A 56,690-nucleotide genomic window follows, 5' to 3' on the forward strand; every position below is an offset into this window, starting at 1 on the left:
AGAATGCCGTGACGTACCATCTGTTCGTTCAGATCGGGACGTTCATCGTAGAACACATCCGAGGAATAAATCCCGCCAACATGAGTTGGTGTTCCTTTGTTTGCCGCAGCCTGAAAGGCGGCCTGCAACAGGCTCCAATCCGCGCAAGGTGCAAAGTTGAGCTCTTTCATGATCCCTCGAGACGGCGTGCTGAGCGTGGTCGAAGTCATCGCCAAAATGACATCACGAATGTTCACACTGTCCTGCATCCCGCCACATGACCCTATACGGATCAAAGTTCTGGCGCCAAAATCGCGGATCAATTCATTCACGTAAATTGACAGCGAGGGCATTCCCATACCGCTGCCTTGAATCGTGACCGGATTACCTTTCCAGGTTCCGGTGAAGCCCAACATGCCACGCACGTCATTCACCAATTTGGCGTTATCCAGAAAAGCTTCTGCAGCCCATTTTGCCCGGTAAGGATCACCGGGTAAAAGAACTGTTTCAGCGATTTCGCCTTTTTCGGCGCCTATATGAATCGTCATTTCGTTATCAATTCCATTCAGATTTCCATATCCGAAATATCCGCTCCGGCTTTGAAAGCTTCGTGTACCCAATGCGGCTTGCGACCGCGTCCCGACCAGGTTTGATCGTGGTTGGATGGATTTCGGTATTTTGCTTTTGTTTTCGATACCTTAAGAGATTTCGAGGACCCATCAGAAAGTTCGGAAAGGGAAAACCCAAATTCCGCTGCGGCTTTCTGAGCGGCTTTCAAAGCCTCTTTCCTATCACGTCTTTCGGCTGCTTTCAGCGCCACATCTACATTGGCACGCAATTCCAACAGTTCATTGCGCGTCATCTTTTCGAGATTCATTCCCATTTACATTCCCCTGATGTTACCGAATTACAATGTCCCCGAAGAGTCACCGTAGTTCTAAAAGCATCCATTATCTATCCCTTTCGCGAAGGCGATAGATACGGGGAAAATGGGTGGCAAATTGGCGGTTATTCAGCGGCCAGGTTTTGCGGATCAACCAAGGAAACTATGTCGCCCATGATTGCATTCAACTCGAAGTTTTTTGGTGTGTAGATTTTGGCCACACCCATCGCTTTGAGCTTTTCAGCATCGTCATCAGGGATAATGCCACCGACAACAACAGGAACATCGTTCAGGCCCGCCTCGCGCAGACGGTTCAGAACGTCCTGAACCAACGGTATGTGACTGCCGGACAGAATCGACAGGCCGATCACATGGGCTTTGTCCTCGATTGCGGCGGCCACAATTTCCTCGGGTGTCAGACGGATGCCGTCATAGCTGATGTCCATGCCGCAATCGCGGGCGCGGAAGGCGATCTGTTCGGCGCCGTTTGAATGACCGTCCAGGCCGGGCTTGCCGACCAGGAACTTCAGGCGACGCCCCAGCTTGTCGCTGACCGCGTCAACGGCCGAGCGCAAGTCCTCCAGCCCTTCGGTTTTGTTTGAGACCGAGCCGGAAACGCCGGTCGGGCCGCGATATGTGCCATAGACTTTGCGCATCTCTTCGGCCCATTCGCCGGTGGTGACGCCAGCCTTGGCGGCGACGATTGACGGCTCCATTACATTCGCACCGGATTGTGCGGCCTCACGCAAAGCGGCCAGCGCTGCTGCAACTGCCGCGCCATCCCGTTCGGTGCGCCATTCGTTCAGGCGGTTGATCTGTTCCTGCTCTACTGCCGGATCAACGACCATGATGCCGCCGTCTTCGGTTTCCAGGGGTGAGGGCTCGCCCTCGACCCATTTGTTCACGCCGACCACAATGGTCTCGTTGCGCTCGATCCGGTTGAGGCGCTCTGCGTTGGAATCGACTAAACGGGACTTCATGTATTCGATCGAAGCGACAGCACCCCCCATCGAATCCAGGTTCGCCAGTTCGGCCCGCGCGCCCTGTTTCAATTCTTCGACTTTGGCGTCTACGGCCGGGTTGCCGTCGAACAGATCGCCATATTCCAGCAGGTCGGTTTCATAGGCAAGAATCTGTTGCATCCGCATCGACCACTGCTGATCCCACGGGCGGGGCAGGCCAAGGGCCTCGTTCCATGCGGGCAGCTGAACCGCGCGGGCACGGGCCTTTTTCGACAAGGTCACCGCCAGCATTTCGATCAGGATACGGTAGACGTTGTTTTCCGGCTGCTGCTCGGTCAGTCCCAGTGAGTTCACCTGCACCCCATAACGGAAGCGGCGGAATTTCGGGTTTTCTACGTCATAACGTTGTTGCAAGATTTCATCCCAAAGATCCACAAAGGCGCGCATTTTGCACATCTCGGTGACAAAGCGGATGCCGGCATTCACAAAGAACGAAATCCGTCCGCACAATGCTGGGAAATCCTCGGCTGGGACGCGCGGGCGCAGCTCATCCAACACGGCGATGGCTGTGGCCAGCGCATAGGCCAGCTCTTGTTCCGGCGTCGCGCCGGCCTCTTGCAGATGATAGGAGCAGACGTTCATCGGGTTCCATTTCGGCACATTGGAATAGCAATACTCGGCCACATCCGCGATCATCTTGAGCGATGGTTTCGGCGGGCAAACATAAGTGCCACGGCTCAGATATTCCTTGATCAGATCGTTCTGAACCGTGCCCTGCAGTTTAGAGACATCGGCGCCCTGTTCCTCGGCAACCGCTATATAGAGCGCCAGCAACCAAGGAGCCGTGGCGTTTATCGTCATCGACGTGTTCATCTGTTCCAACGGGATCTGGTCGAACAAAACCCGCATGTCGCCCAGATGGCTGATCGGTACACCCACTTTACCAACCTCGCCGCGTGCCAGCGTGTGATCGCTGTCATAGCCGGTTTGCGTCGGCAGATCGAAGGCCACTGACAGACCCGTCTGACCCTTGGCCAGATTCCCGCGATACAGCGCGTTGGACGCTTTGGCGGTGGAATGACCGGCATAGGTTCGGATGAGCCAGGGGCGATCTTTCTGCGTCTGCGTCATAACTGGGCCTCGTATTGCGGGTGGGCAAGAAAATTACGTTCATGGGTTCTAAAGCGCAATTTTCGGGACATGTCAATTCGCTGCGTCGCGGCATTTCCGGTTGTGCCGATTGTGGGATGCAGCGATTGGTGGCAGGGTGCATTTATGACACAGACCGTGGAACTTCCGCTTTGGCTGTTTTTGTTGATCCTGGTATTCGCCGCGGTCACACTGGCCTCGCATTTTCTGTTTCCGTCTGTGCGGTGGTTTTTTCGTCGTAGGTTGGAGCGCGCGGTCAAACGCCTGAACACGCGCCTGCAGCGCCCGATACAGCCATTCAAGCTGGCCCGACGCCACGATATGATTCAACGCCTGATCTATGATCCTCAGGTAGGGCAGGCCGTGCAGCAGCACGCACGTGAAGAAGGCATCCCCGAAGCGGTCGCCTTTGAACAGGCCCAGCGGTATGCGCGCGAGATCGTGCCTTCTTTTTCCGCCGTTGCCTATTTCAGTATCGCCATCCGGTTGGCGCGGATTCTGAGCAACGCCTTTTATGATGTACGGCTTAGTTATCAGGATGAAGATGCCCTGAAAGATATTGATCCAAATGCGACAGTTGTTTTTGTGATGAACCACCGCAGCAACATGGATTATGTGCTGGTCACCTATCTGGCGGCCCAGCAATCGGCTTTGTCTTATGCTGTTGGCGAATGGGCGCGTGTTTGGCCGCTCAGTCGGTTGATTCGTGCGATGGGGGCCTATTTTATTCGCCGCAAATCCGGCAGCGAACTCTATCGTCAGGTATTGGCCTGCTATGTCCGGCATGCCACCGATGCCGGTGTCACACAGGCTATGTTCCCCGAAGGCGGGCTGAGCCTGACGGGGGCTATGGCACGCCCCAAGCTGGGGCTTTTGAAATACATAATCGATGGTGCCAGCGCGGATGGGGCGGATGTGGTGTTTGTTCCCGTTGCGCTAAACTATGACCGGGTTCTTGAAGATACGATCCTGACCAAGGCCGCACTTGGCAATCAAAGACAATTTCGTGCCCGGATCGGGGTCATAACTGGGTGGATGTTGAAACAGATAGGTAGGCGTCTGACCGGTCGCTACCAGCGGTTTGGATTTGCTGGGGTGCGATATGGTCACCCTATTTCATTGAAGGAATTCCGCACCGCCCATGACGATGTGATGACTGATCTCGCGCGCGAACTCATGCAACGGATCAAAGAAGCGATTCCGCAGGCGCCTGTTCCTGCAGCGTGCTGGCTGGTTCGCACCAAAGGAGAAATGCCCGAAGACGAGCTTAAAAGCTTGATCACCGGGTTTTTGCAACGTGACGGAACTTTGGGTGATCAGGATGAGTCTGCGGTTTCAGCTGCCTTGGATCAGCTGGTCGAACGCAGAATTCTGAAACGAGAAGGTGGGAAAATATCTCAATCCGGGCAAAGGGTTGATCTGCTCGACTACTATGCAGCCTCAGCCCCGATTGGCGACGGCTGGCCTGATGCTGCGGCAGCGAAAGAAGTTTCTGCAGGCGCTGGGTCATAAAATTACAAAAATGATGCAAAATCTATTGCATTATTTCCTTCAGGCCAATATCTCATCATCCAACGCAAGCGCTTCTGCATCGCGGCAAACAGGAATGAGAAATAAGGAGGCCAACATGGCTCTGGACACCGACAGCGGTATCGCAACTTACGACGCGCCGGAAAAAGACCTCTATGAAATGGGTGAAATCCCTCCGATGGGGTTTGTGCCTAAGAAAATGTATGCTTGGGCAATCCGTAAGGAACGCCACGGGGAACCGAATACTGCGATGGTCCAGGAAGTCGTGGACGTACCAGAGCTGGACAGCCACGAGGTGTTGGTTCTGGTGATGGCGGCGGGCGTTAACTATAACGGCGTCTGGGCATCCCTGGGCAAGCCGATCTCGCCCTTTGACGGCCACAAGGCCCCGTATCATATCGCCGGTTCTGACGCTTCAGGGATCGTATGGGCCGTGGGTTCGAAAGTAACGCGCTGGAAAGTGGGCGACGAGGTTGTCATTCACTGCAACCAGGACGATGGCGACGACGAACATTGTAATGGTGGCGATCCGATGTATTCGGACAGCCAGCGGATCTGGGGTTATGAAACGCCGGATGGGTCTTTTGCACAGTTCACCAACGTTCAAGCCCAGCAGTTGATGCCGCGCCCCAAGCACCTGACCTGGGAAGAAAGCGCTTGCTATACTCTGACGCTGGCGACCGCGTATCGGATGCTGTTCGGGCACGAGCCGCATGATCTGAAGCCGGGCCAGAACGTTCTGGTCTGGGGTGCCTCGGGCGGCCTGGGCTCTTATGCGATCCAGCTGATCAATACCGCAGGCGCCAACGCGATCGGCGTGATCTCGGACGAAAGCAAGCGTGACTTTGTTATGGGGCTGGGCGCCAAGGGCGTGCTGAATCGCAAAGACTTTAACTGCTGGGGTCAGTTGCCCACAGTAAACACACCGGAATATGCGGACTGGTTCAAAGAGGCGCGCAAATTCGGCAAGGCGATCTGGGAAATCACCGGCAAAGGCAAGAATGTCGACATGGTGTTTGAACATCCCGGCGAAAGCACTTTTCCGGTGTCGACCTTTGTCGTGAAAAAAGGTGGTATGGTTGTGATCTGCGCCGGTACCACCGGCTATAACCTGACTTTCGACGTTCGCTATATGTGGATGCATCAGAAACGCCTGCAAGGTTCGCATTTTGCGCATCTCAAGCAGGCTGCTGCCGCGAACCAACTGATGGTCGAACGCCGTCTGGATCCCTGCATGTCCGAAGTGTTTGCCTGGGGTGAATTGCCCGACGCGCATATGAAGATGATGCGGAATGAGCATAAACCAGGCAACATGTCGGTTCTGGTTCAGGCGCCGCAGACGGGCTTGCGCACGCTTGAAGAGGTTCTAGACGCAAAAGGCTGAGCCCCCAAAAAAAAGAATATTAGCACCCGCGAATCGCATCGAGCGAGCGCGGGTGCATCTATTTCTAGGCATTAGGCAATAATTACAGTGGGTTGCGAAGTCGTGACCCGCTAGTTTTGGGGAGTAGAAACCAGTGAATAGGCTTAAAAGCATCTCACATGTTATGGTTGTGTTAACCCTTCGTTAACCGTTTCGGAGAGACTTTAGATGGCGCATAATGAGTGGATACTGGACGTTTTGTCGGACCTCAACGCCTTCGCTGTTGAAAACGGTTTGACCGCACTTGCCGAGCAGCTTGATGATACCAAGTTGATCGCAGCGGCCGAGATTGCGTCCATGCAGGATAAGGCACAGGCGCCCGCGAATGGGAACACAACTCGACATGAGTCAGGTCCTAGAGGACTTGGAAAGCACCAACACGCTTGACGAGTTGGGCGATGTAGCCGTTCGATTGCGCGACCGGCTGCAGGTTGAACATCTTATCTATCATTGGGTTGATGGTGCCGGGGATCAATACGGCTATACAACTTACCCGAACGCTTGGGCCGAGCGATACCGTGAGCGGAATTATCACCGCATAGATCCGGTGATCCTGGGGTGTTTCCAACGGTTCCACCCGGTTGACTGGAAATTGCTGGACTGGTCTGGAAAAGTGGCGAAAGCCTTTTTGCAAGATGCCCTTGAACATGGAGTTGGCAATCAGGGTTATTCGATCCCCATCCGGGGGCCGAACGGCCAGTTTGCCTTATTCACAGTGAATCACTCATGTGATGATGAGAAATGGAAGTCCTTCATCGAGGCCCATGGCCGCGAGCTGATTTTGATCGCGCATTACTTTAACCGAAAGGCTCTGGAGTTCGAAACCGACAGGCAGCCGGATACGACCCGGGGCCTGTCGCCTCGTGAGTCGGATGCCATGACCTTGCTGGCGCTTGGATACAGCCGGGCACAAGTCGCGCACTCACTGTCAATCTCGGAACATACGCTGCGTGTCTATATTGAAAGTGCGCGTGCCAAGCTTGGGGCGCAGAACACAACCCATGCCATCGCAACAGCACTCAGCCGTGGATTAATAGTGGTTTAACAAGCGCGCGCGCCAAAAACGGGAAATTAACCACGACTTTGTACCCCCTTCGTTCCTGCACAGGACGACAAGGGGAAAAGTCATGTTGCGCTATTTGTTTGCCGACGAACTACATAAGTTTCCGAATTTGGCCCAAGGGATGTTCCGGGATCGAGCGGATCAGTTCAAAACGCGGCTGGGCTGGGATGTTCACGTGGACGAAAAAGGAGAAGAGCGGGATCAGTACGATGACCTGAATCCGCTCTATGCCATCTGGGAAGAAGAGGATGGCAGTCATGGGGGGTCGATGCGGGTTTTGCCGACGACAGGACCTGTCATGGTGAATGAGGTGTTTGGGCATCTGACAGGAGGTAAGCCTGTCCACAGCCCGCTGATCTGGGAGGTGACGCGGTTCTGCCTGTCACGAACGGCCAGTGCCCATACTGCCGGTGCCATCATGCTGAGCGGCGGCGAAATCATGGAAGGGTTCGGGCTGACCCATATTGCAGGCGTCTTTGATGCGCGCATGATTCGGATCTACCGTCTGATCGGATCGTCTCCAGTCGTTCTGGGGTCACAAGGGAAAGGGCGTGATCAGATTTCGGTTGGGCTTTGGCCCTATTCGCCCGAGGATTGCAATCGGGTGGCTGAACGGGCGGGCATCCCACGTGAGCTGTCCAGGATGTGGTTCAAAGCCGCGTTTGGCACTGTCCGGCAACACCGGTTTGCCCTGTCCGCCTGACGGGGTCTGAAAGCCAATTCCATATCTGGCGATAGCTGGCGTGGCCCTGTAGGGTCGCGCCATGTCTATACCCACAGTAACCTTTTCTGACGATCAAGCCGCCGCCTATGACAGCATTTCCGAGATGCTGAAATCTGCTGGTGTGGACCTGGATGATGATGCCCTACTGAAAATGCCCGGCAATGGCGAATCCGGGGTGATGGCCGTGATCGGCAAGGCGGGTTCAGGGAAAACGCTACTGCTGGCAGAGCTTTACAAAGCATTGGCTGACGCGGGTCTTCAGATCGTTTCCGGTGATTTCGAAAGCCGCAAAGCGCGCGAGAAACGCAGCTTGGCCATTCTTGCGCCAACGAACAAGGCCGCCAGTGTTTTGCGCCTGCGGGGTGTGCCTGCGACCACGATCCACCGCATCCTCTATACGCCGGTATATGACCCGGAATATGAACGCATTGCCGAATGGCTGGCGGGCAACGATGAACGCCCCGAGGTTGAAGGGTTGACTGACGAAGCCCTGGACCGGGCGGCCGCTTTTTATCAGAACAACAAGTCGATCCCCGGCGCGCTGGCCGCTGCGGGCCTTCGTGGGTCCGACTTTATCACCGGCTGGAAGCGTCGGGAGGAGCCGCTGGACATAGGCTTTGTAGATGAGGCTTCGATGCTGGATGACCGGCAGTTCGAAGACCTGAAAGAGATCTTTCCGACCCTGTTGCTTTTTGGCGATCCGGCGCAGCTCGCCCCGGTCAATCAGTCCGGCAGCATGGTATTCGAGACGCTGCCCGAGCCGCGAAAGCAGGTATTGCACAGGGTCCACAGGCAGACGGCAGACAACCCGATCCTGGACCTCGCGCATGCGCTGGCCGACCCTCAGATGGGGTTTGAGGATTTTGAACGGCTCGTCGAACAGACCGCCCGACAGGATCACCGTGTTGTTTGGGGGCAGCGTGTTGAAGTTGACCTGATGGCCCGCAGCCCGGTTCTGGTCTGGCGAAATGCCACCCGAATTCGCTTGATTCAGGCCTTCCGCAATGTTCACGCGGCACCCGACACCGAGCTTCTGGCGGGAGAGCCGCTGATTTGCGATGGAATCGAACTGCCGCTGAAGCACCGCAAGAAAAGGCTGGATCTTGAGGCGCGCGGGCTAATCAAGGGTGCTCAGGTCATCTATCTGGGGCCAGGACGAAAACCGGGGTTTTCGCGCCTGCATGTGATGGGGGCCGAGGATCCGCAGGTCAGCGCAGCGTCGATTGTCAAAATCGAAATGCCTGATGAGGAAGAACCGTTTATTCCATTTGCTGCGCGTATGGGGGCAACCTTTTTGCATGGCGCAGCAGTGACCATTCACAAGGCGCAGGGGTCGCAGTGGGACACGGTACAGGTGTTTGCGCCGGATATATATGCGGCTGCCCGGATGGGGCGAACCGAGGCTGGGCAACCTTTGTGGAAACGTCTGGCTTATGTTGCGATCACGCGGGCGCAAGAAAGGTTGATTTGGGTGGTGCGCAACAGGCTGGCCAAGCCCACTTATCCGCTGCGCGTGGATGATTTGCGCGCGGCTCCGGCGGCGACGCTGACCCTGGAGGCGGAAGAGATATGAAATCCATCATCATCACAGGCGCCAGTTCAGGCATCGGACGGGCAACTGCCGAGCTGTTTTTGGCCGAGGGCTGGGCGGTTGGGCTGCTGGCGCGCAGCGCGGATGTGCTGAACGAATTGGCTGAAAGGCACAAGAATGCGATCCCCCTGGTGACCGATGTTACCGACCCCACCGCTGTTTCGGGTGCTTTCGAGACATTCCAGAATGAGGCGGGACGTCTTGACGTATTATTCAATAATGCCGGAATCTTTGCCCCCGGCGGCACGATAGACGAAATCCAGTTGGAGGATTGGTACCAGAGCGTCAGCGTGAACCTGAACGGGATGTTCCTAAGCGCGCGCGAAGCCTTTCGCATTATGCGGCATCAGGCCCCTCAAGGGGGAAGGATCATCAATAACGGTTCGATCGCCGCGCATGTACCGCGTCCGAATTCGGTCCATTACACCGCTACGAAACACGCGATAACAGGCCTGACACGCAGCCTATCACTGGACGGGCGCGCCTTTGGTATCGCATGTGGTCAAATCGATATTGGCAACGCGCGAACACAGATGGTGCAAAACCTGGTTGAAAACGCCATCACGGGAGGGCAGCAGCCCGACCCGACGATGGCTGTTGACGATGCCGCACGTTCTGTACTGCACATGGCGTCTTTGCCTGCAGAGGCAAACGTCCAGTTCATGACCGTCATGGCCACTACGATGCCCTATATCGGGCGTGGATAGGGCTTTAGTTCTCGCGCAATAGTCGGAAGGCTGTGGACGCTCCCCAACCCGCCGCGATGGCAATGACCAAAGACATCAGGCCATACCAGACCGGCTGCTGACGGGACATGTTGTAGAGGAACCGTTCCAGCCCGACCTTCCGCACGTCGATTGTGGTCTCGAACTGGGAAACAACCTCTCGGCCGCGGGTCAGGTATATGCGCGCGAAATAGGCGCCTTCGGTCAAATCGGCTGGCATGTCGATTGAGGTTCGGAACAATGTCTGCTCGTCCACCGCAACCGTATTTTCGCGGATAGAATACAGGCCCTCATCCTCACGGATGCGAACGACGGCCTCGGCAAAATTCTGCGCGCCCCGGATATTCATCGCGGCACCCACTGACCGAATGGCCCGTTCAATCGAGATCCTGTACCGCAGGTCTTCTGTATCTGACAGGATTTCTGTAAGCGGAGCGCTGGTGGCAACCGCATAAAAACTGGGCGCAAGGTCGACCAGGACGCTGTCGGTGTTGACCCAGATACCCAGCCTGCGTTCTTTTCGCCGGACCGTCACTGGGCTCGAGGGGCCTGCAACGGCCACGATAACTTGAAGCGGTGGGCCGGAAGGGATCGGTGTTTCACGTTTTACGGCACCGAAAATAAGAATTTCCGAGCCATCGAAGTTCGCCGTGATTGCAACCCGGTCCTGACTTAGACCAAGTACAACCTGCTCTTCCTCGGCCATAGCCGGGGTGACACAAAACGCAAGCAGCAGGATCAACCGTCGGAGCATGATCAGTGCCCTCCTGCGACGCCAAGCGAATACAGCTCGGAGGGTTCCAGAAGCAGATCCAGCGCCAGTTTGCCACAAACCACCAAGACCAGTGCAGCCAGCAATACGCGCAGCTGCTCGGCAGGCATTCGTGCGCCGATCACCGTTCCGATCTGCGCCCCGATCACGCCGCCGACCAGCAACAACACAGCCAGAACAATGTCGACTGTGTAGTTGGTTGTCGCGTGCAGCATCGTGGTGAACGCTGTTACGAAAATAATCTGGAACAGGGAGGTGCCGACAACGACTTTGGTGGGCATTCCCAGCAGGTAAATCATGGCAGGAACCATGATAAAGCCGCCTCCGACACCCATGATCGCAGAAAGGATACCTACGCTAAGCCCGACCAGGACGGGGGGGATGACCGAGATATAGAGGCCCGATGTACGGAACCGCATTTTGAACGGCATCGCGTGAATCCAGCCGCGCTGACGACGTGCAACAGGGGCGGCGGTGCCCTTTTTGGATTTACGCAGCGCGTTCAGGCTTTCGATGAACATCAAGCTGCCGACGACGCCCAGAAAGACCACGTAACACAGGGTTACGAGCAAATCGACTTGTCCGAGGCTTTTGAGATAGTTGAAGATCACCACCCCGAACGCAGCACCGATCAGTCCCCCGACCAGCAATACCGTGCCCATCTTCAGGTCGACCGTCTTTCGGCGGAAATGGGCCAGAACCCCAGAAAAGGACGAGGCGACAATCTGGTTCGCTTCGGTGGCTACGGCAACTGCTGGTGGGATGCCAATGAAAAACAACAGCGGGGTCATCAGAAACCCGCCGCCGACCCCGAACATCCCTGACAGGATGCCGACCATGCCGCCCAACCCAAGCAGCAGAAAGGCGTTTACGGAAACTTCAGCGATAGGAAGGTAAATTTGCATGAGGTACTAGTAATTAGGGCCAGCTGCGTCGCGCAATGTGACACATTCGACTTCTGGAATTTGTGAAAGGGTTCGTATCTGACGCGCAGAATCACGCCCTTGGCGAGGCAGGGTAGAGCAGGGCTGGCGGCTTGGACCAGTCTGAAACTGTGCATCCGCAGAAGGCGTTTTGACAGGGAGTATCCCCTTAGACCAAGCGCAAGACCTAGCATCCGGCACCCCGGCGAGAAACTCTCTCAAATCAGCTGTCACTGGAAACACATCCATGCCCCTTTAGAGCCGTTGCGGCATGTAAAATCAACTCTACATGCCGCCATGCAGCGAACAGGACTGACGTGTGTTTCAAACTGGACCTATTACCGCTCTTTTACATAGGGTTCGCCACCGGCTTTCGGTGGAACGGCCTTGCCGACAAAGCCGGCCAAAATGACGACGGTCAGGATATATGGCAGCGCATCCATGACTTGCACAGGAATCACCACGCCACCTAGGTCAATATTCTGGAACCGCAACGCAACGGCTTGCAACAGTCCGAACAGCAGGCAAGCCCACATCGCGTGCCATGGCCGCCATTTTGCAAAGATCAGCGCCGCCAGCGCGATGAACCCGCGACCGGCAGTCATTTCCTTGACGAATCCAGCTTGCAGGGCCGTGGCCAGATAGGCACCCGCAATGCCGCACAGCACGCCACAGATCGCGACAGCCGCAAATCTCAGCCCAACGACAGAAACCCCGGCCGTATCCACAGCGGCTGGGTTTTCACCCACCGCGCGCAGGCGCAGGCCAAAGCGGGTGCGGTACAAAACCCACCAGGTTGTCGGGACCAGGAGGAATGACACATAGACAAGGATTGAATGGCCGGACAGCAGCTCGGAATAGATTGGCCCAAGGAAAGGGACATCGCTCACGGCATCCGCAAAAGGGAAAGTGATCGGTTCAAAGCGCCCTCCGCCAAACAGCGAGGGGGTACGCCCGCCCTGCTTGAACCAGCTTTGCGCGATCAGGACCGTCAGCCCCGAGGCCAGAAAGTTGATGGCGACGCCCGAAATCAGCTGGTTGCCCCGAAAGGTGATCGAGGCCACCCCATGCAATGCGGACAGAACAAGCGAGGCCGCGATTCCGGCCAGCAATCCCAGCCAGACCGATCCGGTCACGGCGGCGACGGCGGCAGAAAAGAACGCCGCGATCAGCATCTTGCCCTCAAGCCCGATGTCGAAAATACCGGCGCGTTCGGAATACAGACCGGCCAGACATGCCAGCAACAGCGGCGTGGCCAAGCGGACGGTCGAATCGAGGACCTGGATGAGGGTAACGAAAGTATCCATCGCTTAGCCCTCCTTCCGCATGGCCAGGAACAGCTTCTCGAGCGGCATGCGGACCATGTTGTCAAGCGCGCCGGTGAACAGGATCACCAGGGCCTGAATGACTACGATCAGCTCGCGCGGGATAGACGTCCATAGCGCCAGCTCGGCCCCGCCCTGATAGAGGAAACCAAACAGCAGCGCCGCAAGGAAAACGCCAAACGGATGGGACCGGCCCATCAGCGCCACGGCGATACCGATAAAGCCAGCGCCCTCGGTCGAGTTCAGAACCAGCCGCTCTGCCTCACCCATCACGTTGTTCGTGGCCATCAGACCAGCCAGCGCGCCCGAGATCAGCATGGCGATGATGGTGATCCGTACCGGAGAAATACCGGCATAGACGGCACCGGTTTCCGAATGCCCATAGGCGCGGATCTCATAGCCCAGCCGGGTGCGCCAGATCAGCGCCCAGACGATCACACAGGCCAGGACTGCAACAAAGAATGAGATATTGGCAGGTGCGCCACGGAATACGACGTTTTCAGCGGTCGAGAACATCGACTGGAACGTCGGCAGATGCACCGCCTCGGGGAAGCGTGCAGTTGCCGGGTCTTGCGAGCCCTGCGGGCGCATGACGTTGACCAGCATATAGTTCAGCAAGGCAGCAGCGATGAAGTTGAACATGATCGTGGTGATCACGATATGGCTGCCGCGTTTGGCCTGCAGATAGGCCGGAATGGCCGCCCAAGCGGCCCCGAACACCATCGATGCGGCACAGGCGGCCAGCAAGGCGATGCTCCAATGCGGCCAGTCGATGTAAAGGCACACGACGGCCACGCCAAGCCCGCCCAGCATCGCCTGACCTTCGCCACCGATATTGAACAGCCGGGCATGAAAGGCGACCGCCACGGCCAGTCCGGTGAACATGAAATTCGTGGCGTAATATAGCGTATAGCCCCAGCCATAGGTCGATCCCAGCGCGCCGGTGACCATCAGGTTCACCGCTTCGATCGGGTTTTCGCCAATGGCGAGGATGACCAGCGCCGACAGGATTGCGGCCAGAAGCAGACTGATCACCGGGATCAGAACGACATCGGCCCATTTGGGCATTTTTTCCATGTTACGCTGCCTCTCCCGCAACACCGGCCATCAACAGGCCAAGTTCTTTTTCATCAGTTTCATGGGGCAGGCGTTCGCCCATGATATGTCCGTCAAACATGACCGCGATCCGATCCGACAGCGAGAATATCTCTTCCAGCTCGACCGAGACCAGCAGGATCGCCTTGCCCTGGTCGCGCAGGTCGACGATCTGTTTGTGAATGAATTCGATCGCCCCGATATCCACGCCTCGGGTCGGCTGACCGACCAACAGCAGGTCTGGGTTACGTTCGATTTCACGCGCGACGACGATCTTCTGCTGATTGCCGCCCGAAAAGCTTTTGGCCGACAGCCAAGGGTTCGGCGGGCGCACATCGAACTTTTCGATCTTGGCTTCGGTATCAGCGCGCAGCGCCGCATTATCCATGAAGATGCCGCGTTGATAGGCCGGGTCACGGTGATAGCCGAAGGCCACGTTCTCCCAGGCGTGGAAATCCATGATCAGGCCTTCGCGCTGGCGGTCTTCGGGCACATGCGCAATGTGCTGCGCGCGCCGCGCCTGGCCATCTGACCCCGCCCCGCTGAGCGCAAGCGGCGTACCGTTCAGTTTGATCTGGCCCTGGCCCGGGCGCATCCCGCCCAGAACCTCTAGCAGTTCGGATTGGCCATTGCCGGCGACGCCTGCGATGCCCACGATCTCACCAGCGCGCACGTTCAAGTCGATGCCTTTGACACGCTCGACGCCCGCGCTGTCGAAAACACGCAGGTTTTCAATCTCGAGGATGGGCTTACCGGGCTGCGCCGGAACCTTGTCGACCTGCAGCAGAACCTTGCGGCCCACCATCAGCTCGGCCAGTTCTTCGGGGCTGGTCTCGGCGGTTTTCACGGTGGCCGTCATTTGCCCGCGGCGCATGACCGACACGGTGTCGGTGTTTTCCATGATCTCGCGCAGTTTGTGGGTGATCACGATGATCGTCTTCCCCTCAGCCCGCAGCCGGTCGAGGATGCGGAACAGCTGATCCGCCTCAGATGGGGTCAGCACGCCGGTTGGTTCGTCCAGAATCAGGATCTCGGCCTTGCGATACAGCGCCTTGAGGATCTCGACCCGCTGCTGCATCCCCACACCGATCTCGTCGATCCGTTTGTCGGGATCCACGAACAGCTCGTATTCTTCTTCCAGCTCTTTCAACTCTTTGCGGGCCTTGGTCAGGGACGGGGCCAATAGCCCGCCATCCTCGGCGCCCAGCACGATGTTTTCCAGAACGGTGAAATTCTCGACCAGTTTGAAATGCTGAAACACCATCCCGATGCCCGAGGCGATCGCGGCCTGGCTGTCAGGGATTTCGGTCTTTTGACCGTTGATCCAAATCTCACCTTTGTCGGCTTTGTAAAAGCCGTAGAGAATGCTCATCAGCGTGGATTTGCCCGCACCGTTTTCACCGATGATCCCATGGATCGTACCGGGGGCGACGCTGATGGAAATGTCTTTGTTGGCCTGAACCGGCCCAAAGGATTTGGATATCCCTTTGAGCTCAATGGCGGGGACGGTCATGTCTTGTCCTCAGTTGCCGAAAGGACTGCCCGGTCATCCCGGTGCAGCAAAGTGGAATCGGGCCGGGAGCATCACCCCCGACCCGCGCGATATCAGAACTGCAGTGCTGGGCAGCTGTCGTTCTCGTAATAGCTGACAACTGAAACATTGCCGTCGATGATGTCCTGACGGGCTTTGTCGACTGCTGCTTTCATATCATCCGAAACCAGCGGAGCGTTGTTGTCGTCGATCGCATAGCCAACGCCGTCTTCGGCCAGACCCATGATATATACGCCGGTCTCAACGTTCTCGCCTGCGCTCATCGCCTCATAAACAGCGACGTCCACGCGCTTTAGCATCGAGGTCAGAACTTTGCCCGGGTGCAGGTGGTTCTGGTTGCTGTCGACACCGATTGACAGGATGCCTTCGTCAGCAGCGGTTTGCAGAACACCAACACCGGTGCCGCCAGCTGCGGCATAGACCACGTCGGCACCCTGGCTGATTTGTGCCTTTGTCAGTTCCGAGCCCTTAACCGGGTCGTTCCATGCCGCAGGCGTTGTGCCGGTCATGTTGGCAACCACGTTGATATCGGGGTTCACCGCCTTGGCACCCTGAGCATAGCCGCAGCCAAAGTGACGGATCAGCGGAACATCCATGCCGCCGATGAAGCCAACGGTTCCGGATTCGGACGCCATCGCAGCCATCATACCAACCAGATACGAGCCTTCGTGTTCAGCGAAACCAACCTGACGCAGGTTGGGCGCGTCCAGCCAGGTTACGTCGACAACAACGAATTTCGTGTCCGGATAGTCGGCAACAACCGCGCTGAGCGGGTCAGCCATACCGAAACCCATGGTGATGATCGGGTTCGAGCCTGCTTCGGCAAAGCGGCGCAGGGCCTGTTCGCGCTGCGCTTCGGACTGCATTTCGATCTCGCGGTAGGTGCCGCCCGTTTCTTCCGCCCAGCGTGAGGCGCCGTTGTGCGCGGCTTCGTTGAACGATTTGTCGAACTTGCCGCCCAGATCAAAGATCAGTGCCGGTTCGGCCAGTGCGGCACCCGCTGTCAGTGCAACCGCCGCTGCGGCGCCCATCAAGGATTTCATCAGGGTCATTTGTTACTCCCGTTTGTTTTTTTCGGTCGGAGCCAAGATAGCCCCGTTTACCCACTGTTAGCGAGCATAACCGTTGTGATGGCGGGAATTAAGGCCGTTTGCAACCGCCGCGGTCAACAGATTTTTGACCATTTGGTCCAAGAAAATTCGCGGCCTGTCTCAGGTTAAATTGCATTCCATGACGATGGCATCAATTTTCTGATTATTTTCAACCGTATAGTAATTCTTGCGCGTGCCGCACACACGATACCCGCAATGCTTGTAAAGTGTAATCGCGGGCTGGTTGGCGATGGAAACATCCAGAATCGCCCGGATAGCGCCCAGTTTTTTGGCAGCCGCGTGCCATTCGACCATACGTTTCCTAGCCAGTCCCTGCCGCTGAACTGTGGGATGGGTGGCAATCGTCAGCAGTTCGGCTTCGTCTGCAATTACCTGGAAAAGGGCAAAGGACTGGGCATCACCTACGATATGGGTAAAGCGATTCTGCAGCAGCTCTGCAAACTCTGTGGCGGTCCAGGGGCGCGATTGTGTGAATGCTGCGGCGTGAGTATTTGCCAGTTCTTCGGGAGTCATCCGTCCAGCAACATCGGAGGTTGGTCCTTGGAGGGCGCCGCATCAGCGGGGCGTATGTAAAGAGGGGCGGGAGCCTCGGTCTTGGTCAACCTTCTTTGTGCAGCCACTCGGGCAATAGCGCAGACCTGAGCCTCGGGGTTGTCGTTGAACGTCAGTGTGCCCAGCGATTTTGCCTGATCAAGCTGGATCAGTGCCGGTTCCATATCAGGCCGCGAAACATAGACCTGATCTCTGGGCGCTCGGATCGCTGGCAACGCATCGCTGTCCAGGACAGCAAGCGCGTCAAAGCCCGATACGCCAATGGCCGGTATCCCCAGACCTAAGGCCAGACCCCGCGCGGCCGAGACCGAGATGCGTATTCCGGTGAAATTACCGGGGCCTATTCCAACGCCGATCGCTGACAGGTCGCGCCATGAGCATTGTTCTGATGACAGCACCTCTTCGAGCAGCGGCATCAGACGTTCGGCTTGTCCCCGCGACATGGGCTCGACACAAGACGCCACAATCCGGTCACCGCGCAACAAAGCGGCCGCGCAATGCGCGGCCGATGTGTCAAACGCCAGAATGAGTGGTTCAGACGGCAACAGGGCGCACCTCGGTCACTTCGGGAATGTAGTGACGCAGCAGGTTTTCGATCCCCATCTTCAACGTCAGGGTCGAGGATGGGCAGCCTGCGCAGGCCCCTTGCATGTGCAGGTAGACAACGCCGCGGTCAAAGCCGTGGAACGTGATGTCGCCGCCGTCCTGTGCAACAGCAGGGCGCACCCGGCTGTCCAGCAGGTCTTTAATCTGATTGACCACTTCGGCGTCCTCGCCGCTGTGTTCAGCATGGCCCGAGCCCGCATTGGCATCCGCACCCATGATCGGCTGGCCGGACTGGTAATGCTCCATCACCGCGCCCAGAATGGCGGGTTTGATGTGATCCCACTGGACGTCGTCCGCTTTGGTCACGGTTACGAAGTCATTGCCGAAAAACACTCCGGTCACGCCACTTACAGCAAAAATGCGGTTGGCCAGCGGCGATTTCTCTGCAGCCTCAGCCGATGGGAAATCCGCAGTGCCCGCTTCCAGCACGGTCTGGCCGGGCAGGAATTTCAGGGTTGCAGGGTTCGGTGTGGATTCGGTCTGGATGAACATGGCGCGGCTCCGTATCTGTTGTCTCTGATATGCGGGTCCGCGAGCTGGAAGTCAAGAATTGGAACGATTCTAAATTTAGGCAGCCAAGCTTATCGCGTCGTCCAACCGATCATCGCCCCAGAACAGCTCATCCCCGACCAGAAAGCTGGGCGCGCCAAAAATCCCTTTGGCCTGTGCGGTTTTTGTTTGTTCGATAAGCGCTGATTTGATCGCCGGATTCTGGGTCTGGGAAAGTAAATCAGCGGCAAGCCCGGCTGAGCTGAGGCATCCGGCCAAAACAGCCTCATCCGCGATGTTCTGCCGTTGGGCAAATTCGGCAGAATAGACGGCGCGCACAAAGGCAGCTTTTTGCCCCTGATCTTCAATCGCCAATGTTAACCTGGCCGCTTTCAAGCCGTTCTGCGGAAAAGGATCGGGCCGGACAAATGGCAAGCCGCGCTGGGCGGTCAGGCGTTCCATATCCCGCCACATGTACCGGCCTTTTGCCGGGTACAGATTGAACGGAGAATTGTCCCACCCTTGGGCGGCAAAGATTGGCCCCAGCAGAAAAGGCTGCCATTCGACCGAGACGCCCTGGCGGGTGGCAGCCTCTTCGATACGCATCGCGCTGAGATAAGAATAGGTCGAGGCGAATTCGAACCAGAATTGAATGCTGCGTTGCATCGGTGTGGCCTCAGGTAATCGCTTCGAGTTTTTCTTTGCTCAGATCACCAGGAACAATAGTGATTGGGATCGGCAGGCTGCCTGAGTTTTTGGTCAGTTGAGTCACCAATGGGCCAGGTCCCTTTTTGTCGGTGCCTGCACCCAGAACCAGAACGCCGATATCAGGATCGGATTGCACATGCTCGATGATCTGGGCAACGGGCTCGCCTTCGCGGATGGCCAGTTCAGGATCAACGTCCTGCTTGTCGCGCATCCATTTTGCGAAAACTTCAAAATGCGCATGGATACGCTCGCGCGCTTCTTCACGCATGACGGTGGCAACGCCGATCCAATGGTTGAATTCGTCCGGTGGGATTACCGACAGGATTGTTACGCCGCCGCCGGTATGGGCCGCGCGCATAGCCGCGAATCGCATCGCATTCAGGCATTCGCGACTGTCATCCAGAACCACTAGGAACTTGCGCATGGGTGTCCTCATTCATTTCCGGGGATCATGCCCGACTAGGTGCGTGCTGGCAACCAGAGCCTAACGCCCACTGGCGGCCCAGTCCCAATACAGGTCGCGTGCACGCCGGGCGATGGGACCGACCTGAAACCGGGTGTCCTCCAGCGCAGTCACCGGGGTGATCTTGCTCATGTTGCCAGTCATGAATACCTCGTCGGCCCCGTAGAAATCCTCGAAACTCAGAACCGCCTCATGCACAGCCACGCCGTCGGCCCGCAGGTTTTTGATATGTCGTGCACGGGTGATGCCGGCAAGGAAGGTGCCGTTGGGGACGGGGGTAAAGACCTCGCCGTCGCGGACCATAAAGATATTGGCGGTTGCGGTTTCGGCTACGTTGCCCAATGCGTCAGCCACCAGAGCATTCGAAAACCCGTTCGCACGTACCTCGTTCAGCATCCGTGCATTGTTGGGATACAGGCACCCGGCCTTGGCATTCACCACCGAGGATTCCAGTACCGGACGGCGGAATCGGGTCAGTCCCAGCGTGGCCGAGGCGGTCTCAGGCGCCATCGGAATCTCTTCCAGGCAGACAGCAAACCCGGTGCTGTTTTCCTGCGGTACGATCGCTGTCGCATCTCCGTCGATCCCCCAATACATCGGGCGGATATACACGGCCGCGTCGGGCGCATAGGTCTCAAGCCCTTCCAGCACGATCTCGACCATCTGGTCTGTGGTGACGGTGGAGGTCAGCATCAGCGCCTCGGCAGAGCGGTTCACGCGGGCGCAATGGGCGTTCAGGTCCGGGGTCAGCCCGTTGAAGAACCGCGCGCCGTCAAAGACGGATGATCCCAGCCATGCGCCATGATCCGCAGCGCGCATGATCGGTGCATCCCCATCATGCCATTGCCCGTTGAAATAGGTGCGGATGTTCTTGCCGACTGCCATGACGCCCTCCCAAGCTTTGCGGCAAACCTAGGAAGGCGTTAAGGCAACGTCCAGAGCCAATCAGCCCCGTTTCGCACCAACCATGCCCACAATGTCGTAGGTCTGCTGTAGGATCGGGGCTGCAATCGCCCGCGCCTTTTCTGCGCCATTGGCCAGAATGCGATCAATCTCGGCCTCTTCACCCATCAGGCGGGCCATTTCGGTCGAGATCGGAGACAGTTTGGCAACCGCCAGATCGGCCAGCATCGGTTTGAACTCGCCAAATTGCTTGCCGCCAACGTCGGCCAGAACCTGATCCGCCGTCTGATCGCTGAGGGCGGCGTAGATATTCACCAGATTGCGGGCCTCGGGGCGGTTGTCCAAGCCATCGACTTCCGAAGGCAGAGCGTCCGGGTCGGTCTTGGCCTTTCGGATTTTCTTGGCGATCGTGTCGGCATCATCGGTCATGTTGATCCGGGTCATGTCAGAGGGGTCGGATTTGGACATCTTTTTTGACCCATCGCGCAAGCTCATGACCCGAGTTGCCGCACCTTTGATGACGGGTTCTGTCAACGGAAAAAAATCGACGCCATAGTCATGATTGAACTTAGTTGCGATGTCTCGGGTTAGTTCCAGGTGTTGCTTTTGATCATCTCCGACGGGAACATGTGTCGCGTGATATACAAGGATATCTGCGGCCATGAGCGCCGGATAGGCGAATAGGCCCAACGATGCATTCTGCGCGTTCTTGCCAGCCTTATCTTTGAACTGTGTCATGCGCTGCATCCAGCCAAGCCGGGCAACGCAGTTAAAAATCCATGCAAGTTGCGCGTGCTCAGGAACCTGGCTTTGGTTAAACAGGATCGATTTTTCGGGATCTAATCCTGATGCGATATACCCCGCGCACAGCTCACGCGTTGCGTGCTGCAACTCTTTGGGGTCCTGCCAAACGGTGATCGCGTGCAAATCGACCATACAGTAGATTGTCTGATAGTCGGACCCTTGCATCCGGACCCAGTTCCGCAATGCGCCCAAATAGTTGCCAAGGTGCAGGTTACCGGATGGCTGTGCACCGGAAAACACGCGCGGCGTGAACTTGGAATCGGTCATCGAAGGGAACTCCCGTCTGGAAAAATCAGCCCCCGTCGCTTACCCATGAGGCAAAGGGACGTCAACAGCCGCGAAAGGCCCGCCCAATGAGCAGTGAGCATTATACACCCGCCGTGAACCCTCTGCCGCCCGTGGTGGTGGCTTTGTGTGTGTTCATCATGGGGGTTGAACTGGCATTTACTCTAGGTACGCGCGGGATCATTGGGGGGCCAACTGCTGTAGGCTGGCGCCTGGACGCTTTGCAGCACTATTCGTTTTCGCCGGATATCTTCGACTGGATGGTGGAAAACGGGCGCTGGCCGTTCGAGCATCTGATCCGCTTTGTCACCTATCCGTTTGTATCCGGTACGTTCACACAGGCCATCTTTGTCTGCGTCTTTGTGCTGGCCATGGGTAAAATGGTGGCCGAGGTTTTTGGCAGCGTTCAGATGCTGGTGATCTTTGTGCTGTCGGGCGTGGGTGGTGCGCTGGCTTATGCACTGTTGCTGGATCCGCGCTTTCCGCTGGTGGGTGGGTTCCCTCCGGTCTATGGGCTGATCGGAGCGTTTACGTGGATATTATGGCGCAAGCTGTCGCTGGTGGGCGCAAACCAATCCCGCGCCTTCAGCCTGATCGCCGTTTTGATGGGCATTCAGTTGTTGTTCGGCCTGCTGTTTGGCGGAACGCTGGACTGGGTGGCTGATCTGGGCGGTTTTGCCACTGGTTTTGCCCTGTCGTTCCTGGTTGCTCCGGGTGGGTGGGCGCGGATCGTCAGGCGTATTCGGCGCGACTGATCAGGATCGACGCAGAGCCTTTCTGAACTCGGAAAGTTTGAATGCACCAATCAGGTGGCCGAGCAGGAAATACGTGACTGCAGCAACGATGATCAAACCGAGCAGTGCCAGGTAACGCCAGCCTTCCAGGGCAAAGGCCCAGCCAAACAGCTCAATAGCGGCATACAAGACAGCTCCCATCCCCATGGACGCCGCAATGATCCGCCATGCCCTGTTCTTGAACCGGTCGTCAAACTGCGCTTCTTTCCCCATTTTTCGCGCGCCCAAGGCCAGCAGTCCAACCATGGCCCATCCGGCCACCGAGGCGGCAATCGCCGGCGCGAACCATCCCACCAACGGATACAGCCCGAAAGCCAGTGCAGCGTTCACGACCATCGCAAACACTGCATAGTGAAAGGGCGAGCGTGTATCTTCTCGCGCGAAATACAAAGGCTGCAACAATTTCTGCAGCATGAACGCGGGCAGGCCGATGCCATAGATCGCCACGGCAAGTGCGGTGGCGGCGGTGTCTTCGGGGGTGAACTGTCCGCGCTCGAACAGAACCGAGACCAGCTGGGTGGGGATGAGCACAAAGGCAACGGTCGACGGGATGGTCAACAGCAACGTAAACTCACCTGCGCGAGAAAACGCATCGCGGGCGCCCGATTTGTCCCCAGCGCGCAGGCGGCGAGATAGATCGGGTAACAGGACGATGCCGACGGCGATGCCCACGACGCCCAATGGCAACTGGTACAAGCGATCCGCTGCAAACAACCAGCTGACGGCCTTTTCGGTTTTCGAAGCAACCAGCTGGCCCACCACCAGATTGACCTGTGTAACCCCCATGGCCAAGGCGGCCGGAACCGCAATGCGGACCATGTTGCGCAATTCAGGGCTGAGTTTCGGCAGGCCCGGGCGGATACGGATGCCCGCACGTTCGGTTGCAATCCAGACCAGCGCTAGCTGCGCAACACCAGCGATGGGGATGACGGCGATCAGCCAACGGATGACTTCTCCGCCTGATATAGCGCCGGCGATCAGTGCTGTGCAGGCAAAGATGTTCAGTAAAATCGGCGCGGCGGCGGCAGCCGCGAAACGGCCGGTTGCGTTCAGCACGCCCGAGAACAGCGCCGCTAGCGACATGAAAAAGATGTAGGGAAAGACCACATATCCATAATCCACGGCAAGGTCGAAGCGGTCGTCACCGTAAAAGCCCTCGGCCGTCAGCCAGACCAGGCCAGGCATGAAAACCATCGCCAGCCCGACCAGCACCAGCACCGCCACGGCCAGCAGGTTGAACGCGTCCTGTGCAAAGCCTTGCGCGTTTTCCCCGCCTTCGAGCCGTTTGGAAAACATTGGCACAAAGGCTGCGTTAAACGCACCTTCGGCAAAGAAGCGGCGGAACATGTTGGGCAGGCGAAAGGCGGCGACGAATGCATCCATTACTGGCCCGGGCCCGATGTAGGCGGTCAGCAGGATTTCCCGCAGAAAGCCCAGAATACGGCTGGCCAGGGTCCAGAACCCGACAGTGAACAGGCCTGAAAACAGCCGGATCTGTTTCATGAGACCGCGCGCTCGGCGCCTTCGGAGATGGCCTTGCGCAGCTTGGCCTCAAGCCCGCGCTGCTTGCTTTCCGAGTGATATTTCAACCCAAACATATCCTTGACGTAAAAGGTGTCCACCACTTGTTCGCCATAAGTCGCGATCACCGCATTGGCGATATAGACATTGGCGGCAGCAAGCGTTCGTGTCAGATCATAAAGCAGGCCGGGCCTGTCCCGGGTATCGACCTCGATGATCGTGTAGATCTCGGACCCGTCATTGTCGAAGATGATATGGGTCGGCACGTTAAAGGCCCGTTCGCGTTTCTTGATCTTGTCGCGTGATTTAAGGGCATCCCGCGCCACGACCTCGCCTTTAAGGGTCTTGTGGATCATCTGTGTCAGGCGCGGCAAGCGGCTGGCCTCGAACGGGTGGCCATCGGCGTCCTGAATCCAGAACGCATCGGTGACATAGCCGTCCTTGGTGGTGTAACTGCGCGCATCAACCACATTGGCCCCGACCAGCGCCAAAGCGCCTGCGATACGGGCAAAAATGCCGGGGTGATCACCCATGGCAAAGCAGGCCCGCGTCGCGTCGCGGTCTTCATCCGGGTGCAGACGGATTTCCATCGCGCCAGCATCACCGCTGCGGTCCAGCTCTTTCAGCATCTCGGCAAATTCTACATGGGTCGAAAGGTTCAGGCCCTGCCAATAGGGGTCATAGTGCCGACCCGTCTCGGTTTTGAGGGCGGCTTTGGTCCATTCCGCCAGCTCGGCCCGCAACGCCTTTTTGGCACCGGCACCGCGATTGGCCCGGTTGAGGTCTTCCATCCCGGTCTCAAGCGCGCGTTTGGTTTCGGCATGTAGCGCCCGCAGCAGGGTGGCTTTCCAGTTGTTCCAGGTGTTGGGTCCAACGCCGCGAATGTCGCAGACGGTCAACACGGTCAGTAGGTCCAACCTTTTGACTGTCTTCACGGCCTTGGCAAAGTCGCGCACCGTGCGCGGGTCGGAAATATCGCGTTTCTGCGCCATGTCCGACATCAACAAGTGATAACGCACCAACCATTCCACGGTTTCTGAATCCGATTTGTTCAGACCCAGCCGAGGTGCAATCTTTCGGGCCATCTGTGCGCCTAAAATCGAATGATCCTCGGGTCGCCCCTTAGCAATGTCATGGATCAGCAGGGCAACATACAGAACCTTGCGATTGACCCCGCCCTCCAGGATTGAAGACGCCAGCGGCAGGGATTCCCCCAACTCTCCGCGTTCAATCTGGGCCAGATTGACGATGCACTGAATGGTGTGCTCATCCACCGTATAGCTGTGGTACATGTTGAACTGCATCATCGCCACGATGTGTTCGAACTCGGGCAGAAAGGCCGACAGCACCCCCAGTTCGTTCATGCGGCGCAGGGCGCGTTCCGGGTTGCCGTGTTTCAGCATCAGGTCGAGAAAGATGCGCCGCGCCTCTTTGTCTTCGCGCATGTCGTCATCAATCAGGTTCAGGTTGGCGCTGACCAGCCGCATCGCGTCCGGGTGGATCAGCATGCCGGTGCGCAGACCTTCCTCGAACAGGCGCAGAAGGTTCAGCTTGTCCGCCAGAAACTTGTTCGGGTCGGCTACATCCAGACGTCCATGGACGACCTTATATCCGGCTTTGATCCTGGGGCGGCGGCGGAAAATACGCTCTAGCAGAGGCGCGCCTTTCATATGCGTCGCCTCGAGTTTGGTCAGGAAGATGCGCGTCAGCTCGCCAACCTTCGTGGCCTCGCGGAAATAGCGCTGCATAAACACTTCGACCGCCCGACGACCGGCCCGGTCTTCGTATCCCATACGGGAAGCAACCTCGACCTGCATGTCAAAGGACAGTTGTTCGGTTGCGCGCCCGGTCACCAGATGCAAATGCGAGCGAACGGCCCACAGGAAATCTTCGGCTTCCACAAAAGTGCTGAATTCCTCGGGGGTGAACAGACCCAGCGGTACCAACTCGGCCACGTCCTGAACGCTGTAGATATATTTGGCAATCCAGTAGAGCGATTGCAGGTCGCGCAATCCGCCTTTGCCCTCTTTTACGTTGGGCTCGACCATATACCGCTCGCCCTGTTTCAGATGGCGCGCGTCGCGTTCCTGCAGCTTGGCCTCGATGAACTGGCGCTCAGTGCCTTTGAACAGATCGTCTTTCAGGCGCGTTTCCAACTCATTTGCCAGATCGGCGTCGCCAGCCAAATAGCGCTGTTCCAACATCGCGGTGCGAATGGTGAAATCCTCGGATCCCAGGCGCAGGCAATCCTTGATGGTGCGCGAAGAATGCCCGACCTTCAGTCGCAGATCCCACAGGATATACAACATGGATTCGATCACGCTTTCGGCCCAGGCAGTGATCTTGTAGGGGGTCAGAAACAGCAGATCGACATCCGAGGATGGGGCCATTTCCCCACGCCCATAGCCGCCCACTGCCAGCACGGCCATTTTTTCACCCTGTGTCGGCGTGGCCAGCGGGTGAAGCTCGCGACTGGCCACTTGCATCGCGGTGCAGACCAGCCCGTCGGTCAGGTAGGTATAGGAATGGGTCAGCCTCCGCGCGTCGAATGGATCGCGGACAAAGGCACCGGCGATTGCCTGACGACCGGATTTCTGGACGTTGCGCAAAATCCGCACGGTTTCGCCGCGCCTTTCGGCGTTATCAGATGTCTTGTCGAAGGCCTCTGACAGCAGTGCCATAACGGCTGCGCTGTCAAAGATTTCTTCGGGCTGGCAAATCAGGTCACCCCTTGGGATGAGTGTCAGAGCCAGCCGATCAGAATCCGGCGCCAGAGAAGCTTTGTGGGGCAGGGTCAATCACAACCACCTGTTTGTTCTGGATCGTGGCAATGGCCAGACCACGTTCATTCGTACCGTTGGGTCGCAGACGGAAGATACCGCCAACGCCCTGAAAACCGGCGTTCTGAGTTAGGGCAGATGCGGTCAGAGCGTCGGATTTGCCCTGGCTGACCAAGGCAGCAATCGCGGCTATGCCATCATAGGCTAGGCCACTGATCGGATGTGGTGCCTCGCCATATGTGTTGTTGTACCGCTGACGATAAGCCTGTGCCTTGGATGGGTCCGGCAATGCGAACCAGCCACCCTGAACGCCTGGCAGTTCCAGTGTTTGGGCCGGGATGTCCCAGCGGGTCAGGCCCATATATTGCGTGGTTGCCGGGGAGACGCCCGCTTCTGGTAGAAGCTGGGAATACAGCGGCAACGCCCCTGCAGTGGTCGAAGTCAGAAAGATCGAATCCGCCCCCGAGGACGCCACAGTAGCCTTGATTGTCGGCACCGAGTTGATGACCCCCTGCTGAGAGCGGTCATAGCCGACCGTGCCTGCATTACCCACTCGGCTGTTGCTCAGCGCGGTTGCAATAGCCGATTGTCCAAGCCGCCCGGCGGCATCGTTGCTATGCACGATGACCGTTCCGGTCTTGCCGCGCGAACCGGCATAGTTGACCAACCGGTTGGCGGTGTTTTCAAAAGTGGGGCCGAGCACGAAGACATTGCCGCCTGCGATGCTGGTATTGTTCGAAAACGACAGCAGGTTGACCTTGTTGTTCAGTACCGCAAGACCAGCTGAGTTTGCCGCCTGGGCGTAGACCGGACCGATGATTATCTTTGCACCGTCTGCCACGGCTTGCTGCGCGACTGTTGCGGCGGTACCCGAATTGCCCCGGGTGTCGTAGACCCGCAAATCAATCTGTACATTCTGCAGATCGGACATCGCCAGGCGGGCTGCGTTTTCAAGGCTGCGCGCCAGTTCAGCGTCCCCGGAATTTCCAGATCCAGCCGGAACCAGCAAAGCAACCGGTACAGGTTTTGAAGTGTTGATCGACGGGCCTCCGCCGATACTGCTGACGTCACACGCCGTCAGAATGGTCGCGGTGGCCAAGACGGCGGCTGCACGCGCCAACTTGCGAACGGGCTTGCAAACGGTAAACATCTAAATGAAAACTCCCTGATCCGGCGGCTTGGGATGCTGCCATTATTTGCGCCGCGATAATAGACGTCACGCTGTGAGGGTCCAGCTTTGAATTTTCAAAAAGTCAAATTGGGCACGGGCCTGTATTTTGTTGCCACTCCGATCGGGGCGGCGCGCGACATTACGCTCAGGGCGCTAGACGTGTTGGCGTCGGCGGACATGATCGCCGCCGAAGACACGCGCAGCCTGCGCCGGTTGATGGAGATTCACGGCGTTCCGCTCGAAGGGCGCCGCATTCTTGCCTATCACGATCACAGCGGTGCCGGTGCACGCGGCAAAATCCTGGACGCGCTGGCTGAGGGAAAATCGGTGGCTTATGCGTCCGAGGCCGGGATGCCGTTGATCGCGGACCCGGGCTATGACCTGGGGCGGCAGGCGGTCGAGGCGGGGCAAATGGTGACCTGCGCGCCGGGCCCCTCCGCCGCGCTGATGGCGCTGACGCTGGCTGGTTTGCCGACGGATGCCTTCTTCTTTGCCGGGTTTTTGCCCAATGCCTCGGGCGCGCGCCGGACGCGGATCGAGGCGCTGCGAGATGTGCCTGGGACGTTGGTATTTTATGAATCTCCAAAACGTGTGGCGTCCTGTCTGTCGGATCTGGCCGAGGTTCTAGGGGAAAACAGGCAGGCCGCGATGTGCCGCGAATTAACCAAGAAATTCGAAGAAGTTCGGCGCGGGTCGCTGGCAGAGCTGGCAGAAGAATTGGCGAGTCAGACGGTCAAAGGCGAAATTGTTCTGCTGGTAGACCGTGGCGCTTCGGAAACTGTTAACGATTCAGACATAGAAGAGGCTTTGATACGCGCCCTGGAAACTCATTCAGTACGCGATGCGGCGGATTTGGTGTCGCAGATGTATAAACTGCCGCGTCGACCGATCTATCAGAAGGCGCTGAAACTCGGGAAAGGGTAAGATGACCTCACGCACTGTCCGAAGTTCGGTTTCTTATCATGCGGGTCAGGCGGCGGAACAGCAGGTTGCGGCAGACTACGAGCGGCGGGGATATTCCATAGCACATCGCCGTTGGCGCGGGGCAGGGGGCGAGATTGATCTGATCGTCCGCAACGGTGACGGATTGGTTTTCGTCGAGGTCAAGAAAAGCACAAGCTTTGAGATGGCTGCTGCCCGGATCAAACGGCGCCAGATGGACCGTATCTGTGCCTCGGCCGCCCAATTTCTGGAAGGGGAACCCAACGGCCAGCTGACAAATGTTCGGTTTGATGCGGCTTTGGTGGATGCATTCGGCGCGGTGCAAATCATCGAAAACGCCTTTGATCAGGTCTGACCCCATTGAACCCCCGGCCTGGCTGGGCCATGTATCTGGCGTGAAACTGAGGGACACGCCATGAAAATTGCCTTTCAGATGGACCCGATCGGGGCCGTGGATATCAATGCCGACAGCTCATTCCGTCTGGCCGAAGAGGCACAGGCGCGCGGGCATATGCTGTTCTTCTACAGCCCTGACAAACTGGCTTATCAGGAGGGCCGGATCACGGCCCGCGGCCACGATATGACGGTGCAGCGCGTGGCTGGAAACCCGGCAGAATTGGGGCCCGAGCGCGAGGTTGATCTGGCCGAGTTCGACGTGGTCTGGCTGCGTCAGGATCCCCCGTTTGACATGCACTATATCACTTCTACCCACCTGCTGGACCGGCTTAAGGGACAGGCGCTGGTGGTAAATGATCCATTCTGGGTTCGGAACTATCCCGAAAAACTCCTGGTGCTGGATTTCCCTGATCTGACGCCACCGACAACCATCGCCCGCGATCTGCAGACGATTAAGGCGTTCAAAGAAAAGCACGGCGATATTATCCTGAAACCGCTTTATGGAAATGGCGGTGCGGGGGTGTTCCGGTTGGATGGCAACGACCGGAACCTGACATCTTTGCACGAATTGTTCACCGGGTTTTCGCGCGAACCTCTGATCGTTCAGAAATTCCTGCCCGATGTCAGCAATGGCGACAAACGGGTCATTCTGGTGGACGGTCAGGCTGTGGGTGCAATCAACCGTGTTCCCGCCAAAGGTGAAACACGATCCAACATGCATGTGGGGGGACGGCCCGAAAAGGTTGGTCTGACGGATCGCGATCTTGAGATTTGCGCAGCCATTGGACCTTTGTTGAAGGAAAAAGGGCAGGTTTTTGTTGGTATCGATGTAATCGGCGATTACCTGACCGAGATTAACGTGACTTCGCCAACCGGAATTCAGGAATTGGAACGGTTTGATGGCGTGAACATCGCAGAAAAGATTTGGCAGGCCATCGAAGCCAGGCTTTAAGATGCAATATTGGCGCTGATGCGAAAGCTCAGCGCCTCGGCCACATGGGGTCTTCGGACATCTGATGCGCCGTCCAGATCGGCGATGGTGCGCGCGACCCGCAAGATGCGGTGAAAGGCGCGCGCTGACAAACCAAATTTCTCAGCCGCTTTCAACAGCAGCTCTTTTCCTTCGGCATCCGGCGCGGCGATTTCTTCCAGCACATTGCCCTCAACATCCGCATTCTGGCGCGCGGACGTTCCAGTGTATCTTTGCGCTTGAACCGCACGCGCCTGCTCGACACGCGCGGCTACCGTGGCCGAACTGTCCCCGGATGGAGGCAGGTCAAGGTCGGTGAACCCGACCGGAGGCACCTCGATCCTCAGGTCGAACCGATCTATCAGCGGGCCTGATATGCGCCCCAGATAATCCTCGCCGCAGACCGGCGCACGCGAGCAGGCCCGCGCCGGATCTGTCAAGTAGCCGCATTTGCAGGGGTTGGCGGCGGCAACCAGCATAAAGCGGCAGGGATATTTCACATGCGCATTGGCACGTGCAATCATGACTTCTCCGGTTTCGATGGGTTGGCGCAGGGTTTCCAGGACGGTTCGTGGGAATTCGGGAAATTCGTCCATGAACAAAACCCCGTTATGGGCCAATGAGATTTCTCCTGGTTTGGCTCCTTTCCCTCCACCAACAATGGCCGCCATCGATGCCGTATGATGCGGTTCGCGAAACGGTCTGGTGCGGCTGATGCCGCCTTCGTCAAGCAGGCCGCACAGGGATTGGATCATCGAGGTTTCAAGCGCCTCGGCCGGTGTCAGGGGCGGTAAGATCCCCGGCAGGCGCGCGGCCAGCATGGATTTCCCGGACCCCGGCGTGCCGATCATCATCAGGTGGTGCCGCCCTGCGGCGGCAATCTCCAACGCGCGTTTCGCCCGCTCCTGCCCTTTGACATCGCGCAGGTCGCGGGTGCTGGGGGAAAGGTTGACCTCGCCGGGCAGGGCAGCGGGCAAAGGGGCTTGGCCCGAGAAGTGGCGGACAACATCGCCCAAAGATTCAGCGCCGATCACCTGAGTAGCGTCAACCCAAGCCGCCTCGGCGCTGGAGGCCCGAGGGCACAGCAGGGTTCGGTCCTCGGCCGCGGCGGTCATCGCGGCAGGAAGCGCCCCGACAACAGGCACAAGAGACCCGTCCAGTGACAATTCCCCCAGTGAAACGGCCCCTTCAGCCGCGTCCTTGGGAATGATTTCCAGGGCTGACAGCAGAGCAACCGCAATGGGCAGGTCGAAATGGCTGCCTTCTTTGGGCAGGTCAGCGGGGGATAGGTTGATGGTGATACGCTTTGACGGCAGGGCAATGGCCATCGAGCTTAGCGCGCTTCGGACGCGATCGCGGGCCTCTGAAACTGCTTTGTCGGGCAGGCCGACGATGGAAAAGGCAGGCAACCCCGGTGAAACCGCGCATTGCACCTCGACCGGGCGGGCGTCGACACCTTGAAAGGCGACTGTATGAGAACGAGCGACCATGAACGACCTGCTTGGTTAACAGGTCGTTACTGGCACGCCGCCGGTTTAGGAATCGTTAACGGCGCTGACCATCTGAGTGAATTTCGGCCATGCCTCCGGATCGGCGAGGGTTTTGTCGCGGCAGAACCGATTGCAGAATCCCCAGCGCTGACCGTCCAGGTCCAGAAAATCTGTGACGGGCTCTCCGGAATAGGGGCAGGTCTGGTTGACCGAGGGACCGCTCTGGGCGGCCACAGCAGACGATGCCCCGCCGATTGGCCAGGGATCCGATTGAAGGTCCAGCGAATACGGGAAAGGGTCGTACTGGACTGTCAGACCCATCGCACGCCACTGCCTGACAACCGGATCCGACAGGAGGGTCAGGCAATAGTCCCGGTTGGCGTCCGAAACAGGCAGCCCATAACCGATGATCCGCGCGGCAACGGGCGTGTAAAACACATCCACCAAAGAATATGTACCGAACAAAGGGCCGGTGTTCGCCCCAGACACTTGGCGCGCATGATCCCAAAGGGTTTCGATCCGGCGCAGGTCAGCAAGCGTTTCGGCCGCCGGTTCGAACCCCTTCCAACTATGAAGCAGCTGCATCGCGCATTCCCCGCGGAGGGCTGAAAACCCGGCCACCATCTCGGTGCAAAGCCACCGTGCAGTGGCGCGGGCAGCCGCGTCAGAGGGCCACAATCCGACCTGTGGGTGGCGCTCAGCCAAGGTCTCGGCCATGGCAAGGCTTTCACCAACCACAGTTCCGTCTGGCAGGCGCAGAGCAGGCACCAGACGCGCCGGGAACAGGGGTTTCATATCCTCGGCCATAGTGCCTGAATAAAGGCCGATCATGTGGTTTCGATAGGGCAGGTCGAACTTCTCCAGCATCAACCAACCACGCAAGGACCAACTGGAAAACAGGCGGTCTCCGATAAACAAATCATAGGTCATGGGTCTAGGATGACTCAGGCTATTCAATCCGTAAAACAGAGATTTGTGCGCGGCCTGATCACGGGCAGTGATTGATCCGACCGACCGACCAACGGTCGCCGTGATGGGTGATCTCCGTCACGGAAAGATTGTCGATCCGGTGGCCGAAAGCCTCTTGCGCGTCCACATCCATGGCACGCTGGACCTGTGTCAGGATGACGCCGAAATGGGCAACAATGATCAGGTCCTGGCCGGTGTGATCGCCAATCAACCTGTCAATAACCGCGTTGACGCGGGCTCGGACTTCATTCCAGCTTTCGCCGTTTGGCGGGCGAACTTCACCGGGATTGTCCCAGTAGGCGAAGGTTAGTTCGGGGTCTTCGGCCTCGATTTCCTCGAACCCGCGCAATTCCCAACTGCCAAAATTGATCTCTCGCAGGTCGGGGTGGTGGGGCAGGCGGTGCCGGGTGCCCTGTACCGCCGAAGCCGTGTCAACGGCACGGCACAGGTCGGATGAGATCAACAACCCGTTGGCCGGCAAGTAGCTTTTTAGCCGGCCAATGGCGGCGTGGTCGCTTAGGTCAGCAGGCAGATCGGACCAGCCGACCATGGTTTTGGCATGGGTCGGACCGTGCCTGACTAGATGCAGACGCGTCATGGCAGTTGCCCTTTCAACACCACAGGAAGCCCGGCGGTGACCTGAACCACCAGATCAGCCTGCGCGGCGAGCGCGATGTTCAGGCGGCCTTGCGCCTCGCGGAATTGGCGAGACAGGGCGTTGCCCGGGACGATCCCGTGGCCAACCTCGTTCGAGACGATGACGACCGGGGCAGGACAGTCTCGTAACGCATCAAGCAGTGCTGTCTGGGCCTGCTGCAGGTCGTGTTCCGCCAGCAGGTGATTGGTTAGCCACATGGTAGCACAATCTATCAGACAGATCTGATCCGGGGTCAGCTCGGCCAGCGTTGCGCCAAGGTCCAAGGGGGCCTCGATCGTGTCCCAACCGCTGCCGCGCTGTGAAACATGGCGCTTAACCTTATCGCGCATCTCATCATCAAACACTTGTGATGTGGCCAGATAAACGCGGCTTTTCCCTGATAAAACAACAAGTTGCTCGGCGAATGCCGACTTGCCTGAGGCTGCTCCGCCCAGCACAAAGGTTAAATCCGAACCCACGATCATTACCTTTTAAGTGATCCACCTGGTGTTGTTCTGCGTATCGACCATGGGTCGGCAAGGCAAGCCCGGGCCGCGCCAGCGAAAAAGGGAGATTTCCATGGCACTGGACAGCGCAAACGATTTCTCGATGTCGCGCAGGGCGATGAAGGCCGAGTTACTGGATGCAGAAACCGAGTTGAAGCTGGCCTATGCCTGGCGCGACCAGCGCGATGAAAAGGCGCTGCACCGGTTAATCACCGCCTATATGCGACTGGCAATTTCGATGGCGGCCAAGTTCAAACGTTATGGCGCGCCGATGAACGATCTGATCCAAGAGGCCGGATTGGGTCTGATGAAGGCCGCTGACAAATTTGACCCGGATCGCGGGGTTCGGTTCTCGACCTACGCCGTCTGGTGGATCAAGGCGAGTATCCAGGACTATGTAATGCGAAACTGGTCAATGGTTCGGACCGGGTCCACCTCTGCCCAGAAATCCCTGTTTTTCAACATGCGTCGCGTCCAGGCCCGGCTTGAACGCGAAGCGGCCACTGATGGGATGGCGCTGGACCGTCACCAGTTGCACCAGATGATAGCAGCCGAGATCGGTGTTCCGTTGCGCGACGTTGAGATGATGCAAGGCCGGCTGGCAGGGTCGGATTTCTCGTTGAACGCTGTGCAATCCACGGATGAAGACGGGCGCGAATGGATCGACGCGTTAGAGGATGACCGGGAACAGGCCGCTGAAACCGTTGAGAACAAGCACGACACCGAACAGTTGCGCGAATGGCTGGTGATGGCGATGCAGGCCCTCAACGACCGAGAGCGCTTCATAGTGCGCGAACGCAAGCTGCGTGAACCGGTGCGCACACTGGAAAGCCTGGGTCAGGAACTGGGCCTGTCGAAAGAGAGGGTGCGTCAGCTTGAAGCCGCGGCTTTTGTAAAAATGCGTAAGAACCTTGAAGCTCAATCGCGCGAGGTGCAACACTTCATCGCATGAAACAGATTGCGATTCTGATGTGTACGCTGATGGTTATGGCTGGGTCCGGTCATGCCGATGACCTGATCCCTGACGATGTCGCGGCAGCGATGCGAATGGCAGACGTTGTTTTGCTGGGCGAAACCCATGACAATCCCCGCCATCATCTGGTTCAGGAACAGGCGATTACATTGATCGACCCCTCCGCCGTAGTCTGGGAAATGGTCACCGAGGAAGGCGCGCAGCGCCTGGCGCAAAAAGCGGCGTCCGATCCCGAAGAACTGTCACGCATCCTGCGTTGGGCGGAATCCGGCTGGCCCCCTCTCAGCCTGTATTACCCGATCTTTCAGGCCACGGATGCGCCGGTCTATGGCGCAATGGTCCCGCGTAAGGCAGCGCGTACAGCGATGGAACGTGGCGCTGCAACTGCGCTGGGCGCTGACGCAGCGCGATTTGGGTTGACCATACCTCTGTCAAAGGCGGAACAGGCGGCGCGCGAGGCTGACCAGATGGCGGCGCATTGCGATGCGCTGCCGGAAAGCGCTCTGCCGCAGCTGGTTGCGATCCAAAGGTTGCGTGATGCGGTGCTGGCACGGGCCATATTGCGTGCCGTTGACGAAACCGGTGGCCCGGTTGCAGTTATCACCGGAAATGGCCACGCACGAAAGGACCGCGGTATTCCGACATTCCTGTCGCGTCTGCGTCCGGGTCTTAAAGTGTATGTCCTGGGTCAGTCTGAAGACGGTACGATCCAAGGGGACTATGATGCAGTCATCGACAGCCCGACCGCGGACCGAGAAGACCCCTGCCTGGCCTTTCAACCGCAGAATTAACCGCTGGAACTGTCGGGCGCGCTTGCCTAATGTCGGGGCCGACCGAGACGGGAAGGGCACAACATGCTGGCATCGAAACGGATTCTGCTGATCATTGGTGGCGGTATTGCTGCCTATAAGTCACTGGATCTGATCCGGCGACTGAAGGAACGCGGCGCCGCCGTTACGCCGGTCCTGACCCGCGCAGCAGAAGAATTCGTGACACCTCTGTCTGTTGCCGCGCTGGCCGGCGAGAAGGCCTATCGCGATCTGTTCGATCTGACCGATGAGGCCGAGATGGGGCATATCCAGTTGTCCCGCTCTGCGGATCTTGTCGTGGTCGCTCCGGCGACTGCGGATTTAATGAGCAAAATGGCAGGTGGGTTGGCGAATGATCTGGCCTCGACCCTATTGATGGCGACTGACACACCGGTTCTGTGTGCGCCTGCGATGAATGTCCGTATGTGGGATCACCCGGCGACGCGTCGTAATTTTGAACAGTTGCAGGCGGACGGCATTCGTTTTGTCGGGCCGAACGAAGGCGACATGGCCTGTGGCGAATATGGTCCGGGCCGCATGTCGGAACCGCTTGAGATCGTCGCCGCGATTGAGGCATCGCTGGGCAGCGGACCGCTCAGCGGTAAACGCATTCTTGTGACCTCGGGTCCCACGCACGAGCCGATTGACCCGGTGCGCTATATCGCGAACCGCTCATCCGGGGCGCAGGGCACAGCGATTGCACGTGCTCTGTCTGCGTTGGGTGCAGAGGTTGTGTTTGTGACCGGACCTGCTGAGGTTCCCGCACCCGATGGGGTCGAGGTTGTGCGGGTTGAAACAGCCCAGCAGATGTCAGACGCGGTGGATGCAGCATTGCCTGTCGATGCCGGGGTATTTGCCGCAGCCGTGGCGGATTGGCGGGTGGCCAGCGCGTCGGACCGCAAGCTGAAAAAGACGCGCGACGGTCTTCCGGCGCTGGATTTTGCTGAAAACCCGGACATTCTGAAGCGGGTCGCCAAGCTGGACGATGGACGCCCCGCGCTAGTTGTTGGCTTTGCTGCGGAAACCGACAACGTGATCGAACATGCGACCGCCAAACGCGAGCGCAAAGAGTGCGACTGGATCGTTGCCAATGATGTCAGCCCTGCGACCGGGATCATGGGAGGGGCCGAAAACGCGGTGATCCTGATTTCCGACGATGGGGCCGAGGAATGGCCACGCATGGGCAAAGACGCAGTGGCCGAAAAACTGGCACGCAAGATTTCCGACGCGTTGGCCGGTTAGACAAGAGGATATCCGATGGTAGCAATTCGTGTGATCCGTGAGGACGGGGCCGACCCTTCGGTGCCCTTGCCATCTTATGAAACCACCGGAGCGGCAGGCGCGGATGTGCGTGCAAACTTCCCGGGCAAGACACCGATCACGTTGCTGCCCGGTCAGCGGGCTCTGGTTCCCACCGGACTGCGGATTGAAATCCCAAATGGGTATGAGGTGCAGGTCCGGCCCCGCTCGGGCCTTGCGCTGAAATACGGGATCACGCTGCCCAATACGCCGGGTACGATCGACAGCGACTATCGCGGCCCTCTGGGGGTGATCCTGTTGAACGCTGGGCAGGAGAGCTTTGAAATCACCCATGGGGAACGTATCGCCCAACTGGTCGTCGCCCCGGTGGTGCAGGCGTCATTCGAGGCCACGGATACACTCAGCGATACTGACCGCGGTGCAGGCGGGTTCGGTTCGACCGGGCGCGGCTGATGTTACTTGTCCTGATCATCGCCGCAGCGCTTTGGGGGCTCGGCTATCTGGCTGGCGTGTCACGCAATGCACGGATGATTTCGGTTGGGGTGTTGTTGCTGGGGGTAATCTCGGCACAGCTGGTTTTGCCCCTTGGCAACCCCCTGCGTCAGGCCACGGGTGGTTCTGCTGCGACCTGGTTGATTTTGATTGGTACGGGGGTTCTGGTTCTGATCTATGGAAGGGGACTGAAAGCGCTGCGAAAACGCGCGGCGCCGGCCTCGAACAAGGAGCCAGCCATGCCCTCAGACAAATTCTCCGAGACCGAGCTTGACCGCTATGCCCGCCATATCGTGTTGCGCGAAATTGGTGGGCCAGGGCAGAAAAAGATGAAGCAGGCCCGCGTGCTTGTGATCGGCGCCGGGGGGCTTGGGGCGCCCGCTTTGCAGTATCTGGCTGCGGCCGGGGTCGGCACGATCGGGGTGATTGATGATGATGAGGTTGAGAACGCCAATCTTCAGCGTCAGGTGATCCACCAGGATGCGGATATCGGCATGCCCAAGGTTTTTTCGGCCCAGCAGGCCATGCTGGCGCAAAACCCGAATGTGGTTGTTCTGCCCTATCACCGCCGACTGACCGAAGAGGTCGCCACCGAGCTATTTTCCGATTTTGACGTCATCCTGGACGGAACTGATAATTTCGACACGCGCTATTTGGCCAATCGCACGGCGGTCGCGTTGGGCAAGCCGCTGATTTCGGGGGCTCTGTCGCAATGGGAAGGCCAGCTCAGCGTTTTCGACCCGGCCAACGATGCGCCTTGTTATCAGTGCATTTTCCCCGAGGCTCCGGCTCCAGGTCTGGCCCCGTCCTGCGCCGAGGCTGGGGTGATCGGCCCCTTGCCTGGCGTCGTCGGTTCGATGATGGCTGTTGAGGCGATCAAGGTGATCACCGGGGCGGGTCTGGCACTGAGGGGTGAGATGCTGATTTACGACGCTCTCTATGGCGAAAGCCGCAAGATTACACTGCCTCGCCGTGCAGATTGCCCCGTTTGTGGCAAAGGATAACCCCCCTGCTCTGGATCGAACACGCCGTCGTTCTTAGGTAGGGGACAAAGGAGACTTCAATGACCAACCCGATTCTGTCCGCCTGGACCAGCGCGTTCGAAATTGCGCCGTTCGACACGATATCCGACACGGATTTCGCCCCGGCCCTGGACGCGGCCATGCAGGCCCATAACGCTGAGATTGGCGCGATTGCCTCTAACCCGGAGGCCCCGACTTTTTCCAACACGGTCGAAGCGCTGGAAGCTGCAGGAGAGATGATGGACAAGGTTCTGTCGGTATTCTTCACGGTCGCGGGCGCAGACAGCAATCCCTTGCGTGAGGAGTTGCAGCGCGAATTTTCACCCAAGCTGGCCGCGCATTTCTCAGGCATCTCATCGAATAAGGCGTTGTTTCAGCGGGTTGCCGATCTGTGGACGCGCAAGGATGAACTGGGCCTGACGGATGAGCAGGCACGCGTTCTGATGCTGTCGCATCGCGGGTTTGTGCGCGCTGGTGCGGCGCTTGAGGGAAACGAAGACACGCGGATGCAAGAGATCAAAGCGCGGCTTGCCTCGCTGGGGACGTCCTTCACCCAGAACCTTCTTGCCGATGAGCGCGATTGGTTCATGGAATTGTCCGAAGATGACCTACAGGGGCTTCCTGGTTTTGTGGTCAATTCTGCCCGGGCAGCGGGTGAGGAAAAGGGTGCAAAAGGACCGGTTGTCACCCTGTCCCGGTCACTGATCGTACCGTTTCTGCAGTTTTCACCGCGCCGGGATTTGCGCCAGAAAGCCTATCACGCATGGACTGCCCGGGGGGCAAATGGCGGCGAGACTGACAACCGGGAAATTGCCGCCGAAATCCTGCAGTTGCGTCAGGAACGTGCAAAGCTGCTGGGCTATGAAAGTTTTGCCGATTTCAAACTGGAAACCGAAATGGCCCGCACGCCCGACCGCGTCCGTGATCTGCTGATGCAGGTTTGGGAGCCTGCCAAAACGCGTGCCAATGCTGATGCTGAAATCCTGACGCAGATGATGCAGAATGATGGGGTGAATGGGCCTTTGGAGGCGTGGGACTGGCGTTACTACGCCGAGAAACGTCGCAAGGCTGAACACGATCTGGATGAGGCTGCGCTGAAACCGTACCTGCAGTTGGATCGCATGATCGAGGCCTCTTTTGCCTGCGCGAACCGTTTGTTCGGGCTGGAATTCAAGCAGTTGGACATACCGCTGTACCATCCGGACTGCCGGGCCTGGGAAGTGACACGGAACGGGCAACATATCGCGGTGTTCATCGGGGATTACTTTGCACGCGGCTCCAAACGGTCAGGCGCTTGGTGCAGCGCGATGCGCGGGCAGGCAAAGTTTCCCAAGGTGCAGGCTCCGGTCGTGATCAACGTCTGTAATTTCGCCAAGGGTGATCCGGCGCTGCTGTCTTATGACGACGCTCGGACTTTGTTCCATGAATTCGGCCATGCGTTGCACCAGATGCTGTCGAACGTGACCTATGAAAGCATCTCGGGCACCTCCGTTGCGCGCGACTTTGTCGAGCTGCCCAGCCAGCTATACGAACACTGGCTTGAAGTCCCAGAGGTTCTGGCCGAATTCGCCACTCATGCCGAAACCGGCGCGCCGATGCCGCAGGAGATGCTAAAGAAAGTGCTCAAGGCCGCCAATTTCGATCAGGGGTTCCAGACTGTAGAATATGTGGCCTCGGCGCTGGTTGATCTGGCCTTTCATGAGGGCGCTGTGCCCGACGATCCGATGGCGAGACAGGCAGAAGTTCTGGCGGATCTGGGAATGCCCACGGCAATCCGGATGCGCCATGCCACGCCGCATTTTGCGCATGTGTTTGCCGGTGACGGCTATAGCGCAGGCTATTACAGCTATATGTGGTCCGAGGTCATGGATGCAGACGCCTTCGCCGCGTTCGAAGAGGCGGGGGGCGCCTTTGATTCCGAACGCGCAAAAGCGCTGGAGGAAAATATCCTGTCCACTGGCGGTTCCCGCGAAGCCGAAGACCTGTATCTGGCCTTCCGCGGTCGTTTGCCGGGGGTTGAGGCCCTGCTGAAGGGGCGCGGCCTTATCGCAGCCTAATATCCCAATTCGCGGTCAACGAGGTGCAGGAAAGGCTCGCCCGCCTCACCTCTGCGAATATTTTCACAGATCACCTGCGCCGATGTAACGGGGCGGGTTTCAGAGGCAATGTGAGGCGTCACCGTGACGTTTGGATGCGTCCAATACGGGTGGCTCGCAGGCAGCGGCTCGACCCGGAAAACATCCAGCGTTGCGTGACCGATCTGGCCCGTATCCAGAGCTGCCAGCAAGGCTTGATCGTCGATCAGCGGTCCTCGGCCCGGGTTGATGATATGCGCACCCTTGGGCATCAGGGACAGGGTTTCGGCGTTCAGTGTGTTTTCCGTGGCAGGCGTATCGGGCAGCAATAAAACCGCGATTTCGGCCTGTGTCAGTGCCGCACGCAACCCATCCTCACCGTGAAAGCAGGTGACCCCGGGGATGGCCTTGGCCGAGCGGCTCCAGCCGGTAACGTTGAAATTCAGTGCAGACAGCGCGCGGGCTGCGGCCTCTCCCAATGCGCCAAGGCCCAGGATGCAGACGGTTCTGTCCGAGGCCAGCGGTGGTGGATCTGGGACCCAAACCCCATCCTGAACCGTGATGTGTCGGTCCATACCCAGATGATAGCGCAGCACGTGACCGACGACCCATTCGGTCATCCCCTGCGTCAACCCGTGGTCCACCATTCGCGCCAGCGGCACGGTCAGAGTGTCATTCTCGACGATGCTTTCGATCCCAGCCCAAAGGCTGAGCACGGCCTTGAGGCGGGTGTAAGGTGCAAAATCCCGTAAGCCGCTATTAGGCGCATAGACGACGTAATCCACCTGATCTGGTTCAAACGTGGTGCCTAGCTGAAACGCGACCCCGGCATTAGTCAGGTACTGTGTCATTAAGGGTTGATACACGGGCCATAGTTCGGGGCGTGCCGAGAACAGGATGTTTGCGGTCATAACGGGCCTTTCGGATCAGCGGGGGCGGTGAATATGGGCACTTTGGACGATGCCGAAAGCTGCCATCAAAACCAGCATGGCCGAACCGCCATAGCTGACCATCGGCAGGGGAACTCCTACGACTGGGGCCAAGCCCATGACCATCGACATGTTCACGGCAAAGAATAGGAAGAAGTTCAGTGCGATACCCAGCGTGACCAAAGAGGAAAACCTGTCTTTGGTTGTCAGGGCCGTAACCAGGCAAAAGATCAGGATCAGCCCATAGAGAACCAGCAGGGTGATGCCGCCGACAAATCCGAATTCTTCGGCCAGTGTCGTAAAGATGAAATCTGTGTGTTTCTCGGGCAGGAAGTTCAGGCGCGATTGTGTGCCCTGCATGAACCCGCGCCCGTTCCAGCCTCCGGACCCCAGCGCGATCTTGGACTGGGTGATGTGATACCCCGCGCCCAGCGGATCGGTGGAGGGATCAAGGAAGGTGTCGATCCGGCGGAACTGGTAATCCTTGAGCAACTGCCACTCGGTTCCGCGGCTGTTGAAGACCGTGGCGATCAGACCGACACCTGCGGCAATAACCGCAGCGAAATAGGCCCAGTGAACGCCGGCCAGAAACATCAGGCCTCCCCCCGCCGCCAGCAGCAGGATCGAGGTGCCGAGATCCGGCTGGCGCAACACCATGAAGGTGGGGATCAGGATCAGGATGACAGGGATCAGAACCCAAAGGGGGCGTGACGTTTTATGCGATGGGAGCCAGTCGTAATAGGCCGCAAGCACCATCACCAGTGCTACTTTCATCACCTCTGATGGCTGCAGGCGCATGAACCCCAGGTCGATCCAGCGTTGCGCGCCCATGCCAACCGTTCCGAACAACTCGACCACCACAAGTAGAGCGATCGAGGCCAGATAAGCCAGAACCGACATATTTCGCCAGAACCAGATCGGGACCAGTGCCACAGTGAACATCGCGATCAAGCCCAACCCAAAGCGTTCCATCTGAGGTTCGGCCCAAGGGGTCCATGATCCACCCGCCACCGAGTACAGCATCAAGAACCCTGCGCTGGCCACGCTGATCAGCAGCAGGGTCAGGGGCCAGTTCATATACAGGAACTTGCGGAACCCCGATGGCGTGGATTTGACGGCATATTCAAGATAGCTCATGCGCGGTCCTTCTGGGGCGGACGCGCTTTGGGGCGGCGGTCGCCCTCCAGCCGTTTTTGCTGTTCCTTGATACGCTCACGATCGGCGGCCGGATAGGCTTCGAGTGGTGGCGTACCGTTGTACAGCGCCTGCAGCATGATATCCCGTGCAACTGGTGCCGCGGCCTTCGACCCCCCCCCGCCATGTTCCACCACGACGGCTACGGCGTATTTCGGGTTGTCATAGGGGGCAAAGCTGACGAACAGCGCGTGGTCACGGCGTTCCCACGGCAGGTCTTCGTTGCGGATAACGCCAGCCGCACGCTCTGCCTTGGTGATATTGCGGACCTGGCTGGTGCCAGTCTTGCCCGCCATGCGGAACTCATCCGAAATGATGCGGCTGCGATAGGCCGTCCCGCGCCGGTCGTTCGAGACCGAAAACATTGCCTTGCGGACATATTCCAGATTAGTCCGATTGACCGCGAGCGGTTCCCCCGCGCCCGAGGGTTGTTCAACCCCATTGACCGAACGCACAAGGCGTGGCGAGACCGCACGCCCAGTTGCAATCCGGGCTGTCATGACGGCTAGTTGCAGCGGTGAGGCCAGCATAAAGCCCTGACCGATTGAGGCATTGGCAGTGTCACCTACCAGCCATTCTTCGCCGTGGACACGCTCTTTCCAAGCCTGATTGGGGGCAAGCCCTGCAGCCACTGCGGACATCGGGATATCGTGTTTCACGCCCAGCCCAAAGATACGAGCCATGTCGGAGATATTGTCGATGCCTGTGCGCAGGGCAACGTCGTAATAATACACATCGCAGCTGCGTTTCAGAGACAGACCAAGATCAACTGTACCATGCCCGCCGCGTTTCCAACAATGGAACCGGCGACTGCCGACTTTCAAGTGGCCGGGGCAGTAAACAGTGTTTCCAGGACCGATGACCCCAGCCTCAAGCGCGGCCATGGCGGTGATCATCTTAAAGGTCGAGCCGGGTGGATAAGTGCCCTGTACAGTCTTGTTGGCCAACGGGCGATAGTTGTCTTGTGTCAGAGCCCGGTAATCGGCAACCGAGATTCCGCGCACAAAAAGGTTGGGATCAAAGCTGGGTGCGGAACTGATGGCGCGGATATCACCGGTCTCACAGTCGATCACCACTGCTGCGGCGCTTTCACCAGCCAAACGGGCCTGAGCGTATTGTTGAAGATCGGCATCGACCGACAGTTGCAAATCAGCCCCGGCCAAACCTTCTTGACGGTCAAGTTCACGCATCACGCGGCCGGTGGCGTTCACTTCGACGCGTTTGGCGCCTGCTTTGCCGCGCAGACTGATTTCCTGTTTGGCCTCAAGCCCGACCTTGCCGATCTGAAAACGGGGAATGCGCAGAACGGGTTCCGGATCTTCTATCTGACTGAGGTCGTAATCGCTGACCGGTCCGACATAGCCGACGATATGCGCGAAATCCTCATATCTGGGATATTGCCGGGTCATCCCGACCTCGGGTGTGACACCGGGCAGGGCGGGGGCGTTGACGGCAACTTTCGAGATATCTTCCCAGGTGACTTGATCGGCCAGAGTGACCGGCAGGAACGGGGCCGATCTGCGCATTTCGGTCATGGCGCGTTCGACCTCATCCTCGGTCAGTGGGATCAGTTCAGAAAGCTTGGAGATGACGGCTTCAACATCGCCCGCATCTTCGCGCACCATGACGATACGGTAGGACGGAGAGTTTTGCCCGATGATCTGCCCGTTGCGATCGTATATTCGACCACGAGTGGGCGGGATCAGGCGGATGTTAATCCGGTTTTCCTCGGCCAACAGGCGGTATTCGTCAGCCTGATCTACCTGCATAAACCGCATCCGGGCAGCCAGACCCCCGATAAAAGCGGCTTGCAGGCCTCCAAGGATCAGCGCACGGCGTGGCAAACGTTTATAGGCGAGGCCCTGTGACTTAGGTTTGCGCTGTTTCATTACCGCCCTCCCGACAGGCCAGGGTCAGAAGGTGCGACACGACGCACACCAAAACCGTTCTGACTGAGCAGAACGATCAATGGGTAGATCCCGATTGTCAGAACCACTTGCACCACGACCATCCCCAATGCCGCTTGTTGCACGGACAGAATAGCAAGAATGACGCGATTCAGGAAAAAAACAGCTGTGATCACGACGGCAACGGTGGTCCATTCGCCCAAAAAGCCCGCGTCGCGCAACCCGGGAGTTGCGGACCGAAGATAGGCAGTACCCAACACAACAAGCGCGGCCAGCAAGCCGGGGGGACGTTGAAACAGAAGGTCGGCTGCCAGCATGATCAGGGCGACCAGCAGGGTTGGCACATATTCGGGTCGCCGCAGAACCCAGGCAAAGGTCAACGCAATCAGGAAATCCGGAAACGGCCAGCGATCCGGCTGCGTGTCCAGTGGCAGCAGGTGCAGGAACAAGACCAGCAGCGCCAACAGCAGATACAGGCCACGTTTGAGCCACAGATTGGACGCGGCACTATCCATCGCCGGTCTCCGTCGGTGTCAGTGCCGCCTCGGGTTGGCGTGGGCCGACAATTCCTCCGGGGTCCTGAATAAGTGGCGCAGACTGATAGCGTAGCACTCTTAGAAATTTGAGCCGTTCAAAATCTGCAGACAGCCGCACCCGCAGGCGGCCACCCGGATCAGCGGTAATCTGACCGATCAGCAGGCCGCCAGGGAAAACGCCGCCATCCCCCGAGGTCACAACCCTGTCGCCCGGGCGCACCAGTTCGCGGTTCTCCAGAAACTCAACCACAGGCGCGGCGGTGTTGTCCCCGGCAATCAGAGCGGTCTGCCCCGACGGTTGAATCGTGGCAGGTATCGCGCTGGATGCGTCGGTCATCAGGATCACCCGTGCGGTATCTGGACCAACACCCGAGATACGACCGACAACGCCAATCCCGTCCATGGTGGCCCATCCATCCATGATTCCGTCACGCTCGCCCACGTTCAACAGAACCGACTGCCGGAACGGAGAACCGCTATCGGCCATGACGACCCCGGTAATGTAGGTCAGGCGCGGATCGAGACGCACATTGTTTAGATCCAGAAGCCGGGCATTTTCCTGCTCAAGTTGCAGTGCGGCCTCTTTCCAGGCGCGCATCAGACGCAACTCGCTGCGCAATTCCTGGTTCTGCTCGCTCAGGCGTTGATAGCTCTGAAAATCCCGTGCCAGATTGACCGCAGCGGTAACCGGAACCATCGCCCAATCCATCGAGGGCACCACGTTGTTGACAACCTGCGCCCGAAACCGTTCGACGCGAGGGCTGTCAATGCGCCAGACCAGAAAGATGCCCAGAAGGCACAGAACCACGATCCCCAGCAGCAGACGGCGGAGCGGGGTGGTGTATTCATCGCGCTGTGATCGGTCCTTTGCCACAGGACTCCTTCCCGTGCTGCTCGCGCCCGAATGTACCCTTTAGAGGGTGCGCGCCTTAGCTTTCGTAGTCAATCGCGTGGCGCAGCTGTTTTTCGTATTCCAGTGCCTTGCCGGTGCCCAAAGCCACACAGTTCAGGCTTTCATCAGCAATTGACACGGCCAGACCTGTCTGTTCCCGCAGTGCCAAATCCAAATCGCCCAACAAAGCACCGCCACCGGTCAGCATGACGCCGCGGTCCACGATATCTGCGGCCAGATCAGGCGGCGTGGTTTCAAGTGCGGTCATAACGGCTTCGCAGATTGCCTGAACCGGTTCCGACAGGGCCTCGGCGACCTGCGCCTGGCTGATTTCGATTTCTTTGGGCACGCCATTCAACAGATCGCGGCCACGGATATGCATCGACTGGCCGCGCCCGTCATCAGGCATACGGGCGGTTCCGATGGTGGTCTTGATCCGCTCGGCGGTGGATTCACCCACCAACAGGTTCTGCTGGCGGCGCAAGTATGAGATAATCGCCTCATCCATTCGGTCTCCGCCAACGCGGACCGAACGGGCATAGACAATGTCGCCCAGCGACAGAACGGCAACCTCGGTGGTGCCGCCGCCGATATCCACGACCATGTTGCCGGTCGGGTCAGTGATGGGCATTCCTGCACCAATAGCCGCAGCGATGGGTTCGGCGATCAGGCCCGCCCGGCGAGCGCCTGCGGACATAACCGATTGGCGAATGGCCCGTTTTTCAACAGGCGTAGCACCATGGGGGACGCAGACAATGATTTTGGGCTTTGAGAATGTGGAGCGTTTATGCACCTTACGAATAAAGTGCTTGATCATTTCTTCAGCGGTGTCGAAATCCGCAATCACGCCTTCGCGCATGGGGCGGATCGCTTCGATCGAACCAGGGGTTCGGCCCAGCATCAGCTTGGCATCCTCACCGACGGCGAGGACTTTCTTAACCCCATCCTTGACGTGGTAAGCCACAACTGAAGGTTCCGACAGGATCACACCGCGCCCTTTGACATAAACAAGCGTATTTGCTGTTCCAAGGTCGATCGCCATGTCCGCTGAGAACAAGCCGCCCAGATTGCCAAAGATGCCCATGTTGTACTGATCCCGTTCGTCAGAATTTCTACTGCCCGCGACTCGACGGTTCCGGGACGGATGTCTTATAGGGTGCCATCTCGCCCGGTAAAAGGGCTGATTCCGCGTAACTCAGCACCTTTCCGCCTTATTGAGAGGGACTTTAGAAGGCAACATGCTCTCTTATCAACACATTTACCACGCCGGGAATCTGGCTGATGTTCAAAAGCACGCTCTTTTGGCATGGGTACTGGACTATCTGACGCGAAAAGATAAGCCGATAACCTATCTGGAAACCCATTCCGGGCGTGGCCTGTACCAGCTAGACGCAGCAGAAGCCGTGCGCACAGGCGAGGCAGCCGTAGGTATCAAGCGAGCGCAGCGCGAAGGGTGGTTTCCATCTGATCATCCTTTGTCTCTGGCGTTGGCCAAGGTCCATGAACGGCACGGAGAAAACAGCTATGCCGGTTCACCGCTGATCGCGGCCAACCTGCTGAGGGATCAGGACAGTCTGCATTTCGCAGAGCTGCACCCGCAGGAATACGCGGCATTGTCGATGACCATGTCCCCCTTTGGGGCAAAGGAGTACAAACAGGACGGGTATGAGCTGGCGCAGTCTTTGCTGCCACCAACGCCGCGGCGCGGGATGCTGTTGATTGATCCCAGCTATGAGGTGAAGGCGGATTATGACCGGCTACCGGGCGTGATCTCAAAACTGCACCGTAAATGGAATGTGGGCGTCATCGCGCTGTGGTATCCGATCCTGTCCGATCAACGTCAGGCCCCGATGGTTGCCGCGTTGAAGGCGCAGGGTTTTCCCAAGGCGATCCGTCATGAAGTCCGGTTTGCACCTGCGCGGGAAGGTCACCGAATGGTCGGATCAGGGATGTTTCTGCTGAACGCGCCCTTTGGCATCCAAGATGAAATGGACCGTCTGTCAGAGCTGTTCAAAGGGCTGTGACGCCAGTCTGATTTCGGACCACAAGGTTCTCCCGCCTCATCTGCCAGCATCTAAAGATGCCGTCAAACGTGTTGGGCCCGGCAGCGCGCCGCATGCGCGCTGCCGGGCCCAAAGCCGCAAGGGCGTCCGGTGTAGCCGGGCGCCCGCGGGTGCGGGAGCCCTTGGGAGTTTCATCTGGCGGTCAGGTCAGGTCCTTATAGCTGATTTCACGCGTGTCTGCACCTGGCCCGGCCTTTTCACGGCGCATGATCAGGCGGTTCAGTGCGTGGATATAGGCCTTGGCGGATGCCACGACCGTATCGGTATTCGCTGACTGACCGGTGGCGATCATGCCGTCCTCTTCCAGCCGAACCGATACGGTTGCCTGCGCATCAGTACCCTCGGTCACAGCATGGACCTGATACAGTTGCAGGCGGGCGGTGTTGGGATAGATTCGGCGAACGGCTTTGAAGGTGGCATCGACTGGACCGTCGCCATGTTCGGTCGCGACAATGTCCTTGCCATCCACTTCCAGCTCGACCGTCGATTCCGCCTGACCGCCGGTGCCGCAGGTGACTTTCATCGAAACCAACTGCAGGCGATCGTCGGCCTCATCATCCTGGCTCATCAACGCGATCAGGTCGTCGTCAAAAACCTCTTTCTTGCGGTCGGCCAGATCCTTGAACCGCACGAAGATGTCCTTGAGCTGATTGTCACCGACCTCAAAGCCGAGCGTTTCCAGCTTGTCGCGCAACGCAGCCCGGCCCGAGTGTTTGCCAAGCGGCAGAGAGGTGCCCGACAGGCCGATATCTTCAGGGCGCATGATCTCGAAATTCTCTCGGTTCTTCAGCATGCCGTCCTGATGGATTCCGCTTTCATGCGCAAAGGCATTCTTGCCGACGATGGCTTTGTTGAACTGAACCGGGAAGCCCGCAACCGTCGCAACCCGGCGCGAGATATGCATGATCTTGGTGGTGTCGATGCCGGTATGCCACGGCATGATGTCATTGCGGGTGCGCAGCGCCATCACAACTTCTTCCAGCGCAGTATTGCCCGCACGCTCGCCAAGGCCATTGATGGTGCACTCGATTTGACGCGCACCACCAGCGACAGCCGCCAGTGAGTTCGCCGTCGCCATGCCAAGATCGTTGTGGCAATGGGTGGCAAACACCACCTCATCCGCGCCCGGAACCGTTTCGATCAGGCGCTTGATCAGGTCAGCGGATTCGACAGGTGCCGTGTAACCGACAGTGTCGGGGATGTTGATCGTTGTGGCACCGGCCTTGATCGCGATCTCGATCACACGGCACAGATAATCCCACTCGGTCCGGGTCGCATCCATCGGCGACCACTGTACATTTTCGCACAGGTTGCGGGCGTGGCTGACGGTTTCGTGGATCTTGTCGGCCATCTCGTCCATGGTCAGGTTCGGAATGGCACGGTGCAGCGGCGAGGTGCCGATGAAAGTGTGGATGCGGTTCTTGCCAGCGTGTTTGATCGCCTCCCAGCAGCGGTCGATATCAGCGAAATTCGCACGGGCCAACCCACAGATGCGGCTGTTTTGTGATCGCTCGGCAATCTCGCTGACGGCTTTGAAGTCGCCTTCTGATGCGATCGGGAAACCGGCCTCGATGATGTCGACACCCATCTCGTCCAGCAGTTCCGCGATTTCCAGCTTTTCGGCATGGGTCATGGTCGCGCCGGGGCTCTGCTCGCCGTCGCGCAAAGTGGTGTCAAAGATCAAGACGCGGTCTTGGTCGGTCACATTGGTCATGGGATTCTCTTTCTTCTTCTGTCCTAAAGCCTATGGCGCGCGGGCGTCCTCCTCTGAGCGGGCGCGCCGGGTGGCACGCTCAGAGGCGGATTAGGATCAGTAGGCCACGCAGAGACGCACCGCAGGGGGCGGTGTCGGCAACAAGGATATCTGCGCGGTTGATCATGGGGTTGAGCTTATACAGCGCATGCGGGGAATGAAAAGTAGGAATTTCATGCAGACGTCAAAACCTGCACGAACCGTGACGGTTGATTGCCGAATGAAGACCGCTAGTTGATCCGGAATGGAGAAAGCTCTCATCATAGGTGCCTCGGGTGGTATCGGTGCCGCGCTGCAAAGGCTGTTGACCATGCAATCCGTAGACGTAACCACCTTGTCGCGTTCTGCTGATGGTTTCGACCTCACGAATGTCGAAGCTGTCGGCCCGGCTCTGGAAGCATTGCAATGCCCGTTTGACATGATCTTCATTGCGACGGGTGCTTTGGAAATCAATGGTGCACAGCCAGAGAAGTCCATCAGATCAATTTCAGCGCAAGCAATGATGGACCAGTTTGCCCTGAATGCGGTTGGTCCGGCCCTTGTGCTGTCACACGCTGCGCGGCTGCTACCACGGGGCAGGCGATCTGTCGTGGCGGTGTTGTCCGCCCGCGTCGGATCAATCGGAGATAACCAGCTGGGGGGATGGATCAGCTATCGGGCCTCAAAAGCTGCGGCCAATCAGATTGTGCGCACATCCGCGATTGAGCTGGCCCGCACCCACAAACAGGCGATCTGTGTGGCCCTGCATCCGGGCACAGTGCGTACAGAATTCACGCGCAAATATGTCGGGCGACACCCGACCGTTGAATCGGATGAAGCCGCGCGTAACCTGCTGAGCGTAGCCAGGGCGCTTGTGCCCGCAGACACTGGCGGGTTCTTCGACTGGGCTGGAAAACCTGTGCCGTGGTGAGACCCGCTAACCGTCAGAGGCAGGGCTGGTTGCCGTTGTCGCGCTGTCGTCTGCCGGAGCACTCTCCTTCGGCTCGCTGGTGTTTTCACCCGGCAGAACACCGTTTTCCCAGACGCCGGTTTCTTCTTTGCCGTCAGCATAGCGCATCGTGCCGTCACCGTGGCGTTTGTTGTCCAAAAACCCACCTTCGTACACGTCACCAGTCGCATAGGTAGCGGTTCCGGTGCCGCTGATCTTCCCCTCGACCCAACCGCCTGTATAGGTGAAGCCGCGCGGTGTGGTTATCGATCCTTGCCCGTGGCGCTGCCCATCTTTGAAATCGCCCTTGTAGGTCGTTCCGTCCGGGAAGCTGGCTTTGCCCTCGCCCTGGCGCGCACCGTCGACCCAATGGCCTTCATATTTGTACCCGTTTGCAAATGTCAGAACACCGGTGCCGTGGTTCAGACCGTTCTTGAACTGCCCATCGTAGATGGCGCCGTTCGGGTAAGTGGCCTTGCCCTGACCCTCGAAGACGCCGGCGATCCAGTCGCCGTCGTAAATCAGGCCATCAGGATAGGTGTGCATTCCTTTGCCATGGGGCAGGTCTGCACTGAAATCACCGACATAGGTCGAACCGTCAGGATAGGTCAGCTCTCCGAGGCCCTCAATCTGGCCGTCTTTCCATTCACCAGTATAGTCGAACCCGTCCGTGCCCAGAAAACGGCCTTTGCCGTGGCGGCGATCATCGTGATAGTCACCTTCGTAAATGGCGCCACTGGCATAGGTTGCCTTGCCCTTGCCTTGTCGGCGCCCATCAAAAAAGTCGCCTTCATACAAATCGCCATTGGCTTGCAGTAGACGGCCTTTTCCGGTCATGCGATTTTCGGACCAGTCACCCGTATAACTCATACCTTCCGGCCGCGTCAGGCTACCTGTTCCATGACGCTTGCCGTCTTTGATATCGCCCTCATACACGTTGCCTTTGGCTGAGGTTATCTTGCCTTTGCCCTGCTTGACCCCGTCGACCCAGTCGCCCTCGTACACCTCTCCGGTCGGGTCGGTCAGAGTGCCTTTGCCGTGGTGCCGGGCATTCTTGAACCCACCTTCGTATTTCGCTCCGTTGGCATAGACGGCGACTCCTTGGCCGTTGAACGAGCCATCGGCCCATTCCCCTTCATAGCTGCCACCATCAGCATAGACGATCGTTCCGAACCCTTCGGGTTGACCGTTGGCAAAGGCGCCCTGATAGATCGACCCGTTAGCATAGCGCGCGATACCCTGACCCTGAATTTCGCCTTCGATCCATTCGCCTTCGTATTCGAAACCATCTGGCAACTGGTAGGTGCCGGTTCCGTGCCGCAGGCCATTTAGGAACGTGCCTTCGTATACGCCGCCCACTTCGTCATCGTCCACGACTACCTGATCGTTCTGCGCGAAGGCGGTCAGCGCTGACAGGGTCAATGCAACTGCGGCGATTGAAGTGCGAAAAACGTTCATGTTTGGTCCTGTCTGCGCGAGCATCGTGCTTTTGCGCAAAACTAGGATACCGACGCAGGCAGGGCAACGGCTTTTGCCTTATTGGTCTTTCACTCGCGGTGCGATCTGGTAAATGGCAATAGGACAGACGAGGGCAAGAGGGCAGTATGGCCGACCGTTTCCGTATCACTCTGGCGCAACTCAATCCCATTGTCGGGGATTTGGAAGGCAATGCGGCCAAGGCTTTTTCTGCGTGGGAGCAGGCGCGCGAGGCTGGTGCCCAACTTGTTGCTTTCCCCGAGATGTTCATCACCGGCTATAATACGCAGGACCTTGTGATCAAGCCCGCGTTCTACAAAGCCGCAATGAAAGCTGTTGAGGCGCTTGCGGAACGTTGCGCCGATGGACCTGCGATTGCGATCGGTGGGCCGTGGTTCGAAGATGACCGGCTGTATAACGCCTATCTCATCCTCAAGAACGGCAGGATCAGCAGTAAAGTGCTGAAACATCACCTGCCGAATGAGACAGTCTTTGACGAAGTGCGCCTGTATGATTCCGGCCCGCTGGGCGGTCCCTATTCGATTGGCAACTCTCGGATCGGCAGCCCAATCTGCGAGGACAGCTGGCATCCGGATGTTGCCGAGACGCTGGAGGAGACAGGAGCCGAGTTTCTGCTGATCCCCAACGGCTCGCCTTATTTCCGAAACAAATATGATGTGCGCCTGAACCATATGGTGGCGCGCGTGGTTGAGACCGGATTGCCGCTGATTTACCTGAACATGGTCGGAGGGCAGGACGATCAGGTCTTTGACGGGGCGACCTTCGGGTTGAATCCAGGCGGAGAACTGGCATTCCGAATGCCTGTGTTCGACGAAGCGATAGCGCATGTGGATCTTGAACGCGGCGATGCAGGTTGGCGCATAATTCCGGACGAGATTGTGCCGCAGCCAGATGCGTGGGAGCAGGACTATCGCGCGATGGTCCAGTCTCTGCGTGATTACATGGCCAAAACCGGGTTCAAAAAGGGTGTTCTGGGTCTCTCTGGCGGCGTTGATTCAGCCCTTGTCGCGGCAATAGCGGTGGATGCGATTGGCGCTGAAAATGTTCGCTGCGTGATGTTGCCGTCGGAATATACCAGCCAGGATTCTTTGGATGATGCCGAAGCGGTGGCTAAGTCGTTGGGTGTTCACTATGATTTCGTCCCTATTGCACAGGGGTGCGCGGCGATCACGGATACGCTTGCCCCATTGTTTGCCGGGCGAGACGAAGATCTGACCGAAGAAAACATCCAGTCCCGCCTGCGGGGGCTGTTGCTGATGGCCCTGTCGAACAAGTTCGGCGAGATGCTGCTGACCACAGGCAACAAATCCGAAGTCGCCGTTGGATATGCCACGATCTATGGGGATATGAACGGTGGTTATAATCCAATCAAAGACCTGTACAAAACCCGCGTGTTCGAGACTTGCCGCTGGCGCAATGCCAATCATCGCGGCTGGATGAAAGGCCCCGAGGGTGAAGTCATCCGACCCTCGGTCATCGACAAACCTCCTAGTGCCGAGTTGCGCGAAGACCAGAAGGACAGTGACAGCCTGCCGGATTATCCGGTTCTGGACGCCATTCTGGATATATTGGTTGATCAGGATGGGTCGATCGCGGATTGCGTGGCCGCCGGGTTCGGAGAAGCCGTTGCGCGCCGGATCGAACATTTGGTCTATATCAGCGAATATAAACGGTTTCAGTCCGCCCCGGGGACACGTTTGACCAAGCGGGCATTCTGGCTGGATCGCAGGTATCCTATCGTGAATCGTTGGCGCGACAGGACCTGACGCCTTACAGGAATCACCATTTTGACGCGAAAACTGTTTCCATTTTATGGGCAATAACCGCTTGCTTCTGGAACTGTTTTTATTTTTGAGTGCAGTGGCTTAGATTCTCTTGGGCGTATCCGAGCTCCACTTGATACCCGGTCTTTTTTTTGCCACATTTTAGCTTGATTGTTGCCCCATGTGGGGCGGATGCGACGCATTGTGGGAAATAGGTGTTTATGAGCTTTCCCTTCGGTCTTTAGCGACGCGTCCGAAATTGGATGTCTGAGTTAACGATTTGGTGCCATTATGTACGATGAATACGATAAACCGCTTCATTCACCGCCAAAATGGCGGTCTATGCAATCCGAAGGTCGGTCTCTGGATGAGGCAAAGGTAGATGCTGCCATTGCCAATTTGTTGAATGAAGAGGTGCCCAAAGAGGAATCCACGACGGTAGGCCCCGGCGCGCAGTTTCTGGAAACAGAAGCCGAGGTGCCGGAAGGCGGTATCGCTACCTCTTTACGTCAGAAACTGGCTGAATTGTGCGGCGCGGCCTGAAGTTTTCAAAATCCTGAATTAGATGCGCTGGCTTGCCACGTTGGCCGAATGGTCACAGGCCTGAGCAATAGTCATTGAAGCGAAGTTTCTTCTGTTGCGTCTGTCCTGATCCCGCGCCTTCATTGCGGTCCGTGCAATGAATTATGAGCGGTTGATGCCTGGCCCCAAGCCTAATGCTGTTGAACCCGATCTAAAGCTGCCAAAAGCCGTTGATGTTGTTGTCATTGGTGGAGGAATTATTGGGGCTTCAACTGCCCTCGAACTGTCAGAGCGGGGAATGTCTGTCCTTCTGTGCGAAAAGGGACAAATTGCCGCCGAGCAGAGTTCGCGGAACTGGGGATGGGTGCGTTTGGGTATGCGCGATCCTCGGGAAATCCCGCTGATGCAGGAATCACAGCGTATCTGGGCGCAGCTCGATCAACGCACCGGGCGCAAGACAGGTTTCACACAGGCCGGTATCCTGTTCGGCGCCTCTGGCAAGCGGGAACAGAGCAATCTTGAACGCTGGCTTCGCCATGTGGAGGGGTTGAATACTGGGGCAAGGATGGTGTCCGGGGCTCTGTTGGCGGAACTTATGCCAGACCATCAGACTGGGTTGGATTGCGCATTGTTTATGCCGCAAGACGGTAGGGCGGAACCGCAATGGGCTGCACCCGCAATCGCCGAAGCTGCGCGTGACCGGGGGGCCCTGTTGATGACCAACTGTGCAGTGCGCTGTCTGGATACAGAGGCGGACCGTGTCGTCGGTGTCTTCACAGAACGCGGTCGCGTGGCCTGCGGCAATGTCGTACTGGCGGGCGGTGCGTGGTCGCGCTTGTTTGCAGGGAATGCCGGAGTTGATTTTCCACAACTGAAGGTGCTGAACACCGTATTCCGAACCTCTCCGGTTTCCGGTCCTGAGGCCGCCTTGTGGTCGGACGATTTTGCAATACGCAAGCGGGACGACGGAGGGTATACGATTGCGTCCGGGCACGAAAACACCGTTGATATCGTGCCGGATAGCCTTCGCTTGGCGTGGCAATTTCTTCCTGCATATCGTCAGGAGTGGCGGTCGCTGCGGTTTCGGTTGTCCAAGCGGTGGGCCGAAGAGGCGGGGCAGGACCGGAGCTGGTTGCCCACGGATGTGACTCCGTTCGAACATTGCCGCGTTCTGGATCCCGAACCGTCGCGCCGGGCATTGCGGCAAGCTTGGAAAAGCGCAACCAAGGGCATTCCCGCGCTAAAACAGGCTGAAATCGTTCAAAGCTGGGCGGGTATGATTGATGTCACCCCGGATGCGATCCCGATCATTTCACCCGTCGACCACAAGCCGGGCCTGTTCATCTCGACGGGGTTTTCGGGTCATGGATTTGGGATCGGGCCCGGTGCCGGGCGGCTGATGGCCGATTTGGTCTCGGCCAGTGACCCTTGTGTTGATCCGGCCGATTTCCGCCTGTCCCGCTTTACGGACGGGTCGAAAATTCGGCCGGACCCAGGGTTTTAAACGTTAACCCATCATCTGATAGCTGACCGGGACAAACCGGAACCCATCGCCGCGCGTCTCGACGTAACCGGCTGCGGGGAAGGGCATGTGATATCCGATCATCGGGATTTTGTCTGCTGCCAGCATCCCCAACACATTACGACGAGAAGCGGCGGCTGCGGCTTTGTCCATGTCGAATTTCACCTCCCACTCGGGTTGGGCGAAGGACCAGACATAGTGATTGGCCAGATCGGCCGTCAGCACCAGACGTTGACCGTTGCTTTCCAGATGAAAGACCGTGTGTCCGGGGGTATGCCCATGCGCTGAAACGGCGGTTATTCCGGACAGAACCTCGCCGCCATCGCCGACAAAGGTCATCTTTTCGGCCATTGGGGTCACTTTGGCGGCGACCAGATCGCCGACCCGATTGCCGGAATCCTGCGCGGCCCAAAAGTCATACTCGGATGATGCGGTGACATAGCGCGCATTCGGGAAAGTCGGCGCGTCATTTGTGGTCATGCCGCCAATATGGTCAGGGTGCATATGGGTGATGATGACGACGTCGATTTGATCCGGGCTCACGCCTGCATCTGCCAGTGCCGCCTGAATGCCGCCTTGCCCAAGGCCAGTATCAAACAGCACAAGTTCAGACCCGGTATTGACCAGCGTTGGTGTGAAAAAGAACTGGGCTTTATCGGCAGGAATAAAATTCTGGGCCGATACGTTTGCAAATTCCTCATCCGTGGCACCGCCGCCGAATATCTCTTTGGCGCCATCGCGCGGCAGGCTGCCATCCAG

Annotated in this window: 53 protein-coding genes (2 of these 53 running past the window's edge); 21 read left to right on the plus strand and 32 right to left on the minus strand. The window is 58.1% G+C overall.

What is annotated here, in order from left to right; all coding sequences use genetic code 11:
- The 3 genes from deoD to AC2FHX_RS06555 form a co-directional block, all read right to left on the minus strand.
- A protein-coding gene (gene deoD / locus AC2FHX_RS06545) for a purine-nucleoside phosphorylase (RefSeq protein WP_496700884.1) crosses the window boundary here: on the minus strand, window positions 1-527 show its 5' portion. It extends 184 nt beyond the left edge of the window; 527 of the gene's 711 nt are visible here — the first part of the coding sequence; its start codon is at window positions 525-527; its stop codon lies off the left edge, out of view.
- 17 nt (window positions 528-544) lie between these two features.
- A complete protein-coding gene (locus AC2FHX_RS06550) occupies window positions 545-862 on the minus strand; it encodes an H-NS histone family protein (RefSeq protein ID WP_496700882.1) in 318 nt (105 codons plus the stop codon).
- Between the two features lie 125 nt (window positions 863-987).
- Complete coding sequence (locus AC2FHX_RS06555; protein ID WP_496691892.1) at window positions 988-2,970, minus strand: protein meaA; 1,983 nt, start codon at window positions 2,968-2,970, stop codon at window positions 988-990.
- 129 nt (window positions 2,971-3,099) lie between these two features.
- Between AC2FHX_RS06555 and AC2FHX_RS06560 the strand changes: the two genes are divergently transcribed.
- The 6 genes from AC2FHX_RS06560 to AC2FHX_RS06585 all read left to right on the plus strand — a co-directional run bounded on the left by AC2FHX_RS06560 (window position 3,100) and on the right by AC2FHX_RS06585 (window position 10,011).
- Window positions 3,100-4,485, plus strand: coding sequence for a 1-acyl-sn-glycerol-3-phosphate acyltransferase (locus AC2FHX_RS06560; protein WP_496700880.1), 1,386 nt, complete (start codon window positions 3,100-3,102; stop codon window positions 4,483-4,485).
- A gap of 115 nt (window positions 4,486-4,600) precedes the next feature.
- Window positions 4,601-5,887, plus strand: coding sequence for a crotonyl-CoA carboxylase/reductase (ccrA, locus tag AC2FHX_RS06565; protein ID WP_496700878.1), 1,287 nt, complete (start codon window positions 4,601-4,603; stop codon window positions 5,885-5,887).
- Between the two features lie 364 nt (window positions 5,888-6,251).
- The gene (locus AC2FHX_RS06570; RefSeq protein ID WP_496700876.1) at window positions 6,252-6,971 is read left to right on the plus strand and encodes a helix-turn-helix transcriptional regulator; all 720 of its coding nucleotides are present in this window, start codon (window positions 6,252-6,254) and stop codon (window positions 6,969-6,971) included.
- Window positions 6,972-7,053: 82 nt separating this feature from the next.
- Window positions 7,054-7,692: an acyl-homoserine-lactone synthase gene (locus tag AC2FHX_RS06575; protein WP_496700875.1), complete on the plus strand. Its 639-nt coding sequence runs from the start codon at window positions 7,054-7,056 to the stop codon at window positions 7,690-7,692.
- A 61-nt stretch (window positions 7,693-7,753) separates the two neighbouring features.
- Window positions 7,754-9,286: an ATP-dependent DNA helicase gene (locus AC2FHX_RS06580; protein ID WP_496700873.1), complete on the plus strand. Its 1,533-nt coding sequence runs from the start codon at window positions 7,754-7,756 to the stop codon at window positions 9,284-9,286.
- Complete coding sequence (locus AC2FHX_RS06585) at window positions 9,283-10,011, plus strand: SDR family oxidoreductase (protein WP_496700871.1); 729 nt, start codon at window positions 9,283-9,285, stop codon at window positions 10,009-10,011. Before AC2FHX_RS06580 ends, AC2FHX_RS06585 begins: the two co-directional genes overlap by 4 nt.
- Window positions 10,012-10,015: 4 nt before the next feature.
- Here AC2FHX_RS06585 and AC2FHX_RS06590 read toward each other — a convergent pair whose 3' ends face one another.
- From AC2FHX_RS06590 to trpS, 13 genes are all read right to left on the minus strand, one after another.
- Window positions 10,016-10,783, minus strand: coding sequence for a TIGR02186 family protein (locus AC2FHX_RS06590; RefSeq protein ID WP_282021632.1), 768 nt, complete (start codon window positions 10,781-10,783; stop codon window positions 10,016-10,018).
- 2 nt (window positions 10,784-10,785) lie between these two features.
- On the minus strand, window positions 10,786-11,706 hold the full coding sequence (locus tag AC2FHX_RS06595; RefSeq protein WP_142635531.1) for a sulfite exporter TauE/SafE family protein: 921 nt from the start codon (window positions 11,704-11,706) through the stop codon (window positions 10,786-10,788).
- Between the two features lie 356 nt (window positions 11,707-12,062).
- Entirely contained in the window at window positions 12,063-13,031 is a 969-nt protein-coding gene (locus AC2FHX_RS06600; protein ID WP_142635533.1) for an ABC transporter permease, read from the minus strand.
- A gap of 3 nt (window positions 13,032-13,034) precedes the next feature.
- Window positions 13,035-14,126 (minus strand): ABC transporter permease, encoded by a 1,092-nt coding sequence (locus tag AC2FHX_RS06605; RefSeq protein WP_142635535.1) that lies wholly within the window; start codon window positions 14,124-14,126, stop codon window positions 13,035-13,037.
- 1 nt (window position 14,127) lies between these two features.
- Complete coding sequence (locus tag AC2FHX_RS06610) at window positions 14,128-15,657, minus strand: ABC transporter ATP-binding protein (protein ID WP_282021631.1); 1,530 nt, start codon at window positions 15,655-15,657, stop codon at window positions 14,128-14,130.
- A 92-nt stretch (window positions 15,658-15,749) separates the two neighbouring features.
- Entirely contained in the window at window positions 15,750-16,748 is a 999-nt protein-coding gene (locus AC2FHX_RS06615; protein WP_142635539.1) for a BMP family lipoprotein, read from the minus strand.
- Between the two features lie 159 nt (window positions 16,749-16,907).
- The gene (locus AC2FHX_RS06620; protein ID WP_282021630.1) at window positions 16,908-17,321 is read right to left on the minus strand and encodes a GNAT family N-acetyltransferase; all 414 of its coding nucleotides are present in this window, start codon (window positions 17,319-17,321) and stop codon (window positions 16,908-16,910) included.
- Window positions 17,318-17,905, minus strand: a complete 588-nt coding sequence (tsaB, locus tag AC2FHX_RS06625; protein WP_496700869.1) for a tRNA (adenosine(37)-N6)-threonylcarbamoyltransferase complex dimerization subunit type 1 TsaB — start codon at window positions 17,903-17,905, stop codon at window positions 17,318-17,320. Before tsaB ends, AC2FHX_RS06620 begins: the two co-directional genes overlap by 4 nt.
- Entirely contained in the window at window positions 17,895-18,458 is a 564-nt protein-coding gene (locus tag AC2FHX_RS06630) for a NifU family protein (protein WP_271948391.1), read from the minus strand. Before AC2FHX_RS06630 ends, tsaB begins: the two co-directional genes overlap by 11 nt.
- A gap of 75 nt (window positions 18,459-18,533) precedes the next feature.
- Window positions 18,534-19,121 carry a 2-hydroxychromene-2-carboxylate isomerase gene (locus tag AC2FHX_RS06635; RefSeq protein WP_496700867.1) on the minus strand — a complete coding sequence of 196 codons (588 nt, stop codon included), beginning with the start codon at window positions 19,119-19,121 and terminating at the stop codon, window positions 18,534-18,536.
- A gap of 10 nt (window positions 19,122-19,131) precedes the next feature.
- Window positions 19,132-19,587: a universal stress protein gene (locus AC2FHX_RS06640; protein ID WP_142635548.1), complete on the minus strand. Its 456-nt coding sequence runs from the start codon at window positions 19,585-19,587 to the stop codon at window positions 19,132-19,134.
- Window positions 19,588-19,647: 60 nt separating this feature from the next.
- Window positions 19,648-20,511 (minus strand): branched-chain amino acid aminotransferase, encoded by an 864-nt coding sequence (locus tag AC2FHX_RS06645; RefSeq protein WP_496700865.1) that lies wholly within the window; start codon window positions 20,509-20,511, stop codon window positions 19,648-19,650.
- Between the two features lie 60 nt (window positions 20,512-20,571).
- Complete coding sequence (gene trpS / locus AC2FHX_RS06650) at window positions 20,572-21,600, minus strand: tryptophan--tRNA ligase (protein ID WP_142635552.1); 1,029 nt, start codon at window positions 21,598-21,600, stop codon at window positions 20,572-20,574.
- Window positions 21,601-21,686: 86 nt separating this feature from the next.
- Here trpS and AC2FHX_RS06655 point away from each other — a divergent pair, with 86 nt between their 5' ends.
- Window positions 21,687-22,373 carry a rhomboid family intramembrane serine protease gene (locus tag AC2FHX_RS06655; RefSeq protein ID WP_281995206.1) on the plus strand — a complete coding sequence of 229 codons (687 nt, stop codon included), beginning with the start codon at window positions 21,687-21,689 and terminating at the stop codon, window positions 22,371-22,373.
- Here the strand turns inward: AC2FHX_RS06655 and murJ are convergent, their stop codons facing one another.
- The 3 genes from murJ to AC2FHX_RS06670 are packed head-to-tail and all read right to left on the minus strand — an operon-like array spanning window position 22,374 to window position 27,863.
- Window positions 22,374-23,915 (minus strand): murein biosynthesis integral membrane protein MurJ, encoded by a 1,542-nt coding sequence (murJ, locus tag AC2FHX_RS06660; protein ID WP_496700863.1) that lies wholly within the window; start codon window positions 23,913-23,915, stop codon window positions 22,374-22,376.
- Window positions 23,912-26,731, minus strand: a complete 2,820-nt coding sequence (locus AC2FHX_RS06665) for a [protein-PII] uridylyltransferase (protein ID WP_496700861.1) — start codon at window positions 26,729-26,731, stop codon at window positions 23,912-23,914. Before AC2FHX_RS06665 ends, murJ begins: the two co-directional genes overlap by 4 nt.
- Window positions 26,691-27,863: a penicillin-binding protein activator gene (locus AC2FHX_RS06670; protein WP_142635560.1), complete on the minus strand. Its 1,173-nt coding sequence runs from the start codon at window positions 27,861-27,863 to the stop codon at window positions 26,691-26,693. The genes AC2FHX_RS06665 and AC2FHX_RS06670 overlap by 41 nt, the downstream gene beginning before the upstream one ends.
- 87 nt (window positions 27,864-27,950) lie before the next feature.
- On the opposite strand from AC2FHX_RS06670, the gene rsmI reads away from it, so the two are divergent.
- The 3 genes from rsmI to gshB are packed head-to-tail and all read left to right on the plus strand — an operon-like array spanning window position 27,951 to window position 30,174.
- Entirely contained in the window at window positions 27,951-28,808 is an 858-nt protein-coding gene (gene rsmI / locus AC2FHX_RS06675) for a 16S rRNA (cytidine(1402)-2'-O)-methyltransferase (RefSeq protein WP_281995203.1), read from the plus strand.
- Window position 28,809: 1 nt separating this feature from the next.
- Window positions 28,810-29,181, plus strand: coding sequence for a YraN family protein (locus tag AC2FHX_RS06680; protein ID WP_281995202.1), 372 nt, complete (start codon window positions 28,810-28,812; stop codon window positions 29,179-29,181).
- Between the two features lie 60 nt (window positions 29,182-29,241).
- Window positions 29,242-30,174 carry a glutathione synthase gene (gene gshB / locus AC2FHX_RS06685; RefSeq protein WP_496696384.1) on the plus strand — a complete coding sequence of 311 codons (933 nt, stop codon included), beginning with the start codon at window positions 29,242-29,244 and terminating at the stop codon, window positions 30,172-30,174.
- Here gshB and AC2FHX_RS06690 read toward each other — a convergent pair.
- Genes AC2FHX_RS06690 through cobU form a run of 4 tightly spaced genes read right to left on the minus strand, consistent with a single transcriptional unit; the run spans window position 30,171 to window position 33,767 of the window.
- Entirely contained in the window at window positions 30,171-31,682 is a 1,512-nt protein-coding gene (locus tag AC2FHX_RS06690; RefSeq protein ID WP_496691773.1) for a YifB family Mg chelatase-like AAA ATPase, read from the minus strand. The genes gshB and AC2FHX_RS06690 overlap by 4 nt on opposite strands.
- A gap of 45 nt (window positions 31,683-31,727) precedes the next feature.
- Window positions 31,728-32,612, minus strand: coding sequence for a glutathione S-transferase (locus AC2FHX_RS06695; protein ID WP_142635570.1), 885 nt, complete (start codon window positions 32,610-32,612; stop codon window positions 31,728-31,730).
- A gap of 58 nt (window positions 32,613-32,670) precedes the next feature.
- A complete protein-coding gene (locus AC2FHX_RS06700; RefSeq protein ID WP_496700858.1) occupies window positions 32,671-33,249 on the minus strand; it encodes a histidine phosphatase family protein in 579 nt (192 codons plus the stop codon).
- Entirely contained in the window at window positions 33,246-33,767 is a 522-nt protein-coding gene (cobU, locus tag AC2FHX_RS06705; RefSeq protein ID WP_271948371.1) for a bifunctional adenosylcobinamide kinase/adenosylcobinamide-phosphate guanylyltransferase, read from the minus strand. The genes AC2FHX_RS06700 and cobU overlap by 4 nt, the downstream gene beginning before the upstream one ends.
- A 100-nt stretch (window positions 33,768-33,867) precedes the next feature.
- Here cobU and AC2FHX_RS06710 point away from each other — a divergent pair, with 100 nt between their 5' ends.
- From AC2FHX_RS06710 to AC2FHX_RS06735, 6 genes are all read left to right on the plus strand, one after another.
- Window positions 33,868-34,746: an RNA polymerase factor sigma-32 gene (locus tag AC2FHX_RS06710; RefSeq protein ID WP_142635576.1), complete on the plus strand. Its 879-nt coding sequence runs from the start codon at window positions 33,868-33,870 to the stop codon at window positions 34,744-34,746.
- Complete coding sequence (locus AC2FHX_RS06715) at window positions 34,743-35,558, plus strand: ChaN family lipoprotein (protein ID WP_142635578.1); 816 nt, start codon at window positions 34,743-34,745, stop codon at window positions 35,556-35,558. Before AC2FHX_RS06710 ends, AC2FHX_RS06715 begins: the two co-directional genes overlap by 4 nt.
- A gap of 63 nt (window positions 35,559-35,621) precedes the next feature.
- On the plus strand, window positions 35,622-36,818 hold the full coding sequence (gene coaBC, locus AC2FHX_RS06720; protein WP_496700856.1) for a bifunctional phosphopantothenoylcysteine decarboxylase/phosphopantothenate--cysteine ligase CoaBC: 1,197 nt from the start codon (window positions 35,622-35,624) through the stop codon (window positions 36,816-36,818).
- 15 nt (window positions 36,819-36,833) lie between these two features.
- Complete coding sequence (dut, locus tag AC2FHX_RS06725; protein ID WP_496691767.1) at window positions 36,834-37,289, plus strand: dUTP diphosphatase; 456 nt, start codon at window positions 36,834-36,836, stop codon at window positions 37,287-37,289.
- Window positions 37,289-38,332, plus strand: a complete 1,044-nt coding sequence (locus AC2FHX_RS06730) for a HesA/MoeB/ThiF family protein (RefSeq protein ID WP_496691766.1) — start codon at window positions 37,289-37,291, stop codon at window positions 38,330-38,332. The genes dut and AC2FHX_RS06730 overlap by 1 nt, the downstream gene beginning before the upstream one ends.
- 59 nt (window positions 38,333-38,391) lie before the next feature.
- The gene (locus AC2FHX_RS06735) at window positions 38,392-40,407 is read left to right on the plus strand and encodes a M3 family metallopeptidase (protein WP_496700854.1); all 2,016 of its coding nucleotides are present in this window, start codon (window positions 38,392-38,394) and stop codon (window positions 40,405-40,407) included.
- Here the strand turns inward: AC2FHX_RS06735 and AC2FHX_RS06740 are convergent.
- Genes AC2FHX_RS06740 through AC2FHX_RS06765 form a run of 6 tightly spaced genes read right to left on the minus strand, consistent with a single transcriptional unit; the run spans window position 40,404 to window position 46,967 of the window.
- Window positions 40,404-41,336 (minus strand): 2-hydroxyacid dehydrogenase, encoded by a 933-nt coding sequence (locus AC2FHX_RS06740; protein WP_496700852.1) that lies wholly within the window; start codon window positions 41,334-41,336, stop codon window positions 40,404-40,406. The genes AC2FHX_RS06735 and AC2FHX_RS06740 overlap by 4 nt on opposite strands.
- Window positions 41,337-41,351: 15 nt before the next feature.
- On the minus strand, window positions 41,352-42,491 hold the full coding sequence (rodA, locus tag AC2FHX_RS06745) for a rod shape-determining protein RodA (protein ID WP_282021619.1): 1,140 nt from the start codon (window positions 42,489-42,491) through the stop codon (window positions 41,352-41,354).
- Entirely contained in the window at window positions 42,488-44,437 is a 1,950-nt protein-coding gene (mrdA, locus tag AC2FHX_RS06750) for a penicillin-binding protein 2 (RefSeq protein ID WP_496688933.1), read from the minus strand. Before mrdA ends, rodA begins: the two co-directional genes overlap by 4 nt.
- Complete coding sequence (locus tag AC2FHX_RS06755) at window positions 44,437-44,970, minus strand: rod shape-determining protein MreD (protein ID WP_142635595.1); 534 nt, start codon at window positions 44,968-44,970, stop codon at window positions 44,437-44,439. Before AC2FHX_RS06755 ends, mrdA begins: the two co-directional genes overlap by 1 nt.
- Entirely contained in the window at window positions 44,963-45,865 is a 903-nt protein-coding gene (mreC, locus tag AC2FHX_RS06760; RefSeq protein WP_496700849.1) for a rod shape-determining protein MreC, read from the minus strand. Before mreC ends, AC2FHX_RS06755 begins: the two co-directional genes overlap by 8 nt.
- Before the next feature lie 55 nt (window positions 45,866-45,920).
- Entirely contained in the window at window positions 45,921-46,967 is a 1,047-nt protein-coding gene (locus AC2FHX_RS06765; protein WP_142635599.1) for a rod shape-determining protein, read from the minus strand.
- 154 nt (window positions 46,968-47,121) lie between these two features.
- Between AC2FHX_RS06765 and rlmJ the strand changes: the two genes are divergently transcribed.
- Entirely contained in the window at window positions 47,122-47,907 is a 786-nt protein-coding gene (gene rlmJ, locus AC2FHX_RS06770) for a 23S rRNA (adenine(2030)-N(6))-methyltransferase RlmJ (RefSeq protein ID WP_496700847.1), read from the plus strand.
- 181 nt (window positions 47,908-48,088) lie between these two features.
- Here rlmJ and AC2FHX_RS06775 read toward each other — a convergent pair whose 3' ends face one another.
- Window positions 48,089-49,660 carry a 2-isopropylmalate synthase gene (locus AC2FHX_RS06775; RefSeq protein ID WP_142635603.1) on the minus strand — a complete coding sequence of 524 codons (1,572 nt, stop codon included), beginning with the start codon at window positions 49,658-49,660 and terminating at the stop codon, window positions 48,089-48,091.
- Between the two features lie 283 nt (window positions 49,661-49,943).
- Between AC2FHX_RS06775 and AC2FHX_RS06780 the strand changes: the two genes are divergently transcribed.
- Window positions 49,944-50,609, plus strand: a complete 666-nt coding sequence (locus AC2FHX_RS06780) for an SDR family NAD(P)-dependent oxidoreductase (protein WP_496691762.1) — start codon at window positions 49,944-49,946, stop codon at window positions 50,607-50,609.
- Window positions 50,610-50,615: 6 nt separating this feature from the next.
- Here AC2FHX_RS06780 and AC2FHX_RS06785 read toward each other — a convergent pair whose 3' ends face one another.
- Complete coding sequence (locus AC2FHX_RS06785) at window positions 50,616-52,085, minus strand: MORN repeat-containing protein (RefSeq protein ID WP_496700844.1); 1,470 nt, start codon at window positions 52,083-52,085, stop codon at window positions 50,616-50,618.
- Window positions 52,086-52,231: 146 nt separating this feature from the next.
- Between AC2FHX_RS06785 and AC2FHX_RS06790 the strand changes: the two genes are divergently transcribed.
- The 3 genes from AC2FHX_RS06790 (at window position 52,232) to AC2FHX_RS06800 (ending at window position 55,913) form a co-directional block, all read left to right on the plus strand.
- Window positions 52,232-53,890, plus strand: coding sequence for an NAD+ synthase (locus tag AC2FHX_RS06790; protein WP_496700842.1), 1,659 nt, complete (start codon window positions 52,232-52,234; stop codon window positions 53,888-53,890).
- A 288-nt stretch (window positions 53,891-54,178) separates the two neighbouring features.
- Window positions 54,179-54,430, plus strand: a complete 252-nt coding sequence (locus AC2FHX_RS06795) for a hypothetical protein (RefSeq protein ID WP_496691760.1) — start codon at window positions 54,179-54,181, stop codon at window positions 54,428-54,430.
- Window positions 54,431-54,584: 154 nt separating this feature from the next.
- Window positions 54,585-55,913: an NAD(P)/FAD-dependent oxidoreductase gene (locus AC2FHX_RS06800; protein ID WP_496700841.1), complete on the plus strand. Its 1,329-nt coding sequence runs from the start codon at window positions 54,585-54,587 to the stop codon at window positions 55,911-55,913.
- 3 nt (window positions 55,914-55,916) lie between these two features.
- On the opposite strand, the gene AC2FHX_RS06805 is transcribed toward AC2FHX_RS06800, so the two are convergent.
- Window positions 55,917-56,690 carry the 3' portion of an MBL fold metallo-hydrolase gene (locus tag AC2FHX_RS06805; protein WP_496700839.1) on the minus strand. Its footprint extends 159 nt past the window's final position, so only the last 774 of its 933 coding nucleotides appear in the window; its start codon lies off the right edge, out of view; the stop codon is at window positions 55,917-55,919.

The organism is Ruegeria sp. CDSC042 (assembly GCF_059610745.1).

Bases quoted from the DNA above. Each gene is read 5' to 3' on its own strand.
- AC2FHX_RS06765 (WP_142635599.1), bottom strand. From the start codon at position 46,967: ATGGGCATCTTTGGCAATCTGGGCGGCTTGTTCTCAGCGGACATGGCG.
- AC2FHX_RS06590 (WP_282021632.1), bottom strand. From the start codon at position 10,783: ATGCTCCGACGGTTGATCCTGCTGCTTGCGTTTTGTGTCACCCCGGCT.
- rlmJ (WP_496700847.1), top strand. From the start codon at position 47,122: ATGCTCTCTTATCAACACATTTACCACGCCGGGAATCTGGCTGATGTT.
- mrdA (WP_496688933.1), bottom strand. From the start codon at position 44,437: ATGAAACAGCGCAAACCTAAGTCACAGGGCCTCGCCTATAAACGTTTG.
- AC2FHX_RS06785 (WP_496700844.1), bottom strand. From the start codon at position 52,085: ATGAACGTTTTTCGCACTTCAATCGCCGCAGTTGCATTGACCCTGTCA.
- AC2FHX_RS06615 (WP_142635539.1), bottom strand. From the start codon at position 16,748: ATGACCCTGATGAAATCCTTGATGGGCGCCGCAGCGGCGGTTGCACTG.
- trpS (WP_142635552.1), bottom strand. From the start codon at position 21,600: ATGACCGATTCCAAGTTCACGCCGCGCGTGTTTTCCGGTGCACAGCCA.
- AC2FHX_RS06735 (WP_496700854.1), top strand. From the start codon at position 38,392: ATGACCAACCCGATTCTGTCCGCCTGGACCAGCGCGTTCGAAATTGCG.
- AC2FHX_RS06740 (WP_496700852.1), bottom strand. From the start codon at position 41,336: ATGACCGCAAACATCCTGTTCTCGGCACGCCCCGAACTATGGCCCGTG.
- AC2FHX_RS06780 (WP_496691762.1), top strand. From the start codon at position 49,944: ATGGAGAAAGCTCTCATCATAGGTGCCTCGGGTGGTATCGGTGCCGCG.
- AC2FHX_RS06560 (WP_496700880.1), top strand. From the start codon at position 3,100: ATGACACAGACCGTGGAACTTCCGCTTTGGCTGTTTTTGTTGATCCTG.
- AC2FHX_RS06595 (WP_142635531.1), bottom strand. From the start codon at position 11,706: ATGCAAATTTACCTTCCTATCGCTGAAGTTTCCGTAAACGCCTTTCTG.
- AC2FHX_RS06600 (WP_142635533.1), bottom strand. From the start codon at position 13,031: ATGGATACTTTCGTTACCCTCATCCAGGTCCTCGATTCGACCGTCCGC.
- AC2FHX_RS06580 (WP_496700873.1), top strand. From the start codon at position 7,754: ATGTCTATACCCACAGTAACCTTTTCTGACGATCAAGCCGCCGCCTAT.
- AC2FHX_RS06570 (WP_496700876.1), top strand. From the start codon at position 6,252: ATGGGAACACAACTCGACATGAGTCAGGTCCTAGAGGACTTGGAAAGC.
- AC2FHX_RS06610 (WP_282021631.1), bottom strand. From the start codon at position 15,657: ATGACCGTCCCCGCCATTGAGCTCAAAGGGATATCCAAATCCTTTGGG.
- AC2FHX_RS06605 (WP_142635535.1), bottom strand. From the start codon at position 14,126: ATGGAAAAAATGCCCAAATGGGCCGATGTCGTTCTGATCCCGGTGATC.
- AC2FHX_RS06730 (WP_496691766.1), top strand. From the start codon at position 37,289: ATGTTACTTGTCCTGATCATCGCCGCAGCGCTTTGGGGGCTCGGCTAT.
- AC2FHX_RS06655 (WP_281995206.1), top strand. From the start codon at position 21,687: ATGAGCAGTGAGCATTATACACCCGCCGTGAACCCTCTGCCGCCCGTG.
- AC2FHX_RS06755 (WP_142635595.1), bottom strand. From the start codon at position 44,970: ATGGATAGTGCCGCGTCCAATCTGTGGCTCAAACGTGGCCTGTATCTG.
- AC2FHX_RS06715 (WP_142635578.1), top strand. From the start codon at position 34,743: ATGAAACAGATTGCGATTCTGATGTGTACGCTGATGGTTATGGCTGGG.
- AC2FHX_RS06795 (WP_496691760.1), top strand. From the start codon at position 54,179: ATGTACGATGAATACGATAAACCGCTTCATTCACCGCCAAAATGGCGG.
- rodA (WP_282021619.1), bottom strand. From the start codon at position 42,491: ATGAGCTATCTTGAATATGCCGTCAAATCCACGCCATCGGGGTTCCGC.
- murJ (WP_496700863.1), bottom strand. From the start codon at position 23,915: ATGAAACAGATCCGGCTGTTTTCAGGCCTGTTCACTGTCGGGTTCTGG.
- AC2FHX_RS06645 (WP_496700865.1), bottom strand. From the start codon at position 20,511: ATGGCAGTCGGCAAGAACATCCGCACCTATTTCAACGGGCAATGGCAT.
- AC2FHX_RS06670 (WP_142635560.1), bottom strand. From the start codon at position 27,863: ATGTTTACCGTTTGCAAGCCCGTTCGCAAGTTGGCGCGTGCAGCCGCC.
- AC2FHX_RS06680 (WP_281995202.1), top strand. From the start codon at position 28,810: ATGACCTCACGCACTGTCCGAAGTTCGGTTTCTTATCATGCGGGTCAG.
- AC2FHX_RS06710 (WP_142635576.1), top strand. From the start codon at position 33,868: ATGGCACTGGACAGCGCAAACGATTTCTCGATGTCGCGCAGGGCGATG.
- AC2FHX_RS06640 (WP_142635548.1), bottom strand. From the start codon at position 19,587: ATGCGCAAGTTCCTAGTGGTTCTGGATGACAGTCGCGAATGCCTGAAT.
- AC2FHX_RS06800 (WP_496700841.1), top strand. From the start codon at position 54,585: ATGCCTGGCCCCAAGCCTAATGCTGTTGAACCCGATCTAAAGCTGCCA.
- gshB (WP_496696384.1), top strand. From the start codon at position 29,242: ATGAAAATTGCCTTTCAGATGGACCCGATCGGGGCCGTGGATATCAAT.
- AC2FHX_RS06635 (WP_496700867.1), bottom strand. From the start codon at position 19,121: ATGCAACGCAGCATTCAATTCTGGTTCGAATTCGCCTCGACCTATTCT.
- AC2FHX_RS06585 (WP_496700871.1), top strand. From the start codon at position 9,283: ATGAAATCCATCATCATCACAGGCGCCAGTTCAGGCATCGGACGGGCA.
- AC2FHX_RS06630 (WP_271948391.1), bottom strand. From the start codon at position 18,458: ATGTTCATCCAGACCGAATCCACACCGAACCCTGCAACCCTGAAATTC.
- dut (WP_496691767.1), top strand. From the start codon at position 36,834: ATGGTAGCAATTCGTGTGATCCGTGAGGACGGGGCCGACCCTTCGGTG.
- AC2FHX_RS06620 (WP_282021630.1), bottom strand. From the start codon at position 17,321: ATGACTCCCGAAGAACTGGCAAATACTCACGCCGCAGCATTCACACAA.
- AC2FHX_RS06550 (WP_496700882.1), bottom strand. From the start codon at position 862: ATGGGAATGAATCTCGAAAAGATGACGCGCAATGAACTGTTGGAATTG.
- AC2FHX_RS06695 (WP_142635570.1), bottom strand. From the start codon at position 32,612: ATGACCTATGATTTGTTTATCGGAGACCGCCTGTTTTCCAGTTGGTCC.
- AC2FHX_RS06775 (WP_142635603.1), bottom strand. From the start codon at position 49,660: ATGACCAATGTGACCGACCAAGACCGCGTCTTGATCTTTGACACCACT.
- AC2FHX_RS06700 (WP_496700858.1), bottom strand. From the start codon at position 33,249: ATGACGCGTCTGCATCTAGTCAGGCACGGTCCGACCCATGCCAAAACC.
- ccrA (WP_496700878.1), top strand. From the start codon at position 4,601: ATGGCTCTGGACACCGACAGCGGTATCGCAACTTACGACGCGCCGGAA.
- AC2FHX_RS06575 (WP_496700875.1), top strand. From the start codon at position 7,054: ATGTTGCGCTATTTGTTTGCCGACGAACTACATAAGTTTCCGAATTTG.
- AC2FHX_RS06690 (WP_496691773.1), bottom strand. From the start codon at position 31,682: ATGGTCGCTCGTTCTCATACAGTCGCCTTTCAAGGTGTCGACGCCCGC.
- AC2FHX_RS06790 (WP_496700842.1), top strand. From the start codon at position 52,232: ATGGCCGACCGTTTCCGTATCACTCTGGCGCAACTCAATCCCATTGTC.
- coaBC (WP_496700856.1), top strand. From the start codon at position 35,622: ATGCTGGCATCGAAACGGATTCTGCTGATCATTGGTGGCGGTATTGCT.